Source organism: Haliscomenobacter sp., assembly GCF_033763495.1.
In the GTDB taxonomy this organism is placed as follows: domain Bacteria; phylum Bacteroidota; class Bacteroidia; order Chitinophagales; family Saprospiraceae; genus Haliscomenobacter.
The window spans coordinates 1-57,671 of sequence record NZ_JANRKL010000216.1 but is presented as its reverse complement, the minus strand read 5'-3'; the positions used below and the strand labels follow the sequence as shown (position 1 = coordinate 57,671).

At 46.2% G+C, this 57,671-nt stretch carries 39 protein-coding genes (1 of these 39 running past the window's edge); 18 read left to right on the top strand and 21 right to left on the bottom strand.

The window, feature by feature from the left end; translation table 11 throughout:
* The 5 genes from SFV55_RS25765 to SFV55_RS25745 all read right to left on the bottom strand — a co-directional run.
* Window positions 1-334, bottom strand: the 5' portion of a protein-coding gene (locus SFV55_RS25765; protein WP_320032459.1) for a hypothetical protein. Its footprint begins 134 nt before the window's first position; the window shows 334 of its 468 coding nt (coding positions 1-334); its start codon is at window positions 332-334; its stop codon lies off the left edge, out of view.
* Window positions 335-532: 198 nt separating this feature from the next.
* Window positions 533-1,897, bottom strand: a complete 1,365-nt coding sequence (locus tag SFV55_RS25760; RefSeq protein WP_320032458.1) for a peptidylprolyl isomerase — start codon at window positions 1,895-1,897, stop codon at window positions 533-535.
* Between the two features lie 2 nt (window positions 1,898-1,899).
* Window positions 1,900-2,754, bottom strand: coding sequence for a hypothetical protein (locus SFV55_RS25755; RefSeq protein WP_320032457.1), 855 nt, complete (start codon window positions 2,752-2,754; stop codon window positions 1,900-1,902).
* Window positions 2,755-2,817: 63 nt separating this feature from the next.
* Entirely contained in the window at window positions 2,818-4,788 is a 1,971-nt protein-coding gene (locus tag SFV55_RS25750) for a peptidylprolyl isomerase (protein WP_320032456.1), read from the bottom strand.
* Window positions 4,789-4,824: 36 nt separating this feature from the next.
* Window positions 4,825-7,281 carry a bifunctional UDP-N-acetylmuramoyl-tripeptide:D-alanyl-D-alanine ligase/alanine racemase gene (locus tag SFV55_RS25745; protein ID WP_320032455.1) on the bottom strand — a complete coding sequence of 819 codons (2,457 nt, stop codon included), beginning with the start codon at window positions 7,279-7,281 and terminating at the stop codon, window positions 4,825-4,827.
* Between the two features lie 197 nt (window positions 7,282-7,478).
* On the opposite strand from SFV55_RS25745, the gene SFV55_RS25740 reads away from it, so the two are divergent.
* A complete protein-coding gene (locus SFV55_RS25740) occupies window positions 7,479-8,150 on the top strand; it encodes a CoA pyrophosphatase (RefSeq protein WP_320032454.1) in 672 nt (223 codons plus the stop codon).
* On the opposite strand, the gene SFV55_RS25735 is transcribed toward SFV55_RS25740, so the two are convergent.
* On the bottom strand, window positions 8,101-9,342 hold the full coding sequence (locus tag SFV55_RS25735; protein WP_320032453.1) for an ABC transporter permease: 1,242 nt from the start codon (window positions 9,340-9,342) through the stop codon (window positions 8,101-8,103). The genes SFV55_RS25740 and SFV55_RS25735 overlap by 50 nt on opposite strands.
* Window positions 9,343-9,570: 228 nt before the next feature.
* Here SFV55_RS25735 and rfbA point away from each other — a divergent pair, with 228 nt between their 5' ends.
* The 3 genes from rfbA to SFV55_RS25720 all read left to right on the top strand — a co-directional run bounded on the left by rfbA (window position 9,571) and on the right by SFV55_RS25720 (window position 14,891).
* Entirely contained in the window at window positions 9,571-10,437 is an 867-nt protein-coding gene (gene rfbA, locus SFV55_RS25730) for a glucose-1-phosphate thymidylyltransferase RfbA (protein WP_320032452.1), read from the top strand.
* A 359-nt stretch (window positions 10,438-10,796) separates the two neighbouring features.
* Window positions 10,797-13,694, top strand: a complete 2,898-nt coding sequence (locus SFV55_RS25725) for an NACHT domain-containing protein (RefSeq protein WP_320032451.1) — start codon at window positions 10,797-10,799, stop codon at window positions 13,692-13,694.
* Window positions 13,695-13,805: 111 nt separating this feature from the next.
* Window positions 13,806-14,891, top strand: coding sequence for a dipeptidase (locus SFV55_RS25720; RefSeq protein WP_320032450.1), 1,086 nt, complete (start codon window positions 13,806-13,808; stop codon window positions 14,889-14,891).
* A gap of 8 nt (window positions 14,892-14,899) precedes the next feature.
* Here SFV55_RS25720 and SFV55_RS25715 read toward each other — a convergent pair whose 3' ends face one another.
* Both SFV55_RS25715 and SFV55_RS25710 read right to left on the bottom strand, forming a co-directional pair.
* Window positions 14,900-17,380 carry a Plug domain-containing protein gene (locus tag SFV55_RS25715; RefSeq protein ID WP_320032449.1) on the bottom strand — a complete coding sequence of 827 codons (2,481 nt, stop codon included), beginning with the start codon at window positions 17,378-17,380 and terminating at the stop codon, window positions 14,900-14,902.
* Between the two features lie 149 nt (window positions 17,381-17,529).
* Window positions 17,530-18,693, bottom strand: a complete 1,164-nt coding sequence (locus SFV55_RS25710) for an MFS transporter (protein ID WP_320032448.1) — start codon at window positions 18,691-18,693, stop codon at window positions 17,530-17,532.
* A 295-nt stretch (window positions 18,694-18,988) separates the two neighbouring features.
* Here SFV55_RS25710 and SFV55_RS25705 point away from each other — a divergent pair, with 295 nt between their 5' ends.
* Together SFV55_RS25705 and SFV55_RS25700 are read left to right on the top strand one after the other, a co-directional pair.
* Complete coding sequence (locus SFV55_RS25705; protein WP_320032447.1) at window positions 18,989-20,308, top strand: caspase family protein; 1,320 nt, start codon at window positions 18,989-18,991, stop codon at window positions 20,306-20,308.
* Window positions 20,309-20,313: 5 nt separating this feature from the next.
* Window positions 20,314-20,796, top strand: coding sequence for a hypothetical protein (locus tag SFV55_RS25700; protein WP_320032446.1), 483 nt, complete (start codon window positions 20,314-20,316; stop codon window positions 20,794-20,796).
* A gap of 94 nt (window positions 20,797-20,890) precedes the next feature.
* Here SFV55_RS25700 and SFV55_RS25695 read toward each other — a convergent pair whose 3' ends face one another.
* From SFV55_RS25695 to SFV55_RS25655, 9 genes are all read right to left on the bottom strand, one after another.
* Window positions 20,891-21,472 carry a hypothetical protein gene (locus tag SFV55_RS25695; protein ID WP_320032445.1) on the bottom strand — a complete coding sequence of 194 codons (582 nt, stop codon included), beginning with the start codon at window positions 21,470-21,472 and terminating at the stop codon, window positions 20,891-20,893.
* 151 nt (window positions 21,473-21,623) lie between these two features.
* Window positions 21,624-25,220: a M1 family aminopeptidase gene (locus SFV55_RS25690; protein WP_320032444.1), complete on the bottom strand. Its 3,597-nt coding sequence runs from the start codon at window positions 25,218-25,220 to the stop codon at window positions 21,624-21,626.
* A gap of 12 nt (window positions 25,221-25,232) precedes the next feature.
* Window positions 25,233-26,096: an ABC transporter ATP-binding protein gene (locus tag SFV55_RS25685; RefSeq protein WP_320032443.1), complete on the bottom strand. Its 864-nt coding sequence runs from the start codon at window positions 26,094-26,096 to the stop codon at window positions 25,233-25,235.
* Between the two features lie 213 nt (window positions 26,097-26,309).
* The gene (locus SFV55_RS25680) at window positions 26,310-29,930 is read right to left on the bottom strand and encodes a choice-of-anchor I family protein (protein ID WP_320032442.1); all 3,621 of its coding nucleotides are present in this window, start codon (window positions 29,928-29,930) and stop codon (window positions 26,310-26,312) included.
* Window positions 29,931-30,175: 245 nt separating this feature from the next.
* A complete protein-coding gene (locus tag SFV55_RS25675; protein WP_320032441.1) occupies window positions 30,176-31,096 on the bottom strand; it encodes a glycerophosphodiester phosphodiesterase family protein in 921 nt (306 codons plus the stop codon).
* A 130-nt stretch (window positions 31,097-31,226) separates the two neighbouring features.
* Entirely contained in the window at window positions 31,227-32,627 is a 1,401-nt protein-coding gene (locus SFV55_RS25670) for a RagB/SusD family nutrient uptake outer membrane protein (protein ID WP_320032440.1), read from the bottom strand.
* 11 nt (window positions 32,628-32,638) lie between these two features.
* Window positions 32,639-36,109: a SusC/RagA family TonB-linked outer membrane protein gene (locus tag SFV55_RS25665; RefSeq protein WP_320032439.1), complete on the bottom strand. Its 3,471-nt coding sequence runs from the start codon at window positions 36,107-36,109 to the stop codon at window positions 32,639-32,641.
* 116 nt (window positions 36,110-36,225) lie between these two features.
* Entirely contained in the window at window positions 36,226-37,236 is a 1,011-nt protein-coding gene (locus SFV55_RS25660; protein WP_320032438.1) for a FecR family protein, read from the bottom strand.
* A gap of 92 nt (window positions 37,237-37,328) precedes the next feature.
* On the bottom strand, window positions 37,329-37,862 hold the full coding sequence (locus tag SFV55_RS25655) for an RNA polymerase sigma-70 factor (RefSeq protein ID WP_320032437.1): 534 nt from the start codon (window positions 37,860-37,862) through the stop codon (window positions 37,329-37,331).
* A gap of 248 nt (window positions 37,863-38,110) precedes the next feature.
* Between SFV55_RS25655 and SFV55_RS25650 the strand changes: the two genes are divergently transcribed.
* The 6 genes from SFV55_RS25650 (at window position 38,111) to SFV55_RS25625 (ending at window position 45,901) form a co-directional block, all read left to right on the top strand.
* Entirely contained in the window at window positions 38,111-38,857 is a 747-nt protein-coding gene (locus SFV55_RS25650) for a ubiquinol-cytochrome c reductase iron-sulfur subunit (protein WP_320032436.1), read from the top strand.
* A 171-nt stretch (window positions 38,858-39,028) separates the two neighbouring features.
* A complete protein-coding gene (locus tag SFV55_RS25645) occupies window positions 39,029-40,930 on the top strand; it encodes an alkaline phosphatase PhoX (RefSeq protein WP_320032435.1) in 1,902 nt (633 codons plus the stop codon).
* A gap of 95 nt (window positions 40,931-41,025) precedes the next feature.
* Entirely contained in the window at window positions 41,026-42,978 is a 1,953-nt protein-coding gene (locus tag SFV55_RS25640; RefSeq protein ID WP_320032434.1) for a cytochrome-c peroxidase, read from the top strand.
* Between the two features lie 114 nt (window positions 42,979-43,092).
* A complete protein-coding gene (locus SFV55_RS25635) occupies window positions 43,093-44,640 on the top strand; it encodes an FG-GAP repeat domain-containing protein (RefSeq protein WP_320032433.1) in 1,548 nt (515 codons plus the stop codon).
* A 165-nt stretch (window positions 44,641-44,805) separates the two neighbouring features.
* Window positions 44,806-45,369: a Crp/Fnr family transcriptional regulator gene (locus SFV55_RS25630; RefSeq protein WP_320032432.1), complete on the top strand. Its 564-nt coding sequence runs from the start codon at window positions 44,806-44,808 to the stop codon at window positions 45,367-45,369.
* A 70-nt stretch (window positions 45,370-45,439) separates the two neighbouring features.
* Complete coding sequence (locus SFV55_RS25625) at window positions 45,440-45,901, top strand: carboxymuconolactone decarboxylase family protein (RefSeq protein WP_320032431.1); 462 nt, start codon at window positions 45,440-45,442, stop codon at window positions 45,899-45,901.
* 341 nt (window positions 45,902-46,242) lie between these two features.
* On the opposite strand, the gene SFV55_RS25620 is transcribed toward SFV55_RS25625, so the two are convergent.
* The gene (locus tag SFV55_RS25620; protein ID WP_320032430.1) at window positions 46,243-48,960 is read right to left on the bottom strand and encodes a PQQ-dependent sugar dehydrogenase; all 2,718 of its coding nucleotides are present in this window, start codon (window positions 48,958-48,960) and stop codon (window positions 46,243-46,245) included.
* Window positions 48,961-49,174: 214 nt separating this feature from the next.
* On the opposite strand from SFV55_RS25620, the gene SFV55_RS25615 reads away from it, so the two are divergent.
* The 4 genes from SFV55_RS25615 (at window position 49,175) to SFV55_RS25600 (ending at window position 53,473) form a co-directional block, all read left to right on the top strand.
* A complete protein-coding gene (locus SFV55_RS25615; protein ID WP_320032429.1) occupies window positions 49,175-50,008 on the top strand; it encodes a transporter in 834 nt (277 codons plus the stop codon).
* Between the two features lie 140 nt (window positions 50,009-50,148).
* Entirely contained in the window at window positions 50,149-51,432 is a 1,284-nt protein-coding gene (locus SFV55_RS25610; protein WP_320032428.1) for a hemolysin family protein, read from the top strand.
* Between the two features lie 49 nt (window positions 51,433-51,481).
* Window positions 51,482-53,068: an amidase family protein gene (locus SFV55_RS25605; RefSeq protein WP_320032427.1), complete on the top strand. Its 1,587-nt coding sequence runs from the start codon at window positions 51,482-51,484 to the stop codon at window positions 53,066-53,068.
* A 69-nt stretch (window positions 53,069-53,137) separates the two neighbouring features.
* Window positions 53,138-53,473 carry a XisI protein gene (locus SFV55_RS25600; protein WP_320032426.1) on the top strand — a complete coding sequence of 112 codons (336 nt, stop codon included), beginning with the start codon at window positions 53,138-53,140 and terminating at the stop codon, window positions 53,471-53,473.
* Between the two features lie 20 nt (window positions 53,474-53,493).
* On the opposite strand, the gene SFV55_RS25595 is transcribed toward SFV55_RS25600, so the two are convergent.
* From SFV55_RS25595 to panD, 3 genes are all read right to left on the bottom strand, one after another.
* The gene (locus SFV55_RS25595) at window positions 53,494-54,312 is read right to left on the bottom strand and encodes an MBL fold metallo-hydrolase (RefSeq protein WP_320032425.1); all 819 of its coding nucleotides are present in this window, start codon (window positions 54,310-54,312) and stop codon (window positions 53,494-53,496) included.
* The gene (locus SFV55_RS25590; protein WP_320032424.1) at window positions 54,288-55,295 is read right to left on the bottom strand and encodes an NAD-dependent epimerase/dehydratase family protein; all 1,008 of its coding nucleotides are present in this window, start codon (window positions 55,293-55,295) and stop codon (window positions 54,288-54,290) included. Before SFV55_RS25590 ends, SFV55_RS25595 begins: the two co-directional genes overlap by 25 nt.
* A gap of 85 nt (window positions 55,296-55,380) precedes the next feature.
* Window positions 55,381-55,731, bottom strand: coding sequence for an aspartate 1-decarboxylase (gene panD / locus SFV55_RS25585; RefSeq protein ID WP_320032423.1), 351 nt, complete (start codon window positions 55,729-55,731; stop codon window positions 55,381-55,383).
* Between the two features lie 167 nt (window positions 55,732-55,898).
* Between panD and dnaN the strand changes: the two genes are divergently transcribed.
* Together dnaN and SFV55_RS25575 are read left to right on the top strand one after the other, a co-directional pair.
* Window positions 55,899-57,017, top strand: coding sequence for a DNA polymerase III subunit beta (dnaN, locus tag SFV55_RS25580; protein ID WP_320032422.1), 1,119 nt, complete (start codon window positions 55,899-55,901; stop codon window positions 57,015-57,017).
* 155 nt (window positions 57,018-57,172) lie between these two features.
* Window positions 57,173-57,631, top strand: a complete 459-nt coding sequence (locus SFV55_RS25575) for a hypothetical protein (protein WP_320032421.1) — start codon at window positions 57,173-57,175, stop codon at window positions 57,629-57,631.
* Window positions 57,632-57,671: the final 40 nt, after the last annotated feature.

The window sequence follows — 57,671 nt, the reverse complement described above, 5'->3', positions numbered from 1 at the left end:
CCTTACTTTTGGCCAGGCGACGAGCTACTTTTTTAGCTAATTTTTTCGACTTGCCGTTTTTGCATTGTTTGATGATTTGGCGGCGTACTTGATTGAAGCCTCCGTTGCCGATGTAATGGTAAGGGATGTGGTAGCGCCGCTGTTGTTCATCATAACCGACTACGTAACGCAGGGTGTAAGTGGCCTCCCGTTTTTTGGAAAACATGGGATAATACGAGAGCGGGAAGTTATCCTTTGGTGTTTTGCTCCAGTTTTCCACAACTGGAGACAACACCAACAACAGCACAACCGTGCTGAAAATCGCCGGGATGGCTTTGTGTTGATTGATTTCCATGATAGAATGGTTTTTGATCCATATCTATATGGGTTGGAGGGGGAAATGTTACCGAGCAAGGAACTAAACTTATTCAAGCTCCCTATGAAAGTGAGTTTGGCTGGCTGGGGATAGTGGAGGATCCCGAAAGTCGGAAAGTGGAGTTGTATAAAATGCAAAATAAAAAAGGGTAGCAATTTCGGTTGCTACCCTTTTTTATTACGGCTTAATCGCCGCCATATTCTCCTTCATCCAGGGCTCCAAATTTGGACAGCCCTGATAGGTCCGGTCAATCAGGATAAAAGTTTTCCGAATTCGCTCCTCCACCCATTTGTTCACAATTTCGTTGCGTTTGGATTCGATGGCGGCCTTTTGGATTTTGGCATAGTCTTGTGCCAGGTTGGCTTTGTGTGGCGTAGTACGTGACATCAATTTCACCAAGCGGAAGAAATAATCCCCGGCGTCGTCGCGGAATTCGATGGGTTTGGATACTGAGTTGATTTTCATGGTGTCGATGGCGAAGTAGATATCGGGATCGAGGTCGCCCACTTCAAAAAAGGTATTGCCCGAAGTAGGATTCACCATCCGGCCATCGTTATTGAAACTTTGTACGTTTTTGTCCGAAAACTTCTTCACTGCGCGGGAAAAAGAGAGCGAGTCTTTCAGCAAAAGGGTACGTACTGTATCCATGTGCCGTTGGCCCAGCGAAACATCGTCATCGGTGATTTCCGGGCGAATCAGGATGTGCCGCACGTGGATGGAATTACCCCGTCGGCCCAACATCTGAATGATGTGAAAACCAAACTGGGTTTCAATCACTGGTGAAACCTCCATTTCTTCCAGTTTGTAGGCAGCCGCTTCAAATTCGGTGACGTACTTGCCCCGTTTGGCAAAGCCCAGGTCGCCACCGCCACGGGCAGAACCATCGTCGGAATATTTTTTGGCCAGTTCGGCAAAATCTTCCTTACCCTCTACAATCCGCTTGCGGATGTCCTCCAGCTTGGCCATGGTCACCCGCTTTTGTTCGGCGTTGACGGGCACTTTGTATACAATTTCGCCTACTTCTACCTCGGAGCTGAAGTAAGGCAAACTGTCTTTGGGGATACGTCGGAAAAAATCTTTCACTTCTGAAGGCGTAACCGTTACATCGGTCATGATTTTATTCCGCATCCGTTCGATAAGCAGGTTGTTGCGCAAGTCTTCGCGGAATTGTTCACGTACCTCGTTTACCGTTTGGCCGTAATATTCTTCAAATTGCTTGAGGTCGTCGTTCATGTAGCTGAGGATGCGCGAAATCCGAGCATCCAACTGGCTTTCTACCTCTTCATCCTTCACCTCGATACTGTCCAACTTGGCCTGATTGAGCAGCAATTTGTTCACCAATACCTGCTCCACCAACATACAACGCGCTTCGGGTGGCACTGTACCATTGCGCTGTGCTTTGGTATAGGCGTACTGCTCCTCTACTTCGGACAAGAGGGTGATTTCTCCCCCAACGGTAGCTACCATTTTGTCCAAAATCTGCTTCTGCGCTGATGCTGCCATTGACAAAGTCAACAAGACAGTAAAAATTAAGTATCTCATATTTAGAATATTTCAACATTGCCTTTTTTTAAAGCAATTTCGTACAAATCTTCCCTTTTGCGCTGCAACAAATCCAATTTGCGTTTGTGCAGCACGAAGGTACGCGCTTGTTGTTCAATATAGCCTAAAGGGGCAATTTCTTTCCGGTTTTTTAACTCCAGCAATCGAAAATAATAAACAAACTTGCCGTCGCTTTGGCGGAATTCCCGTTTGGAAGCGATGTTGTCAGCGGTAATGGTCCCCTTGGGCATCACTGAACCAATGACATCCACTTTATGCCAGATGCTGTCCACCAGAGTATGCGCTGTTGCGTATTTTTGGCAGTAGGCTTCCAGCCTGGAGAGATTATTGCCTCTGGGTTTCGCCCATAATTCCAGCAAACTATCTGCCTTGGGAATCGGGGCGGCAATTTTGATGAAGTAGCAGCGAATAATGGGCGTTTCCAATTCGTACTGCTCCTTGTTTTGTTCATAAAACCCTTGCAATTCGGTTTTGGTTACGGTAGAGTCCAGCAATTGTTCCACCAATACTTGTTCGTAGTTGTTGCGGATCAAGGAACGCCGATAATCCCTTACCAACTGGTCAATGTTTAGATCAGGGGGCAGGTTTTTTTCAGCTTCATACATCAGCAATTCTTCGCGCACCCAACGGCTAACAAAGGCTTGAATGATTAAAAAACTGTCGGCGCGGGAAGCTTTTTCAGGGAACATGTTTTCCAAATCCGAAAGGTGCAACTCCCGGTTGAATACACGCGCCAGCAAGCGATCTGCGCCCTGGTCTGATTTCCAGTCGCAGGTAAACAAAGTTAAGGCCAGTGCCAAAAAAGCCAACAGATTCAAGCTCCACTTACCGTACATAGCTGTTGTTGGGGAAGGTTGAGTGCCCGGCGCTTCGACTACACTCAGCGACCGGGCACTCAACTATTTTTTAATTAAACTTTCAAAAACCGCTTTTTCAATCTTCACGGGATATTCCTTCTTCAGTTCATTCACCCATTGTATTTCCAGGTGATCCTGGTAATCAGCAATGATGTAACCACGCGCTTCATTGAGCATTTTGTCCTGAGCCGGGATGATTTTTTCAACCTTCCGGAAAGCGTACTCGTTGTTTTGCCGATCAAATTTGGCGATGGTTACTTCTCCCGCTTTCCATTCTTTCAGGTCATTCGCCTCGGGAGATTTGCCTTTTTCCAATATTTGTTCTTCCACCCGAATACCAATGGTGTCTGACTTATTGAATTTATCGATTACCTCTTGTGAAGAATGTTTTTGTGCATACTCCCGCATGGGCTCCAAAACAGACTTGGAGATGCCATCAACATAAAACACGGAAGTAATTGCCCGATCTTCCCAGCGGTATTTTCCTTTCAGGGTTTTGAAGAAATTTTTCAAACCCACCGTGTCCTGCGAAGCCTTGTCCCAAACATTGATCCGGGTAGCCTCAAATAAGAGGATGCCTTCTTCGTACTCGCGCAGCAAGGCTTTGAACTCTGGATACTTTTGATCCAGGCGTTGTTCTTCAAAACGCAGGCAGGACTCATTGACGTATTCCTCATACAGGCTCTGCACGGCGGCATCTGTCGATGTCTCACCCGACATCCGCATTCGCTGGCGAGTAGCGTTTTCAACAAACTGGGCAAAATCTCCCAGGGTGTAGGCCTTTTTTGCCATCATAAACAACACCTTAGTGCTGGGGGGCTGAGGGGCATGCCACTGGAAGGTGAAGAGGGTATCGTTCAAGGTTGCGGCAAACTCAGTCAGCAGATTGGGATAATCTTTAAACCCGGTTTCGCGCTTGATGTCCTCCACCATGGCCTTGCGAGCCATTTCAAAGCGGGCATCTCTTTTGATGCGTGCTTCTAATTGACCACGCATTTGCTCATAAGGTTGTATCTCTTTTTTGCTGATCCGCTTAATAATGTGCCAACCTACACTGGTTTGGAAAGGTTTGGAATAATCTCCATCCTTTTCAACACTATAAGCAGCATCTTCAAAAGCTTGTTCGAAGCGATTGATGGTTACAAAACCAACATACCCCCCTTTATCGGCAGTACGGGAATCATTGGAGTTTTTTGCAGCCATTTCTTCAAAATTAGAGCCACGTTTCAGCGAAGCATAGATGGTGTCAATCTGGGATTTAACAATAATGGCATCATTGCCTTCTGTACGCAATAAAATGTGGGCTACTTCAACTTCTCCACGAGCCGGACGTTTGCTGTGTACTTTGAGTAGATGATACCCTGCGCTGGTCCGAATCGGCATGGATAGTTGTTCAAATGGCAGGCGGTAAGCTGCACTTTCCAAAGGGTAAAAGCCATTGGGGAACATGGCGGTGACATAGCCAATGTGCCCACCATTGGTAGCTGCTGACTTATCTGCTGAAACCTGCTTGGCAACGGTAGCAAAATTTTCCCCTTTTAACAAACGAGCACGTGCATCCATCGCCTGGCGATAGGCCTCCACTGTATCGGTGCCTTTGGCCTCTGGTGCGAGAGAAAAAAGAATGTGGCTGATGTCGAGATCAAACTGAGCGCGATCAAACAGCTCTTTGGTCAATTTTTCAGTTACCTGTTTGTTCAACAAATAAGAATCTGCCAACTGACGGCGGTATCCAGCCAGTTCTTCCTGGAGCGCCTGTACGGTGTCCAGTTTCATGTCCTTCGCCTTCTTAACCTTGAGTTTGAATTTGGTGTAAAGATCCAAATACTCTTGTAAGGTGGCGCGGGAAAAGTCCGCATTTTTCCCATTGGTTTTGGAATAGATGTACTTGAATTCGGACACATGCACCGGGGTGCCGTCAACCGTAAACAACACCGGGTCTTTCTCCTGTGCATGGGTAAAAACGATCAGGCTGAAAAAGCAGCCTAAGAGCAGCAAAAGGTTCTTTGCCATGTTAAGTTTTATTTTAGTAGTGGGGCAAAAATATACTTATTCCTGTAAATAGACACGTTTAACTCGGGGTGAAATTCCGGTAAATACCTCATATGGAATGGTTCCGAGTATTTGTGCCAATTCATCTACAGAAGGATCTAATCCAAAAATCTCCACGGTATCCCCCGTTTGGGCCTCAGGAATATGGCTGAGATCAATCATCGACATGTCCATACACACGCTGCCCAAAATCGGGGCTTTTTTCCCGCGGACCTTCACTTTAAAAGCTCCATTGCCTGCCCCACGACGTAAACCATCGGCATATCCAACTGAAATGGTACCAGTACGCATAGGAGAATGGGCTTGGGCACGGCGACCATACCCGATGGTTTCGCCAGCAGCAACTTCCTTGATTTGTGAAATAGTAGCCTTAAAACTCAAAACAACCTGCAGCGGCTCGGGTAAGGTGTTGCTTACGTCGATGCCATACAGGCCAATTCCCAAACGCACCATATCCTGCTGGTATTGTGGAAAACGGGTGATCCCGTTGGAGTTCAAGGCATGTTGTAAGGGTCGATAGCCCAAAGTGCCCGAAATTTGCTCAAAAGCGAGCTGAAAACGGCGTGCCTGCTCGTGGGTGAAGGCATCGTGTTGTGGATCTTCCGTGGCCGCCAGGTGGGTATAGATGGACCTGACCAGGAGGCTTGGGTGCTGCTGCAGGTAATCCAACAAACCTGGCATTTCGTGGCTGTCGAAACCCAATCGGTGCATGCCACTATCAATGCCAAGATGGATGCCGTGGGGAAAGGATTCGAGGCGCAGGCTGCGCAGTTGTTCCTGGCTATACACCACTGGCTCCAGGCGGTGTTGGCGCATTTGTTCAAAGGCTCCAGCTTCGGGATTGAGTACCATAATGGGCGCACTGATGCCTGCTTGCCGCAGTTCGATGCCTTCGTCAGCATAGGCCACGCAGCAGTAGTCCACCCGCAAGTGTTCCAGCAAGCGGGCCACTTCTTTGCTGCCTGCCCCATAAGCGGTAGCTTTGACCATCACCATTGTTTTGACTCCCGGGCGCAAACAGCGCTGGTAAGCACGTAGGTTATGGGCCAGGGCGCTCAGGTTGACCTCCAAACGAGCTTGGTGTACCTGGCGGGCCAGGGCTTGGGCGATTTTTTCGAGGTGGTATTGCCGGGCACCTTTGAGTAAGATGATTTCAGATTGAAATTGGAGTTGGGGTAAAACATCGAGCAGGTGCTGGGTATTTTCAAAATAATCTTGTTCAAATCCCCGGGGTAAAAAATCCTGCAATTGTATAGTAGCTGCACCCACCCCGATCACTCGCTCAATTTGGTATTCCTCAATCAGGTGGCTTATTTTTTGGTACAGTTGTTTTTTGGTACTGCCACTTTGTAAAATTTCGGACAAAACCAAGCTACGCTTGCGCCCTTGTTCGTGCTGCCGCATCCATTGCAAGCCAAGGCGCAGGGAACTGAGGTCAGCATTGTAGGTGTCGTTGATTACGAGGCAATCGTTTTGCCCGTCCAACAGTTCCATCCGCATGGCTACAGGTTCCAGTTGGGACATCCGTTCCGCAATTTGTTCAGCTTTGATGCCCAAATGCAACAAAACTGCCCAGCAATGAATGGCATTCTCAATGGCGGCCTGGTCGGTAAAGGGAACAGAAATGCGTTGGGTTTCGCCTCTGAAACAGCCTTCCAGATGAGTATGTCTAAGGAATATTTCCGGTTTTTGGACAAAAAAACCAGCTGTGGGGTGCTGCCCTAGCGACCAGCTCAGTTTTTCACAAGGCAATGCCGAAATTTCTGCCTGAATGTCCGGATCATCTGCACAATAAATCAGCAGTTCGATACCCTGGAAAAGTTGTAATTTTTCCAGTAATTTGACTTGTTTGCTGGCAAACCCTTCATTGTGGGCTTCCCCCAGCATGGTGAAAATGCCGATTTGAGGTTGAATGATTTTTGCTAAATTCGCCATCTCGCCGGAGCGGGAAATACCAGCTTCAAAAATGCCCAATTCGTGCTGGGACTGGATGTTCCACACCGAAAGAGGCACCCCGATTTGGGAGTTAAAACTGCGGGGACTGCGAATGATGGCAAAATTGGCATACAGGAGTTGAAAAAGCCATTCTTTAACAGTGGTTTTGCCGTTGCTGCCTGTAATGCCAATAACCTGGAGGGGAAATTGCTTACGGTGATGAGTGGCTAGGGTTTGTAAAGCAGCAATGACATTGGGCACTAGCAAAAAATTGGCCTCCGGGAATGCCTGGGGTTCGGGGAGTTGGGTTACCACAAAATTGCGTACTCCGGCCTGATACACCGCATCAATGAACTGATGCCCATCCTGTTGGGCACCCTTGATGGCAAAAAAGAGGCTGCGCTCGGCAAAAATGATTTGGCGACTATCCAGCAATAAATGTTCTATTTGGGCTTCATGCAGCGGCCTCTCCGTAGTCTTGGCTTGTAAAATCTTTTGAATAGCCTGGATCGAATACATGGCAATCATTTTTTGCAAGCAGCAAAGGAACGGAAAAAAATTGAGGAGTTGAGGGGGTGAGGCTACCGCAAGAATGGGGGTGTGTTTGTTTGTGATAGTGTGAGTGTGAGAATGGCTCGTCAACATCGCTGCGGTAGCCTCAACTTCTCAACTCCTCAACTTTTCAACCATTAAACCTGTAATCCTGTTTACCAAGCATGGACTTGACATTTATACAAAGACTAGAAAAAAACCTACAGCATCCCTTACCCGGGGAATTGGCTCAAATCAAAATGGCACATCCCGCTCGGTATCAGGGGCGAACCATCCCTCCCACGGCTATTCTGGCAGGAGTATTAGCGTTGTTTTTCCCTAAAAATGGGCAATGGAATCTGGTGTTCATTGAGCGGGTTTCGCACAACCCTAGGGATGTCCACAAGGGGCAGATCAGCTTCCCGGGTGGCCGCTTCGACGATGGCGATGGGCACTCTGCCCAAACGGCGCTACGGGAGGCTCAGGAAGAAGTAGGAGTGAATCCAGCCGACGTCAAGTTATTGGGTGCATTGACCGAATTGTACATTCCCGTGAGCAACTTCCATGTACAACCTCACGTAGGTTTTATGGAATATGCTCCGCAATGGCTACCCCAGGAATCTGAGGTCGCCGACATATTGGAAGTGCCTTTTGACTATTTTCAAAATCCAAACCATCAGAAGGTGAAGGACCTGGTGATCAATCCGAATTTCACCTTGACTGATGTGCCTTATTTTGACCTCGGAGGACGGATTTTATGGGGTGCTACGGCGATGATTGTGAGTGAGTTGGTGGAGGTGGTTGATTTTACTCATACCGCAACGACTCAATCGGATCCAACCTTGCAGCCTTCATAGCCGGATACAAACCCGACACCAGTCCCACCACTGTACAGGTCAACACCGCCATGGTGATCCACATCCAAGGGAACAAAAAAGAACCACCCATGAAGTAAGTCACCGTGTTGCCAATCAATACGCCCAAGATGATGCCCAAAAAGCCACCCATCAGGGAAATCACTACTGCTTCAGTGAGAAATTGGATCAGGATATGCCGACGGGTTGCGCCAAGAGCCTTGCTGATGCCCACCTCTCGGGTTCGTTCAGTAACCGAAACCAACATGATGTTCATCAAACCAATGGCCGCCCCTAATAGGGTGATGAGGCCAATACCTGCCGCAGCAGCCCGGAAATAAACCGTATTTTCCTTGATGATGCCAATCAAACTATCGCTTTTGGTGATTTCAAAATCATTGTCCTGAGAAGCACGTAGCTTGCGGATGTTGCGCAACAAGCCGGTTGCAATCGCAATTGCGTTGTCAATTTGAGTTGGGTCAGTAACCGCAACCATGATGCGGTAGTTCGTGTTTTGAGTAGCGTAAGACATTTTACCCGTGTACAAGGGGATAATGATGCGGCGATCCTCATCCTGATTCATACTGGACCCTTTGGACTTGAGCACACCAATCACCTTGAGTTTCATACTTCCGGTAGAAATAATCTGCCCAATGGCCTTTTCTGCTTTGCCTTTAAACAACAATTTCACAACTTCGGCACCAATGATGGTTACGTATCCTCCGCTGTTCACTTCCCGGGCGGTAAATCCACGACCTATTTCCAGGTCAAAACCTTTGGCCTCCAGGTAGTTTTCATCTGATGCAAATATCAACATGACCGGATTGGTCTTTTCCTTGCCTGAACGCAAAGCGGCATTGTTGGTACAACGGAAAGAAATAGCAGTACGGGCATTAAAATGGAAGCGTTCCTTAAAAGCCATAGATTGTTGATAGGTGAACACCTCCCCTCGTTTGGCCACACGGCCCCCACGGTTGCCGCGCACTCCTTCATCAAACTTAGGGTCCACATCAAAGGCATTGGCCCCCAGGTAGGACAAATTGCTGCTCAGGGAATAAATAGCACTGTCGATGGCAGTCAAAATACCTACCAGAGCCATGATGCCCAAAGCAATGATCAGTAAGGTAAGTACCGCCCTAAGGGCATTGGCTCGGATAGAGCGAAAGGCCAACTTGATATTTTCAGTAAAATTCATAGCAAAACCATTTCATCCAGGAACACTGCGACAAAGATTCATCTTTTTGCCCCTTCCCAGGTACGAAAGATAAGGTCTTATCGTTAGGGCTTGTGCATTGTTCGATAAAAGGCAGAGCTTTTTAGACGGGAGAGACTTTGTCTTCCTATCTTTGTCTTCGAGCATGTCAAAATAAAATATTTGGACCTGCTCGTGTTTTTTTCTCAAAACCAATAAAATTAAACTGCAATGAAGGGAATCATCCTAGCAGGTGGTCTCGGTACCCGATTGTATCCACTCACCTTGGCTGTCAGCAAACAACTGATGCCGGTGTACGATAAACCCATGATTTATTACCCTTTGTCTACGCTGATGTCGGCAGGCATTCGGGATATTTTGATCATTTCCACTCCCCATGATTTGCCTAATTTTGCCAAACTTCTGGGGGATGGCGCAGATATAGGTTGTCATTTTTCCTATGTTGCTCAACATGACCCCAATGGCTTGGCTCAGGCCTTTGTATTGGGTGAGGAGTTCATTGGAAGTGATAGTGCAGCATTGATTTTGGGTGACAATATATTTTATGGCAATGGTTTGAAAGAGTTGTTGCAAGAATCAGTTGACCCTCAGGGAGGGGTGGTTTTTGCCTATCAGGTTGCCGACCCAGAGCGTTATGGGGTAGTTGAGTTTGATAAAAAATTCAAGGCCTTGTCCATCGAAGAAAAACCAGCTCAACCCAAGTCCAATTATGCAGTACCGGGTTTGTACTTTTACAACAACAGCGTGGTCGAGATTGCCAAAAACCTAAAGCCCAGCGCCAGAGGTGAATACGAGATCACCGATGTCAACAAACATTACCTGGAGGAAGGTAACCTGGAAGTAGGTGTATTGGGTCGGGGCATCGCCTGGCTGGATACGGGTACCCACCAATCCTTGATGCAAGCCGGGCAGTTCATTCAGGTGATTGAAGAGCGGCAGGGGCTCAAAATTGGCTGCATCGAAGAAACAGCTTTTGAAATGGGCTTCATCGACGCAACCCAGATGGAGGTGCTGGCGCATCGGTATATGAAGAGTGGATATGGGGAGTATTTGATGAATGTTTTGAAAATGAGTTAAAACGAAATTTGAGGTTCTTTGTACTCTAAAGAAACCATGTGCATGTGTGAAAAAAATACGAAAAAAGCATTATCCATCTACTCTGTGAAAAAGCTCAATCCATTTTTTGATGAAATGCCATATCTAGGATTACATTCGTTAGAACTTCAGTGTTATACCGTACGGATTCTGGTTTTGTGCAAATGTGCTTTGAAAATCCTGATTTTACAGGATTTCGCCAAAACGATTTGCACAAAACCTGAATCCGCGAGGTATAGGTGAAATTCAGATAATAAAACTAAGAAATTAAATCTGTCAAATTTGATTTCTTGGTGCGAAAATATAAATTGCAGGCTATTCCAAACATAAATGCTATAAGTATGCAACAATTGATAAGTGACTTAGTGGTAGAATGGCTAGCTAGTCTCACTGAAGAAATCGCCAAATTAGTTGTAAATTCAAATTTAAAAAACAGTGTAAAAATCGCCAAATTATTATCAAAATACAATCTTCAAAATTTAAAAAATGATTTTGAGAGTTTGTATAAATACTCATACATACAATATTCTTTTGATTCAGACAATTTAGGGCTTGGTGAACTTTTTGCGCTTAAGAATGTAGTAAAACTCTTTGAAACATTTTTTTATAATGATACTATGGAGCTCGTTGAGTTTGAAAACAATTTGGTAGAAGAGCTTTCCTTAAATGCTTATAAGAAAGAAAGCCTTGTGAAAATATATTATTCGAGAAATACAATTAATTTCCGCAATGAAATAGAAAGATTTTGTGAGATATTTTACGATGCAATCAATAAATCGAGGTCTCCAAATGACAAATTAGTTGATCGAATGCTCAATAATATTTTGTTTAAAATAGATTCCATTAAAGAGTTAAATAGAAAAAGTATTACATATTATAAAAAAATATTTACAGTCTTCAAGGAAGAGTATTATTTAGGGCTGAAAAAGAAAATTGAGAATATTAATTTCTATGGGATAGAACTACCAACCGTAAATAGGCCTAGAGAAATTGACCTCGAGTCAATTTTTGAAGAGCCCGATTTTCATCAAATTGGCTATAGGGAGACTTTTTGGCCTTATATGGTGGAGGGAATTTACCACTTTGCTGGCCATAATATTTTTAACGAGGTCCACGTTATTTTTTCAAAGATAGGTTCAAAATCTAATTTTCATGTTGAAGACTTAAAAAGGCCAGAAGTAAAAGAAAAGTTAGAGAATTTAATGAATATTTCTTACACAATGGGGCCAACCAATATGGGCAATTTACCTTTAAATAACTTATTCCGCGATAATAACAAAATTGTTCTTCTTGGGAATGCTGGTGCTGGAAAATCTTCACTAATTAAGTATATTTCACTCCAGATTTTAAAAAATAACGAAAATGCCATTGGGCTCAAAAGTATAGAAAATTATATACCTATAATTGTCCCTATAAATGAGTACAATAAATATAAAACTCAAATGAAAGGTGGAGTTTTAGAGTTTATATTTGATTGTCTCAAGAGTAAATATCAAGTAGCTGTTGAAGATTTTTTATTTTTAATCGAAATGGTTAGAAATGAAAAAACAATTGTTTTTTTTGATGGATTAGATGAAGTCTTTGATATATCTGAAAGAAACGAAATTAAAGAAGATATAGATCTTTTTTCAAAAAAACATGTTAACTCAATAATAATTGTTTCAAGCAGATATGAGTCCTACCAAGAAGTCTTTTTTGATTCAACTTTTACAGTATATGGTGTCAATCAATTTAACGAGGAAAAAATACTCAATTTTGTATCAAAATGGTTTAAGATAGAACATGAAGAAAGGGAAGAAAACGTCGGAAAATTTATTCTAGCACTACAAAATATACCATTAGAATTAAAAAGTAACCCACTATTACTCACTCTGATTTTATTAATATATAAATATGAGAAAGATTTACCTAAATCAAAACTTGATATTTATGAGAGTTGCACTAAAACTTTAATCGAAAGAAGAGATGAAAAAGAGAAGAAATTAGATATTTCAAGTAATATAAAAAATAAGTTATCACTTCTTTCTGTTCTCGCTTTTTGGCAGTATAAGATACAGTCAAAACAATCAGATGAAGTTTTATCTCACAATAACGTCAAAAAACTACTCATTAGTTATATGGTTGATAAGAGGATTATTGAAGACTTGGCCGAAGCGGAGACAAACGCAGAGACTTTTTTAGAATTTGCAAAACTTAGGTCTATTTATTTTGAAAACAACTTTACGCATAAGACATTTTTAGAATATCTTACAGCTTATTACATTTATGCAAACTTCCAGATCAAAGGGAAATTAGAGGAAAGAAATGAAATATTGACCAGAAATTTATCAAATTCTTTTTGGTACATAGTAATCGAATTATTCATTTTAAAAGTTGATAAAGAATCTTTAGACTCTGAAATAATTGACGATCTTATGATTGTATTGCTAAATTACAATGAAGAGGATTCACTAAAAATATTACTCCCTATTATTCCCAATTTGAAAAATATTCGTGTATCAATTAAAAGAACCTTGATTGAAAGAGGAATAAATTGTTGCCTTGAATTTATAGTTGATGGTGAAAAAGGGAACTATGTATTGTTTGACTATTTGGGTTATTGCTTAAAAAGGCAAGACTTATCGATAATTATCAATGAGATTTTAGAAGAAATGACAGCAGTTAGCAGTAATAAAAATTTATCGATCCTTATTTTTGAACTTTACTATTGTTCGAGAGTGGATATACCTATTGGCCTTCAAGAGTATTTGTTAAAGAATAGTATTAACTCCGATTACTCTTGGATCTTATTTAATAATATGAATTTGAGGAAAGATTGGGACTCATATTTCAAATTAATGGGAGAATTCCAAAAGTTATTTCCAAAAAACGATTTGTATGAATCATATGAATCTGTTTTTCATGTTCCTTTATTTTTTAATGATTACCATTTTAATTGGGTTTATTCTTCCATGTTTAGTGAGGATAATGAAACAGTTTTTTACAAAAACTACAAAGAGTTAAAAAAATACAATATTGATGCTAGACAGATTATAAAAAACCTACCAAAGATGAAAATTATTGATCAAATTTCTATGCCAACTAAACTCAAACTAGTTGTTATACCTCCAATCCAAAAATTGATGCTAAAATTCATACCTTATCAATTTTCTCCCAATAAAAAGGAAAAAATTCCTTTTTATTCCAAACTTTATAATGATAAGCACAATAAAAATTTCAGAAACAATAGAAAGATATAAAATGAATATCGATATTTGAAAGTTTAACTATAGAGACGCAACAGTTTTTATAGGAATCCGGTAATTTCGGGGCAAAGAATTGAATAGCACTTAGTCCTCAACTTATCCAACATGACCACCAACCCACTCTTCACCATCGACGCCCACCTCGACCTCAGCATGAACGCCATGGAATGGAATCGAGACCTGCGGCGCCCCATCAATGAAATCAATGCCCGCGAGCAAGGCCTGCACGACAAACCCGACCGCAGCCAGGCCACCGTCAGCCTGCCCGAGCTTCGTAAAGGCAATGTAGGCCTGGTGGTTGCTACCCAAATCGCTCGTTTTGTCGCCCCGGATAATCCACTCCCGGGCTGGCATTCTCCTGAGCAAGCCTGGGCACATACCCAAGCCCAACTGGCCTGGTACCAGGCAATGGTTGCTGCTGGCGAAATGGTGCAAATCCGCGACCTGGCAGGGTTGGAACAACATTTGAGTTTCTGGAACGATGGCCAGGCTACCGATCAAAAACCGGTGGGCTTCATCCTCTGCCTCGAAGGGGCCGATTCCATTGTGAGCCTGGAACACCTCGAAATTGCTCATGCCTACGGCTTGCGTGCTATCGGTCCCGCTCATTACGGTCCCGGGCGTTATGCCAATGGGACTGACTCCACGGGCAGAATGGGGCAGATGGGCATCGATTTGTTGAAAAAAATCGAATCGCTTAACATCATCTTGGATGCTACCCACCTTTGCGACGACGCTTTTTGGCAAGCCATGGATCATTTTTCGGGTGCCGTTTGGGCCAGTCACAACAACTGCCGGGCCCTGGTTAACCACAACCGCCAGTTTTCCGACGAACAACTCAAAGTTCTGATCGAACGCGGCGCCGTGATCGGAGCAGCTTTCGACTCCTGGATGATTGTGCCCAATTGGGTGCGGGAAAAATCCACCCCCTTAGGCATGGATTGCAACCTGGACAAGGTAGTGCGCCACATCGACCACATTTGTCAATTGGCGGGTAATGCCCAACATGTGGGCATTGGCTCCGATCTGGATGGCGCCTTTGGCAGAGAGCAATGCCCTTATGATATCGAGACCATCGCCGATTTGCAAAAGCTGATTCCAGAATTGCAAAGACATGGCTACAGTGACACCGATATTGAAGGTGTAATGCATGGCAACTGGTTGCGCTTTTTGCGGCGAGTGTGGGCTTGATGAGCCTCTCAATACCGCCCACTCACCGGAATCCCTTTTGTAGTCATTCCTTGCACCAAAATTTCAAAAGCCCCAGCTTTATCATTGGTGAAAAAACTAAAGGTGGCTTTCCCGGCCTGGTCCGTTTCGATTATCGGAGCCCAATGTAGCGTTGTGCGGTAATCGGGGCGGTCGTGTTCGGGTTTTTTCTGGTCGTATTGTGGAGCATAAAACTCGCGGGCTTTGTAAAACCCAGGGTGTTTGAAATTGATGATGCCATTGACATCGTACTGCGCAGGCTGGTTGCCGGTGCGTTTGGTGTACACTGCTACGACTCCGTTGATGCCCCGGTTTCCAAACATGGCGGCTTGCCCCCCTTTGAGTACATCTACAAAAGCGATATTGGACACCGGAACTGTCGACAAAGTGCTGGCATCCACAATGGTACCATCCAGTACAAACAAAGCCTGTGCAGGGCCACTCAAACTGTTGATTCCACGCAAAACCACCGACTGATTGGGGAAGGTACCCACCACTTGAGCACCAGGAATCCGCCGCAGGAAGTCAAAAACACTCAAAGCCGTGGATTTGCCCGGAACAGAATCAATGATCATGCGATCGAGGGGCGCCCGATAGGGTATGTCTGGTACCCCGTATGGATTTTTTGTCCGTTTGCCTTTGACTTCAAATTCGGCCAAACTCAGCTTCCAGATGCCAGGGAACAAAGAATCCAAATCGGCCAGTTTTTTACTGTCAGCTAAAAAACTTTTCTGCTGGGAAGCATCTGTGCTGAATGGTAAAGCAAAACCTACCTGAGGATCAATGGGGGGCGGATTGTCAGCATCCAGCCGGATTTTGATGTCGCGATTGCCACTTACGCCTTGTTGATTGCCATCGCTGTTTTTGCTTTTTTTGGCAGTACTGCCGTTGGGTTTAGCGCCCTGTATCACCACTTGGGTACTGTCGACAAAGGGAAAACCTGCAATGGCAAAACGCCCATCCGGGCCAGAACTGACCTGCTGGGATATCCCCTTTTCCATTGCTACGACCATCAAATCAGCCGCAACGGGTTTGTTGGGCTGATCGAGTTTGGTCGTTTGGCCACTAATCGTAAAACCTTGCTCTGGCAACCAGGCCAGATCGGGTAAATTTTCTTGTAACACTTGTTTCCAGGTAAAGCGTCGCCAGCCCTGAGTCAGCATCAACATGTCGAGCAGCTGTCTTCGGGTGGCATTTTCTTCTACAAAAAAATAGCCTGGGTCTTCGATATGCCCAGGTAAGTCGGCTTGCAAGAGGAGGTAGGAGCGAATGTCCTGACCATATTTGGCCCAATACACACTTTGTTTGTCGGTGACCGTTGCTGAAACCATGGCTTTAAGGGGATTGCCCGCCTGGTCTTTGAGTTCCAAGGTTACACTGACTTTTTGCCGTGCAGCATAAGTACTTTTGTCTGTACTGATGTTCAAGCGGGCTCTTTCCCGAGGATTATCCACAAAAACGAGGCGTTCACAAAGAGGTTCACCCTTGCTGCTAAAGAGGGTGAATTGAGCGATGCCTTCGGGAATCGAGTCGCTGGGGATGGTGAGGCTGAGTTTTTCCAAACCTTCGGTGTTGCTGAAACTAAAAATGGTCTGGCCCCGCAAATGCCCCAGGATTACCGCATCTTTTAACCCATTTGGGATGTTGCTCCGCACGTTAATCAACAATTGATTCGGTGGACGTTGGGTAATTTGTAAGGTGTAGCCCAGTTCCTGGGCAGCAGGTAAAGGGATTTTTTTCTGGATGCCTTGAACATTGAGTTCTGCATGGTATTTTTTACCGCTTTGGGGGGTAAAAGAAAAGGCGCCCAAGCCAAAGCGATAGGTTTTGAACACTGCAACCTGGGTGCCCTGATCGTCGAGGATTTTGCCTTCAAACTGGATTCCCGTTCCCAAATTACTTACTGCTTTTACCCCAATCTGGGAACTCAAGCCATTGACCAAATCCCCCCCTTCGGGCATAAATTGTACACTGAAATCACTGATGCTTTTGGGCGTTCCTGATATGGATGGTATGGTTTCTGTTCTGGGTTTGAGCAACAAAAACTCTCGCTGAAAGAAAAAGCAGGAATCAAAGTTCCGCATGTAGTTCGTATAGGCCCGCAGGAGATATTTGCCTTCGGGCCAGTCGCGCTCTGTATCAAAATCACCATTGCCTACCCCATCCTGGATGCCGATGTAACGACTGGCCTTACGGGTTAAATCCGGTCCGATCAATTCAACATAAACCAGGTTACTGACCAAAGAAGGCAAATGTTCTGCCCCCGCAGTAAGGTAAGTAGTGAACCAAATGTTTTCGCCCAGAGCATAGTGGGGTTTGTCGGTGTGCAGGTAGGCCTTTTCACTGGGGTATTTGTTTTGGTATTTGACAAGCTGAGCCTGAATGCGATCAGCAGTTACCGGAGGCCAGAAAAGCCAGGAAAAAGGCAATAATATAAAAGCAAAAGCAGGGAGGTGGGTCAGGTGCTTCATTTGACAGTGCTAGGATTTTAGTGGGTGTAATGATGTTAAATTTAGGCGCTTTTTTTTTGTTATAAATTAAAAAGAAAGGGATTGTCAGGAGACAACATTTTATTATATAAAAAATTGAAAACAAACACATTAGGATTTTAAACCGCTTTTCAGGCTTTCAAATACCCAGCCCGCCAGATCCATACACAACCCATCATTACCACTACACCCAGAGCTACTGGCAAACTAAATGCCTTGGCAATGAAGCCAATCACAGCAGGGCCGCCCAGAAACCCGACCATCGCAAAAGTGTTCATCGTGGCCAAACCCGCTCCAGGTGCCATACCTGGCACTTTGGCCGCTGCGCTATACAACACTGGAGCACCCAAAGAAACCCCAGCTCCCACCATCGCAAAACCAATCAAGGTCGTAAGGGTGTAAGGCAATAAAATAGCCAGCAGTAATCCACTTGCCGCAATCATACCACCCACTCTCAAAACCGGACCGCCTCCATAATTTTTCAGGATGGCATCTCCCGTAAAACGAGTCATGGCCATAAAAAAGGCATAGGCTGCAAAGCCCCATCCCCACAAAGCTGCAGGAGCTTGTACAATTTCACGCATATATACAGCCGACCAATCGGCCATGGTGCCCTCCGTGAGGTTGGTACACAAACTAATGGCAATCAGGCCCCAGAGTGCTGCACTTGGCATTTTGAATTTGGGGCGTGGCCCATTGCTTTTGCTGACTGTTACTTCGCTGGGTACCCTCTGAAAGGCTTGATAAATCAATAGGGTTGACAAAAGTAATACCGAGCCGACCAGCATTACATGGGTAACCGGATGGACACCCATTCCCACCGCGGTAGCACCAATGGCCGAACCAAGCATGGCACCGCTTGACCACAAGGCGTGACAGGTGGCCATGATGCGGATGCCTTCCACATTTTCAAGGGAAGTAGCCGCAGTATTCATTGAAACATTGGTTGTGGAAAAAGTTGTCCCCAACAATATCAAGGCTGCTGCCACCGTCCAAACATTGGGCATTAAAAAAGGGATTACAAAAAACAGGGCACCTAAAGTTCGGGCCAATAGGGTAGCTCTTACTGTGCCCATCCGGTGCAAAATACCAACCGAAATGGGGTTCATAATGGTGACGCCCACAGGTAAGGCCAGTAACAACAAACCCAGTTGGGCATCATCCAGTTGAAATTTTTGCTTGATAAAGGGAATCATGGATGACCAGGTACCAAACAATATACCTTGCATCGCAAAAACTAAACCAATGGCCCGGCTGGTGCTGTGGTTGAAAAAGAGTCGGAGGTGCGCAGTCATAGTTGCGAAAAGTTAATAGCGAATAGCTAAATGCGATAAATTTACAGCATTAGCTTTGAATGGTGAAAAGCTAATGCTGTGATTGCTATTCGCTTTTCGCTATTCGCTTGCAAAGTTACGCAAGCATTCGATAACTCCCCCACCACTTTATTGACCGCTTTCGACGCTGTATTGATCTTGTCTCCCTTTTGGGCATAATTTTTCTTAAAAAAAAGTTATACCTTGAAAAACAAAGCAATATCTTTCTGCTGTTTGGCGTCAGCTGATGATTCCAGCTCATTAAAACCGTGACAATATGAGAAAACAATGCTTAACCCGGGCATTAACCATTTTGGCAGTATTGTGCTTTGCTGCCCATTTACTACCCGCACAAGACCTGTTCGAGATCAAATTTACCGACAAACTGAATGTCAAATACAAAGGACTTCTGGTCATTTTTAACGACAGCAAAATGTACATGCGCGTAGCGTACAACGCCGAAAACATGTACAAAGTGGTGAACGTTGATTACAAATCTGAACATGGCAAAACGGATGGCAGCGAATACCTGGTGCTTCTGGGGTCCAACCCCAAATTCATTACCGCGGCAGGTCAGTACGGCTACAACCCCGACCATATCATCTTCCTACAGGACATGGATAAGCCCTACCTGACCGACGACCCGAATGACACCTCGAAATTGTTACACGCTGATTCCTTCAAAGCACTGACGAAACAGGAAATTAACGACGCATATCTCCGTGAATTTTATTCCTCTAACGAGCCCGACTACCTGGCTTTGCGCAAGATGTTTGGCATCGACTTGAGTACACTGCGCCTCAAGCCCAATGTCAATACCAATACAACTGGTACCACCCTACACCTGATCATCGCTGCCAACACCAGCATTGGAGACATTGGCATGAGCTGTTCCCGGGATCAATCGTCTTTGACTGCCGAGTTTAAAGGTATTGCTTCGTCCCTGGGCATCAGTTACAAACAGTACTTGGTCAATGGAGACAATTTCACCAAAGCTGCTGTGCAGAATACCTTGAATGGTTTATACCCTGGCAGCAACGACATCGTGATTTTTGTTTATCGTGGTCACGGTTTCCGGTGGAACAATCAGCAAGGTGCCTGGCCCCAGTTGGATATGCGCAGTTCGCCCTATACCCGTATTGGGGAAAATACTGCACTCGACCTGGATTACGTTTTCAAAACCATCAAGGGTAAAGGAGGGCGTTTGAACATCGTGTTGGGGGATTGTTGCAATTCGACCATCGATATACCTAGCCCACTTACGGGCAGTGAGTTCCTGGCCATGCAAGCGAACAACAATTACAATGACGACAAATTGCGGGCCCTCTTTATGAACACCAAGGGTAATTTGTTGGCTACCGCGGCCAGTCCTGGAGAAGTGTCCTGGGCCAATAATGCCAATGGGGGCTTTTTCACGGTGAGTTTTTTACAATCCTTGCGGGAAGAGATCAGCTACATGCGCGAGGACCCTGCCGACTGGCGCGATTTAATCAACAATACGGTAAGTGGAGCACGCAGAAAGTCCTCCAAAGGGGTATGCAGCAATTGCACCTTACAAAACGGAATTTATCATTACGACGTTACGCCGAAAAACTAATGCTGATGCCAAAACTATTCATGTGCTTGTTGAGTGTAGTTCTGTTGGGCAGTAAATCCTGCAGTTCCAAAGCCCTAGGCGACTTTGTGAATTTGTTAAAAACCTCGGACAAGGTTGAACTTTTTGCAGTTGAAGCCTTTCCAACGGCTGCTCAGGAACAAACCCTGGACGCCACTTACGTAGCCGATTATAAGGTAAGTGAGTTTATTCCAACGGACCCGGCTGAAGCAACGGCATTAACCCTTGCTGCGGTTGATGTCAAAAATTTTGACCTGATCAATGTCAAAAATTGCCCTTTCATGGCCAAATACGCCCTGCGTTTCAGCAAAGGAAAGGATCGGGTAACCATGGTGATTAGTCCGGCACCTTGTGGGAAAGCAAGGATGATTTTTGCATCAGGAGCCAAAGAAAGGAGCCTGGAATTGACGCAGGAGAACAATTTGGAGGCAGCGATCCAAAAGATTGTAAGTAAACCGCTGATTAAATAGAGTGACAGGTAGAGACGCACGGTTGTGTGTCTCTACCTACCAAATATCCACATCAGGTGTTTTGGATGTGATTCATTACTTCTAAAGGTAATTTTTAAAAAGTATAGTCCAGATCCACCTTATAGCCGGTACTGCACCCTGTACATTCAATTCGCAAGCTTTTCGGGAAATTATTGGTTTCATTGTACGCTTTAAACTTCAAACCACCCATAAAATCGTCAGAATCAGGAGCGGTATCCTTGTCCCAAAGTTCGATGGTGTATTCCTCCAGTGGGCTGGTCAATTCAGGCTTGGTGGCAGGAAAAAATACCGGGTTTTGCCCAGAAACGGGATCGAGTGGTAAGGGAAAAACTGGCCCGGTCCAGATCAAAGTAGTGCCTTTGTAAATTTTCATGTACACATCAGGTCCATCGGAAGGATCCCAATTTCCGTTAGTTGTCGTTTTGGCGGGGTACTTGGTCAGTTCCAGCTTGGTGAATTTAATGGACTTGGGTGTTTTTTGGGTACCACAGGTCTCTCCACTCCAGCGTTCGGTGCAGTTGCAGTCGCCGGAATCACAGGTGCCGCCATTCAGGCAAGTTGTTGACTCACAGGGGTCGGCCTTTTTACAGGCAAAGCTGCCAATAAGCAATAAAAAGGCGCAGATTGTCAGGGATAAATAGGATTTGGCATTCATGATTGTAGTGAATTTTAATGGGTTTGTATTCACTACAATATTGTGGGTATAAATACGGGGTGCGCCTCACCCATTTGGGTGAATTTTTATAAAAAATCAGGGCATAAACTTGCCAGAAAGGTCAAAGTTTATGCCCTGATGAGTGCGTGATTTACTTCACATCCCGCATGTTGTCCTCGGGGTTCCGATCCACCAATAAGGTGAACGGATCAATGCCCGCCTTTTCCGGCTTGCCTTGGACTTCGAAAGTAAAGGTATTGTCCTTTTTGTTGATGAAAACCCGCTTGCGGTATAGGGTTTTGCCGTACTTCTTACCTTTTTCAGGTTTGGCAAAAGCCCCGATTTCCATCCAGTCGGCTACCTTTTCTTCTTTTTCCTTGCCCAGTGCGTCGGCCTTTAGTTTGCGTGATTCTACCTTCAGGGTGACCTGGTATTTGTCTTTACCCAGTTCTTTGATACTTGCCTCGGTGGTGCGGTTTTCAAAGAGGGTGATGTCCCAAAACAGGTCCTTGATGATGTACTTGAGCGAATCCGGTGTTTGTTTGTAAAACTCGTCCACTACATCAGTGGAAACCGGGAAGGGTGGCGGCGCATAGCGGAACTTGTTCAAAAAGTCGCGCAGGCCTTGATTGACTTTTTCTTCACCGATCATTTCTTTCAGGTAATACATCACCAGAGAGCCTTTGTTGTAGTGGATGTAGCCCTGGTTTTCGGAACGCGCCAACGGAAGTTCTTGCAAACGCTCCGCCCCGCGCCCGCGCAGGTAACGATCCGCTTCGTATTCCAGAAACTTGCGCATGATGTCGCGGCCATATTCCTTTTCCATCACCATGAGGGCGCTGTATTGGGCAAAGGTTTCCACCGTCATTTCACTGCCTTGCATGTAAGCGCCGCACTCTTGGTGGGCCCACCATTGGTGCCCCATTTCGTGCGCGACTACGTAAAAGACCATATCGATGTCGTCCTTGTCTGCGCGGTAATCCTCAATAAAACCAATACCCTCGGAATAAGGCATAGTGCCCGGGAAAGCCTGGGCGAAATCGGCATAACGCGGAAACTCGATGATGCGGCATTGCTTGTGGAAATAAGGCCCGAAGTTCGTCGTGTAATACTCCAGCGATTTTTGCATCGACTTGAGCATACGATCCACATTGTCCTTGTGGTCTTTGTGATAATACACCTCCAGATCGATTCCCTTCCATTTTTTGCGGGCGACTTCGTATCGTGCCGACATGAAGGAGTAAAAGTTGAAACTTTCGTGATCGAGTTTGTACTGGAAATAACGCCGCCCGTTTTCTATCCATTCCTTTTGCAGGGAGCCCGGGGCAATGGCGATTTGATCGGCTGAGGTACTGATCACCGTTTTTACATTGACCCAGTCTGCATCATTACCCAGGTAGGAATTGCCCCGGGCGATGGTATCCGCGCGGTTGAGCTTGGGGGCCCGGGTCTTTTCGGGCAATTTGAACTTTTTCCGACGGTTTTTATCGGTCATCTCGCCATCTGGTTGGTAACCCAGGCGGGGTGCAATGTCAAAATTGTTAAAAAATGTACCGTTTTGCATAACCTGTTGCACGCTCATTTCATTTTCAAAACCCTTGCTTTGGTATATGGAACTGAAATCCAAACGCAGAGAGTCGCCGGGTTGCAGAGCAGGTTGCAGGCGGTAAATCCGGAAATAAACATCCTTATCGTCCTTGAGCAGTTTCAGTCTTGGGCTCGTCAAGTTGAACTTGATTTGTCTCGGAACTTGCACCAATAAGGTATCAATGGCTTTAGGGTGCAGGTTGCGCACCCACATTTGAGCTTTGGCGTCGATGTTGCGGGTTTCCGGGAAAATCTGGATGTCGTACTTCACTGCATAAATGCGCGGTTGGGCTTTGCCTTCGTATTTTTTGTAATCCTTTTCATAACGCACGGTCAGTTTTTCAACTTGCTTGCTGTTTTTGAAAGAATTCAAAACCAAAGTGTTGTAAAACACCCAGGCAGCACTGAAGCCCCATAAGGCAATGGCGCCAAAACCCGCCCAGCGGTAAGATCGCCATTCCAATGCAGCCAGTTTGAAACGTTTGCGCCAGCCACTTTCTTTGCCGCGAGGCCAAAAACACACCGCGGCTACGGCCAAAATGGCGCTGAATAAGGCCCAGTAGGTGTTGAACCAAAATAGCCCGGTCGCATAAGGTTTGTACCCGTACAAATCCGAAACTGTGTACCCGGGCGTAGCGCCAAACTGCACCATGTTGCTCTCAATGCGCAGGGCTCCCCAAATAAAGGAGTTCACAATGATGACCACAATGCAGATGAAAAAACCGAGGTACATGTTGGGAGCCAGTGTGTGCACCAGAAGGAACAAAACAGCAATGGTTGCAAAGCTCAACAAGTCCAATACCAGCAGTTCGCGCACATAAACTCCTAAATCGAAGCGGTTGAACCCATTCAAAGCCTGTGCTGCGACAGCGGCCAGGATACACACACTGATCAAAATCGCCACTACCCCAACGATGGTGATGAGTTTGGACAAAAAGTCGGTCCAGTTGCGCGTTGGCATGGCGTCGTAAATCTCATTGACCTTGGCGTTGCGCTCTTTCCACACCAGTGCTCCCGTGAAATAGGCAACAATGGCAATGACAAACATGTAAAAAGAACCTCGAATGATGTCCACCATGGTATAGGTCACTGGTAAGTTGTGGGTACCGTAACCCTCCGTAGCAAACTGCATACTAGGAATGGTGTTCATCAAACCAATGAATGCCAAGAGGATAAACGGGGTACTTTTGACCACGCCCCAAAAATTGGCTTTCAACTGACTGCGGAACTGGGCCAGGGTAATGCTCAATCCAGTGGCAGGTTTGACGGTGGCCATTTCGCCCAATTGCTGGAGACCGTAGGGTTCTTCTTCGACCTTGGTGCTGCGTTTTTTACTGACCTTCTTGGCTCTTTCTGCAAAACTAAAGCGCAAGTAACCCAAAAAAAGTACCAGCAAACCGATCCCCATCCACAGCAGGCGGTTGCCCAACATCAGGGGATGTAATACACTTACCGACAGATGGTTCTTTTCTTCTACTGTCCAATATTTGGTGACCAGGGACAGTGCTCTGAATCCAAAGGGATCAAGCATGGCCGAAAGGCTTTCGTTTTCGATGTCCCGGATCAAGTTCCCCGCAACAATATACCCCACCAACAAAACCATCGCCGAAATGAAGGAGTACATGGTGCTACGCGTGAGCGCGGCAACCGTAAAAAGGATACTCCCCGCAAAAATCATATTGGGAATGACGATGGCTAGATAGGAATTGATGTGGCTTTGAATTTCAAAAGGCCCGTAACGCTCCAGATCGAGCCAATGGGTGAATGAATTGACCCCCACGCCAAGCCACATGCCCAGCGAGATGCCTAACATTGGAATCAAACAAACCAGTAGCGCTCCAAAAAAGTGGCCAAAGAAATAACCCATTTTTTGGACTGGTGAAGCAAATACGATTTGAGCCGTATTGTTTTCAAAATCGCGGATGGCAGCGGTATTTAAAAAAGCAGTAATCAACAAAAGCGAAAGAATGCTGAATACGCCATACCAGTTTTGGGTGACAAAAGGTGCATTTTTCCAAATGTTGCCAAAACTGCCGCCAATCTGTACCTGATCGGTAACCGTTGCAAAAAAGGTCATCAACGCGAATATGAAGAGGAAAATCCAGGGCATGGGTGCACGCAACCAGGATTTTAATTCGAATTTTAAAAAAGTGAAGAGCATACAATTGGAGTTTTAGTGTTTAATTTTTGAAAAAAACACGTCCTCCAAGCCTGGCTCAGCAGGCTGGAACCCCTCACCAGGGTCATCCTCGCTGAAAATGTGGATGATGGGTTTACCCGCTACCAATTTGCTGGAGATCACTTTGAAGTTCTTTTCGTAATCATTTAGTTCGGCTTTCAGGATGATTTTTTCCCAAATTTTGCCGCCCAATTCGCCCAACGCTGCATCAGGTATCCCTGCGTATTTCACCTCGCCACCATTGATGATGGCCATATTGGAACAAAGCTCACGTACATCCTCCACAATGTGGGTAGAGAGGATGACGATCACGTTTTCGCCAATTTCAGACAAGAGGTTGTAAAATCGATTCCGCTCACCGGGGTCGAGGCCCGCGGTAGGTTCGTCTACAATGATCAATTTGGGGTCACCAATCAAGGCCTGGGCAATGCCAAAGCGTTGGCGCATCCCGCCAGAGTAGCTACTTACTGCTTTTTTGCGGTGATCCCAGAGATTGACCCGGTTCAGCAAGGTTTGTACCACTTCTTTGCGTTGATTGCCAGGTATTCCTTTCAAGGTTGCAAAGTGGTCCAGCATATCGAGTGCTGACATGCGAGGGTATACACCAAACTCTTGAGGCAAATAGCCCAGTACCCGGCGTACCGCGTCTTTGTCTTTGAGTACATCAATGTCGCCGAGGTTGGCAGTTCCGCTGTCTGCGTCTTGCAGCGTGGCCAGGGTGCGCATGAGGGTACTTTTTCCAGCGCCGTTGGGTCCTAGGAGGCCGTACATGCCAGTAGGAATATGCAGGCTCACGTTTTTGAGCGCTTGCACACCGTTTGGATAGGTTTTGGATAGATTTTGGATAGATAACTCCATAAGCCAATTCGATAAAGGTGTTAGGGTATATGTGAAGCTGCACTAAGTTAGTGCAAGTGAATAAATTGAACCCAAGAATAGTAATGCTTGGCTCAAATGGAGGTATTTTTTATACAAAAGCTCGAATATGAGCTATTAATGAATAAAAAAGAGCTGGTTGAAAAATCAGCCAGCTCTCCTGAATATTAGATATTAAGTCAATTCATTAGAAAATTACTCCACAATAAACCGAATCGCCTCGCCATTGTCCGCTTGCAGCACGTACATGCCGCGCTCGAAACCATGCAGGTCAATTTGATCTACCTTTTGGAAACGGCGCACCCACTGCCCCAGCGTGTTGTACACATTGCCACTCAATACTTTGCTGAAGTACAAGTGATCCTGTGCTGGATTCGGGTAAACCTTGAAACTTACCGCTGGACGAGCCAGGTCTTTGGTACTGGTTGTTACTCTGGTTTTGTCATTCACCTGGAAAATGCTCACCGAGTTGCTGGTTTCATTGGCCACCAATACCAGGGCTTTGCCGTTGGGGCTTTCTTTGTCACTGACAAAAATGATACCTTCTGAACCACGGTCATCGGTAGCATTGTTGGCAGGAAAAGCGCGGTTGTTGGCGTAAGTAACAAATTTAGGCGCCAGTGGGTTACTGAGGTCATAGACCATTACACCACCAATTCGCTCCAGGGCAATAAAGGCATATGGCTTATTGTTGATCACTGCTGTGGCAACTCCCTCTGGCTCGGGGCCTTTATTGTCACTGCGGTTTTTTGCAGCCGCTGAAGTCCCATTGTTGGCATTGAACATTTGACCATAGAATGGGTGGTCACGGGTAATGCGCTCCAATTGATCACCACTGTCCCAAACCAATGCCCCTTGGTCATCCCATATGGTAATGGAACGGGCGCCCAAAACGTGAATTTGATCGTAGTCACCATCACCATCCAAATCTCCACTAGCACCAGTTATTGCAAGGCGGCCCAACAAGTGATCCAGTCTCAAGTCATTGGAGTCCGGGAAAACAGTAGGTTCCAAGCGGATACCTTTGATGGTCGTCTCTTCAGTCAAAGCGCTGTATTCCCGGGCATCACCTTCGTTGGCAGTGATCAGGTAGTTCTTACCTCCTGCGGTAAAGGAAGCAATCGCGTCGGGCATATAAACGCCATAAACCGGCAAGTTAGCCAGGTTCGCCCCCGCACTCTGATCACTGGCATCCAAGCCATTGCCTAGGGTATTGTGGTTTTTGAAGCCCAATGGACGCAAAGCGGGCAAGCCTTGAATGGTGGCCAATTGTTTGGTCGTCAAATCGATGGCAGCCACGGCATTGTTTTCTTGTAAAGTCACATACGCCGTTTTCGAATCGGGGCTGAAGGTAATGTACTCGGGCTCTAAATCCTGAGCCAGGGTACTTCCGCCTGCCTGGCCGGTTTTTACTCCAAATACGCGCAAGCCTGCCTGGCGATAAACACCCAGGAAAGGATTTAGGTCGGCAAAACCTACTGCGCTTACCTTGGATTGATCCAAAGTCGCAATGCCCCCACTGATATCAATAATGCTGATGGTTCCCTCTGGGTCTTTGCTGTAATCATCAGAAGGTTGGCCTTCATTGGCGGTCAACACAAATTTCCCATCTGGAGAAAAGCCAATGTGGTCAGGCAATACACCTACACTTACTTCTTTGAGAATGGCGCCAGCTGTATCAATAAAGATCACTTTCCCGTTGCCGTCCACAACACTAGACTCAATTGCGGCAGCAATCAATCCGTTTTTAGCGGCAATGCTGTTGATGCCACCCAGCGCAGTAACCGAAACCTGACGAATGGTTTTTGGCGATGCAGGATTGGCGATGTCAACGATGTCGATTCGGCCAGCAACAGAGTTGGCAATAAAAATTCTTTTGCTGCCGGGGTCAAAAGCTACAATTTCCGAAGATCCCCCGGTATTGCGGAAGCTGGACAACAGTTGCAATTCCAAACTATCAGTAGCCACAGGGGCTTTGGTATCATTGTCGCGGATATACACCACTTGTGCTGCGCCCGCAGCCAACTGAACCCCTTGTGCATTGCGGAAGCGCAAGACGAAGTATTCATCACTTTCTTCCAAATCATCATTGTTTATCTTGATGCTGAAGGTAATGGGCGTAGCCACTGTACCAGGCGGGATGGTGAGGGTCGTGTCGTTAAAGGTGTAATCAGTGCCTTTTTGGGCTGAACCAGAAGAAACATAAGCTTCAATTGTTCCCGCTGTGGAACCAGTGCCTGACAGTGACAAAGTTACGGTGACACTATTGGATGTCTCGACCACACTTTGGCTGCGTACACTGAAGTTCACCGTAGCAGCAGTAGGCGTATTGAACACGCCCGGAGAAGCGGAGATGGCAACGTTGTTGTAGGTTTTGCCCGTGGCAGTAGTGGAAGCCCGCCAGTTGGTTCCTACATTATTGTCGGTCGCAGCATCAATGAGTTCCAGCGATGGCCCGGTTCCATCAGGAGCAGTAGGCCAAGGTGCCGCATCGTCATAATTTACGGTATCCACAATGGCACCCAGGGAATTGCTGATTACAATAGCTGCACCACCATTGCCCAGGAAACCACTCGCCCATTGTTGGAATTTTTTTCCGTAAAAACGACCTGCGCGGAGCGAGTCGCCGGCAATCAGAAATACCCCTTTAGCCGCGAGATTTTGCTCAGCAATTACGCCAGTAATACTACGCGAAATGCGCAAGCCTCCCAGCGAAATGGTCGCATTGCCTTTATTGTAAATTTCAATGAATTCTAGCGAATCCGCACCTGAGCCAGCATTGTACATGATTTCGGTGATGACCAAATCCTGCCCGGTGTAAGTGTTCCAAAGTAGAGGACCAGAGGTGTAAGCAATGCTCATGGTATTTGCCGCAGGGGCCAAGTCAACCAGGCCATTGACACTCAGACGATAAGTCACTCCATTGCTCAGCGTACTGGCAGTAGTGAGGGTGATTTTACGGCCAACTGAATCATAGGTAATGTTGTTGATGCTCAGTGTGGGGGTTAAAACATAATTTGCCGAATTGGTAGCCGATGCACGGGTAATGCCTTCATTCACCAATACATCGATTGTTGTACCATTCACCAAATTTGCTGAAGTCACTACTGGTGGGTTGGTATCCGCACCAGCGGCACCTAGTACAAATGGCGTGGCATTGAAAGGTAAGTCTGGAGCTGTATTATCCGCAGTTTGATCGCCGGAGGCATCCTGCAGATCCCAGTTTACCATTACATCGTTGATGGCTGCCAGGTAGCCTTCTTTGTTGGTACCGGTGCGTGGCCCCTTGTATTGGCCAATATCGGTTCCTGACCTCAAAACCAGGGCAGTGTTACCCGCTACCAAGCCAGTACCGTCCAATGTACCCATCGCCGCAGCTACTGTTCCGTTGGATACTGCAAACAAAAACCTGGTGGGCGTATTGACATCCGTACCCAGGTAAAAGAAGATGGCTTCGTCGCTAGCACCAACACCACGGTTGTTGGCATTTACGGGCACAATTGTACCTACGTTGGTGGTCGGGCCATTGGTGATGTCGGAGAAAACAATTACCGTACCAGCGGGGATTACCGCAGTTCCTGTATTCCAGGCATATGAACTTTCAGCAGCATCGCGGAAGGCCGCCCCGCCCCATTCATCATCTCGCAAGTAAATGGTAGTGTTCGCTGGCAGTTCAGCCAGCGCGACGATGGCCAAATCGTCGTTGCCATCTGCGTTGAAACCAATGACAGCAAGGTCACCGGGGTTTTGCGCCATCAGCCAGCAATTGACCAGGAGTAACCCCAAGGCAAATAGATTGCGTACAATTTTAAACATATCGACTCGGATTGGTTGGGAAATAATTCAGAGTTCTTATTCAGTGGTGATTTGTCATTAGGGTATAACAAAGAAACTTAAAAAATATGGAGGCTGTTTGCCAGTAGGAGGCAAGAACAAGGATTTAATAATCAATACACATTGGATTTACTCAAAATTAACAAAAAGGGTTTACAAACTATTTTTCTGCGTCCCTTGGCTACTGTGAAATTACTACGTTGAGTTGTAAATTCGATGCTTTGCAATCACGGATGCAGGCCCTTTTTTCTCAAGTACGCCAACAATTCTGCGGGTCGATCGGTCATGATTGCATTGGCACCATTTTTAACCAGCCAGCCCCATGCCGCATCCGGACCCTCCAGTAAAACCATTTCATCGGTATGTCCTGCACAGAGCGCATCCCAAAGCGCGATGGCTAAAACAGTAGTTTTATACCGATTCATGTCTTTGATGGCCGCAAAAACTGGCGATGTCGTGCTGTCAAAAATCATTTCATAAATGGGCGGGTGGATACTGTCATTGTAATTTTTGATGTAGCCGGGAATATCAGGCAAGCTGTACCATACCTTGGGCATGTAGATGATGGAATCCATCAAGTTGCCGAATTTGCTTCGCATCACCTCAATCGGGTCATTCCCTTTTAGGATGGCTTGCTGCACTGTACCTGTCTTTACCAATACCTGGTAAGCCTCCCGTAACATGACGGATTCGGTTTTGTCTACATTCACCATGATTTTGTCTTTGGTCAAAGTCATGATTTCTTCCAGAGTTGGTACTTGTTGGCGGGTCCACTGAACCCCAGCGGCATTTTTCAGCCTTAAGTTTTTAATTTCTGCAAGGGTCAGATCACTTACCTTGCCCTTACCGTTGGTCGTGCGGTCCACGGTTTTGTCGTGCATCAGCACCAGGTGACCATCTTTGGTCAATTGAACATCGATCTCTACGATATCGATGCCCAGGTCAATACATCTTTGTACGGCAGCTACCGAATTTTCGGGAGCATACGTCCAGTCTCCGCGATGAGATACGGCCAGGACATAGTCTTTGCTGGGTTTTTTTAGCCGCTCCAGAATTTCTGCTGCTTTTGTTTTTCGGCTTTGGCCAAAAACAGTGACGGTGACCAAAAGTGCAGCTATGATCAGGTAGAAAAAACGCAATTGTTGCATGACTTTGGGTTAAAAAACGCAGCAACTGAGCCAGGGAACGAGAAAAAAATAAGTTGCCAATTTAGCTTCGCTCTTTTGAGCTTATTTTCTTCTCATTCCCAGGGACTCAATTGCTGCGAAGGATTAAAAATTAATATCCAGGGTTTTGTTTGATTGCAGGGTCGGTATCAATTTGACCCTGTGGGATGGGCATCAGCAAGCGGTTCGAGTTGATGGTGATCAATTTTCCCACGGATTTGAACCATTCGTTCATCACTTCGACTGCCTTTCCATAACGGAGTAGATCAAACCAACGGTGGCCCTCACCAATGAATTCGAGGCGGCGCTCCAGTTCTATTGCTGTCCGAAGGTCGGCCTGGTTACTGGCAGTTGCATCTGCCAGCCCTGCCCTTTTGCGTACTTGATTGAGGTAGGTGGCGGCACTGGAGGTGTTGTTCAGTTCGTTTTCCACTTCGGCTAACATCAGCAACACATCGGCATAGCGCAGCACCACAAAATTACTGGCTCCATCGGCAGGCGATGTAGTTGGTTTTACCAATTTTTTGCTAAAAGGTGTGCCAATGGAAGTTGTGCCCACATAAGCGTTTTTCCGCAAATCGTTGGCCGCATACAGGGCTACCAATTGTTTGCTGGGCAAATTGTGGCCTTTGGCTCCACTCACGGTGCCAGAGGGGCTGAACTGTTGGTGAGCGGCACTGCCCTCGGTATTGCCATTGATGCCAGATGCAAATTGTACTGAAAAAATGATCTCGGCATTGTTTTCGTTGCTTATCGAGAAAATCTCTTCTGGTTTTGCCAACAAACTGTGCTTGCCGCTACTCACCACGGCTTGTAGTTGTGTTTTTGCACCATTGTAGTCTTTTCTAGTGAGTAATACCTTGCCCAAAAGCGCTTGTGCTGCTGTTTTGATTACCCGGCCTTGTTGGGTCGTGGAAACTGGCAGATTGGCGATGGCGTTGGTCAGATCACTGATAATTTGTTGGTATACCTGATCAAGCGGCGTACGACCTTTGCCAAAAAAGTCATTGGGATTTTTGGTTTCTTCAATAACCAGGGGAACGTCACCAAACAAACGCACCAGGTTGAAATAGAGTAAAGCCCGGATGAACTGCATTTCTCCGATTCGGGCATTCTTGGTAGCGGGAGTGGTAAAGCTGATGCCTTCAATTCGATTCAGTACGGTGTTGGCATATTGGATGCCAATATAGCTGTCTTTCCAGGTACGGGTGATCAAGGCATTGGAGGTTACAGTAGTGAACTCGTCCAACTCTCCATAAATGCCATTGTCGTTGGCGGGTACTTCGTCAAAGGCGTCGTCAGACGAAATTTCGCCCAGTGCAGGAATGTACAAATTGTACAAGCCAGTAAATTGTAAAGTAGAGTAGACTCCATTTACTGCTTCTTCAATTTCCACCTCACTTTTGAAAAAATTGGAAGACTCTTTGTCGGTTATGGGCACCTGAAACAGCTCGTCGGTACAAGCCGTCATGACCAGCGTAGCAAATAGAGCGAGATATAGTGTTTTTTTCATGGCAGTTTGATTTAGAAATTGGCACGGATACCAAAGATTAAAGATTTTGCAATCGGATAATCACCACGGCTGTAACCAGATGTCAATACGCTATCAGAAGTAGTGGCCTCAGGGTTGAAATTGGTGAAATTGGTAATGGTAAACAGGTTATTCCCTGTTGCATACAGCCTTAGGTTAGATAGGTGCAACTTAGATAAAGCCGCCTTGGGTAAGGTGTAAGACAGTTGAGCAGTCCTCAGGCGTACAAAATCTCCATTGACAAAGTAGATACTGGAGGCGCGGGAATCCCGGCGAGCTGCGGAGAAGTTCCCCAGGTTGGGTTGAGCGTAAAATCCATCTGGATTGTTCACCGGATGGTAACGGTTGTCGAAATAGTTTTGGGTAGGAACACCAAAGCCTTCTCCTACTTCTGTGATGTATGCTTGATCAAAAGTGTGCACCGTACGACCTTCAACCCCGTTGAACACCAGGCTCAATTCAAAATTTTTGTAGGCAAGGTTGGTGCCAAAACCAAATATGAATTTTGGATTGTAGGTGCCAAAGCCAGTTCGATCCGCGGTAGTAATGGCACCGTCACCATTCACATCCTCAATGATGTAATCACCAGTAAGGGTTCCAGGCAAAACTGGGCGGCTTTTAATTTCCTCCGCCGTTTTAAAGACGCCTATTACTTTGTAACCATATAGTTCAGCAATGGGGCCACCTACTCTGGTGCGGAACGCACTGCCCTGCCCTGTAATGATTTGGGTTTGGCCAGGTGCCAAGGCCAATACTTCGTTTTTGTTCGTGGTGATGTTGCCAAAAGGTTCAAGCGTGAATTGCCCGAGGCGAATGCCTTTTCCAGCAAGTTCCAGTTCAACGCCCGTGTTTTGAATCTCGCCAATGTTTTGCAGGGAACTACTAAAGCCAGATTGTTCGGGTACCGGTACGTTCAGCAACAAGTCTGAGGTGATGGAATGGTAATAGTTGGCTGAAATGGTTAGTTTATCCCAAAGCGCCAAGTCTAAACCAAAATTGTAAGAGGTGTTGGTTTCCCAGGATAAGTTGGGATTGGGCGAAGTAGCCACAGCGAAACCGGCTCCAAGTTGGTTGCCGAATACATAATCGCTGCCTCGTACCAGCGCCTGAGAACTGAATGAGCCGATTTGGTTGTTGCCCGTTTTGCCCCAACTTCCCCTCAGTTTAGCATAGGTGATCAACTTGGAATCGGAAAGAAATCCTTCCTTGTTCAACAGCCACCCAGCGGAAACAGAAGGGAATACACCCCATTTTGATTCTGCCCCAAAGCGGGAAGAACCATCTCTGCGCAAGGCTACCGACAATAAATACTTGCCATCATACGCATACTGGGCGCGTCCCAGATAAGAAATCTGTGTCCATATGTAGCGGGAAGGCGAAACGGAGTAAGTACTGGCGCCGGCAATGTTGGTAATGTTGTCGTCGGGGATACCTTGCCCGGTGATGGAGGTTTGGTTACCCAACTCTTTTTGGAAAGTGTAACCAGCCAGTAAGTCAAGGTTGTGCTTGCCAAATTTTTGAGCGTACGTCAAGGTATGTTCTAGCAGGTAGTTGTTGCGGATGCCATTGTATTCGGTGCTCCGGGCAGGTTTTGGCGCAGGAATTCGGTATTCGCCCACATCTCCTGGTACGTATTCGTCCTCAAAGGTAGAGCGGTAATCTCCGCCCAAAAGAATTTTGTAGGAAAGTTTGGGCAGCAACTCAAGTTTCAAAAAGGAATTTCCGAAGGTTCGGAAGCTGTAGCGTTTGTTTTTCAGCCTAGCCATCAGTGCCAGCGGGTTTTCACTCAAAGCCCCATCTTCAGCAAGGTTGGCTTGAATTTGTTCACTGATGGCCAGCGTTCCATCCGCTTTGTAGGGTGCAAAGAACGGATACATAATCGTAGCCGTGGCAACTGGGTCGTTGCTCCAATTGCCATCATCCTTGATGAAATTTTGGCTCATGTAAGAGGGGTTGAGGTTCAAGCCAAACTCCATTCGTTTGCTAAAATTGCTGCGGATGTTGATTGACCCCGAGTAGCGTTCCAAATCTGAGCCTACAACGATGCCCTCCTGATCGAAATAATTGGCAGAAATGTAATAGGTCGTTTTTTCGGAACCTCCCGAAACAGCCAGGTTGTAACTACTCATCGGGGCGGTACGGAAAACTTCATCCAACCAGTTGGTATTGGTCAATCCGGCTTGACGATCCAGGTAAGGTTGGAGGTAGTTGAGGCGTAGCTCTCGTTTGCTTGCGCCATTGGCCAAACGGGTAGCGGCGTCATCACTTTCTTTGCGTTTGCTTGGGTTTTTGGACACGTAACCCCAATCTCGGGCTTCGGTGAAAAAAGTGGCAGCATCGTATGCATCTACAAATTTTACATTATCTCCTCGTGCCTGGAATCCACTGAAAACATCCAGTTCAAATTTTGGAGCCCCCATCTTCCCTTTGCGGGTGGTGATGATGATGACGCCATTGGCCGCCCGAGAGCCGTAGATGGTAGCGGATGCGGCATCTTTAAGAATGTCAATGCTGGCAATATCCTGCGGATTGATGGAACTAAAGGGAGTGCCTTCCGAGAGGGGGAAACCATCCACTACGATTAAGGGTTTATTCCCAGCGGTCAAAGTTCCAATTCCGCGTACAATCACTTGGGCATCTTTGCCCGGTTGGCCAGAGGCTTGGTTGATCTGTACCCCGGCGATGCGGCCCGTCATTTGTTGTTCAAAACTGGTGCCTGCATATTTATTCAGTTCGGTACCGTCAATCTTGGAAACCGCTCCCGTTACCCTGCTCCTCGATTGTTCGCCGTAACCAATCACCACCGCCTCATTCAATCGGAGTGCACTTTCCTTCATTTTGACATCAAGGCTTTGGTTGCGGCTAAAATTGAGCTCCACAGTTTCATAACCCACGTAGGAAAAAACCAGGATGGTGCTTTCCACACCGGGTACCAGGATTTTGAATTTCCCCTCCGCATCGGAGTAGGTACCATTCCCGCTTTGTTTCACCGAGATGGAAACACCCACCAAAGGTTCTCCGGTTTTATCGTCGGCAACACTGCCACTTACCTCCACATCGGGTGTTGGAATTGTGTTGACCTTAGGGATGGGCACATTCGTTGACTTTGGGGCGTTTATTGCTTTTACTTTTACCCCAATCAACTTGTTGACTACCACAAAATCCAGGTTGGCTGTTTTTTCCAAAAAGCTCAGCACATTTTTCAAGGGCTCGCTTCTGAATACCACTTTTTCCACACGGATACTGGCTATTTGCTTTTTGTTGTAGGTGAAAGAATAATCGGTTTGGCGTTCAATTTCTGCCAAAACCTTGGTAATGGGCACATTCTTGAAATCTAGTCTGACAAAGGACTCCTCTTGAGCATTGGCCCAGCCAGATGGTATAAAATAAAAGGTTGAAAAAAGCAGCAACAATGGTATTCTCCATCGTTTTAAACTGGTTTGAATAGTGAGCATTGTTTTCATAATGGTAAAATTTGCTTTTTGCAACAAGCATGGCAATCCCATTAGCAGGGATAGGTTGAACTACCCTACGTTTGGACCAACACAGGCTTATTAATGGAAGGATTATTTCATTTCATTCAATTGGAACAGCCTTGCCCCAACAGATTGAAATGGTTTTTGCTTGGTTGAGTGACTTCAAGGCTATTGGCAAAAGCCAAAACCGTTAAAATATTTTTTACAGGTTCGTTTTTGGGAAAACTTGTATTGACAATGCAGTCATTGATCATTTTTGATTTAAAATCAATGTCTACGTGATAAATGGCTTTGAGTTGGAGCAAAACATGCTTCAAAGGGGCATCCTCAAACACCAATTTTCCGTCTCTCAAGTCCAATACCAATTGATTGTCAACGGATTCAACTTTGGGGTTGTTGCTGCCTTTAAGTAGGACGAACTGTTTGCCCGGCGTAAGGAAATAGCTGGCTTGCTGCAGGGTATTTTTTTCTGATTGAACCATCACACTCCCCGTAATGAGGGCTACACGTACTTCTGGGCTGTTGTTTTTAGCCTTTACCCTGAAAGAGGTGCCTAAGGCTGTGGTACGGATGCCTTCAGCGCTAACTGAAAACGGCCTGCTCTGGTCTTTTTTTACCTGAAAAAATGCCTCGCCGCTCAATTCTATGGCTCGAGCCTTTTTGGAAAAACCCTTTTGAAAGCGCAGTGAACTACCGGGTCCAAGCCAAACTACTGAACCATCCTGCAATTCGACTCTGCGGTTTTCATCTTTTGATGGGTTGAATTCAACCAATATGGGAGGGGTATTCCATATATTATAGAGCCAGAAGGCACTCAGCGCAACAACCACAATCAGCGCTGCTGCAGCGATTCGCCGCCATTTGTACCAACTGAGTGGAACAATTTTTGACTCAATTTGGTCAGCGGGAATACTCTGGTTCAAACGATCCCACATGCGGGCAGAGGTCTCTTTGGGTATGGATTGGATTTCATCAATTTCGTTCCAGTCATCCAGCAGGATCAACTGAAAATCATCCAGCTTATTTTGCTCGAAATACACCTTCAACGCATCCAGTTCTTCCGCTGTGCAAGTTCCTTCTCGGTATTTTTGTAGTATGTCTTGGTTGATCTTCATTTCATTGCAGCCGATTCGGCATTGAATACATTTACGATTACAATTGAAGTTGAAAAAACCTTTACTCGATTTTAAAGTTTTTTCAAAAAAAGTTAGAAAAAGGGCAAATTGCCCATTTGGTCTCTCAAGAATTTTAAGGCTTTCACCATTTGCGCTTCAACGGTGCTTTTAGAAATATCCAGGGTTTTGGCTACTTCCTCATAAGAAAGCCCGTCAATTTTGGCCATTTTGAAGACTTGTTTCCTTTTGGGAGGCAGCAACTCTATGGCTTCGTTGAGTTTTTGAATGGATTCATCGTCTTCGAATGAATCCATTGTTGCGTTTGGTAAGTATTGGCTAGATAAATTTTGGTAGGCATTGTCTTTAATCAGCCCCCTGCGGTAATTGTTGATGATTCTACTGCGTGTAATCACAAAAAGTTGGGCTTCAAGCGGAGTCGTGGGGGACAGTTTTTCTCGTTTTTCCCAAATCTGTAAAAAAACATCGTGCACAATATCTTCTACATCGTTGCTTTCTTTGGTATGCTTTTGGGCGAACAGGTAGACCCTGGCATGAAATTGATCATATACTTGCTGAAAAGCTGATCGATTTCCCGAAATAAGTTCCTGTACCAACTTACGTGCCATAGTCGTTATTAGATGGTTAAACACACAAAAGTAAATAGATCGCAGCAATTGCTACTTTGTCAGGTGTTAAGAAATGGTAAAGGGCTTTAAGGTCTAAGTTGACTGTACTTTTCCCATAAAAAACGACTTCCCTTTACACAACCTTAAACCCGAAAACACCTTCAATTCACAAGTCAGTTTCAATTTTGAGGGTATTGCAAAATTCATCCTGAAAGCCTTTCAATCGGAGTATTTTAATCGTAGAAGAAATGGAGTTGCACTCTCGACGTTGGTTGTTGAACAAATTGCTGCACTTGGGCACTGGGCTGGCAGGCCTGGCCCTACTAGGCGATTGTACCTATGAAAAAATTTCCCCCTTGTGTGAAGATGGGCCCAAAGCACTTTTGTTGTTGGGCGAAACGGACGGCTTGACCCTTTACGGAGGAACCGAGTACAACATTCGCTGGATAGCAGGCTGTGTGGCTTACCTGCGTATTGATTTTTCGCACAACCATGGACTTACCTGGCAAACCATTGCCGAACGAGTAGCTGCTCAAGAAGGGCAATACCCTTGGGAAGTACCACAAATCAGCAGCCAATTGGCGCAGTTTCGCCTGCTGAACCTGGAAAGTGGCCAGGTGCTGAGTACTTCGGAATCATTTTTTCAACTGATTCCCACCGCAAGTTTGCTGATCAAGGACCACCCTACACTGAACTCAATTGGTGGGGTCGTGCTGTACCAACACCCCGTTTTTGATACCATTTCCATCATTCGCACTGCAGTGGATCGGTTTACCATCCTCAACCTGAATTGTACCCACAATGGGTGCCCGGTGGATACTCCAGATCAGGGGAATTCCTGGGTTTGTCCATGTCATGGCAGCGAGTTTTCCAAATTGGGCTGTGTAAAGATGGGGCCTGCCAGACGGCCCTTGGCATTGCACGAATATACATTTAACGCAACAACAGGTGAGTTGCTAATCTATCTAACTCAACGTGAGCGCCAAACCTGTTGATTTTTTTTGACATTGGTTTTTGTTTTACACAACAACATTTGCACTGGAGGATGGGTTTACGATTCCATAATCAAAACCTAACTTAATATTTACACCCACTTCACATTTAGTCTGGAACTTCGCCCAAGAAGAACAATCTCTATTTTATCCTAAATCAATAATTACCAGACCATGAAAAAATTGGTACTTTCCGTGCTGCTGTGCAGCTTGGGAACAGTAGCGGCTTTTGCCCAAAAACTGTTTTCTGAAGAACTGCAAATGCCAGCAAACTACGTTCCAAGCGAAGTATTGCTGCCACCTTCTCCATTGAAAATGCAGGTGTTGTTTGTAGGTGGACATGACATTGTACAAACTACCAAAACCTACAACAACCCAGCAGGACGCGCCATCGCCAAAGAATGGCATGACTTCATCGGCTTTACACCTGACAAATCCGGTGCATCCTTAGGTTGGGTTTCTGTTAACCACGAACAAGTTTACCATGATGACAAAATGGGCGACGGAGGTGGTATGACCGCCTTCCGCGTGAAGCGCAACGTACAAACTGATGAATTGGAAGTGGTAGAACAAACGCTGAACGATGGCCGCAAAGGGCATTTCTTCAATGTTGACTTTGTGAACACAGTAGGTGAAACCGGTATGAACTGTGGTGGTATCGTCAGCCCTGATGGCCGCATCTGGACGGCTGAAGAATGGTGGCGTACCAGCAACAACTCAATCTTCACTGGTCAAAACCTGAGCACTTCCGCAAGTGGCGCTTTCCCTTACCGTGTAGGTACACTGGCTGCCGGTATGGGAGTACGTGACACTGCTGATTACACGATCAAAACAGATCTGCCCGGTATCTTCAATGGTAAAAAAATCAAGAAGTACCAAAACTTCAACTGGTTGGTAGAAATTGACCCCATCCAGGCCAAGGCTATCCGTAAGCAGTACAACTGGGGCCGTCAACCATTTGAGGGTGGCGCCATCAGCCAGGACTTGAAAACTGTTTATTTTGGGCCAGACGAAACTCCAGGCTTCTGGGGCAAGTTTGAAGCCGAAAAAGCTGGCGATTACAGCAAAGGTAAATTGTACGTATACAAGCACGATATCAAGGGCTACAAGTGGGTTGAAATCAACCAAGCTGACTCTGCTAGCATGTTCAATCACCATGCAGAAGCTGCCAAATTGGGGGCTACAATGTATGCTCGGATTGAGTGGGTAGCTATTGATTACAAAACGGGTATCGTATATTGGACTGAAACTGGCAACGATCAATTAGGTACTGGCTTCGCAGCTGGAGCTGGCAGAGGCGGGGTGGTTGATCCTTATCACGCTGCTCGGGCAACCAAGCAAGGTGTAACGGCTACCACTACTGGTTCTGCTGGATACAAGGATTATTATGGCCGGGTATGGGCTTATGATCCAGTAAGAGATACCAATTATGTATTGATCGAAGGTGGTCCTGAGTTTGCTACTTCTGCTGGTCAAGCGATTGCCGATTATCCCAAAAAGCACCTTTCTAATCCTGACGGTTTGAACGTCATGACCATCGATGGCAAGTCTTTCTTGGTAATCTGTGAGGATTTGAATGGAATAACTTACAACCGTGTACCCGCTGGCGTAAGTAATCCTACTTGTGAGGTCTTTTTGTTGGACTTGTCCATCAAAAATCCAACTATTGACAATCTGATCCGTTTGACTGCTGTACCTAAGGGCGCAGAAATCACAGGTGCAATGCCAACTCCTGATGGTAAGTCTTTGTTGATCAACGCTCAGCACTCCAGTGGAGACAATCCATTCCCTTTTAACCACTCCCTGACTTTTGCAATCAACGGTTTTGACAAACTGAAAGTAACTGCTTTGCAAGAGCCAACCATTGAAAAGGTAGGTTTCAAATTGTATCCTAACCCAACTACCCGGGTCGTATACCTGAACAAAACAACCGATGTAGCCATCTACAACGTAGAAGGCAAACGCATGCGGGTAGTGCGCAACACCAACCAACTTGACGTAAGCGACCTCACTACAGGTATCTACTTCGTACAAACTGCCGATGGCGAAACCGCCAAGTTGATGGTTCAGCAATAATTCTAGTTTTGCTATATATTATGTTCTACCGTATGAGGTGGCCCAAAGGGGTCACCTCTACTTTTCTTCATTAGTGTACACTGAAACAGTTACCGATGAAAAAGCTCTTCTTTATTATCCCCACATTTGCACTCTTGGCTTCGGTTTCCAATTGGACGCCCTTCAGCCTGCTGGATCCTCAGCATGCCCTGGAATTGGTAAGCAATCAATACAAATCTGGTTTGGAGGAATTGTATCAAAACAGTGCCCAACTGACTCAGGCCTGTGCCCAATTCAAAACCAATACCCTCAGCCTTGAGCAACTCCAAAAAATTCACCTCGAGACCCGCCTGTCCTTCAAAAAAATTGAATTCCTGATTGAATACAACGACCGTGAGCTGGTGAAAAAATCGCTCAACGGCCCACCTCTGCCTACCTTGATGCCCAACATTCCCAAAGTTGTTGTTTTAGAACCAGTGGGCTTGCAGGTATTGGATGATCTGATTTTTGGTGACGACCCCAAAGCTGAAATTGAAGCCATTGATAGTTTGGCGAACTTGCTTCATACGGACTTGCAAAAAATCAAAGCTTACCAGCTCAGTGTACCCCTCCAACATCGCTTTGTATTTGAAGCAGCCCGCCAGGAAATCAATCGGATTTTTGCACTTGGCCTCACTGGTTTTGATACCCCGGGTTCAGCCAATGCCATTCCGGAAGCAAAAACGGCCTTAGGGGCGGTTGAACAAGCCATTGCAGGCTATCTTCCCTTGATCAATGAAAAAAACGCTGCACTGGCCGCTGAAATCGAAAGCCTATTCGAAGGGGCAAAAATCTATTTGAGCAAAAACAATGATTTTGAACGTTTTGATCGCCTGCAGTACCTCAAAAATTTTCTCAACCCCTTGTACAAAAAACTGTACGAAGCCCATCGTGCCCTTGGTATAGAGCGTCCGGAAGAAACCACCAACCGCGCGATTGCCTTCAATTATAATGCCGAAAACCTCTTTGCACCGCATTTCCTCAACCCTATTTTCTACGGCAATGTAGGCGGCGATGCATTGGATGCCAAAAAAGTAGAACTGGGGCGTTTGCTTTTTTTTGACCCCATTCTCTCTTCGAAAAACACCATGGCCTGTGCCTCTTGCCACCAACCCGAAAAAGCTTTTACCGACGGCCTGGCCCGCAGCAAAGCCTCAGATGGCGTACATACCATTCTACGCAATGCCCCGACGCTGATCAATTCCGTTTTTTCCAAAGGTTACTTTTACGACCTGCGCGAACCCCGTCTGGATCGCCAGATCAAACACGTTGCGCTCAGCCCCGACGAGTTCAATACCGATTTTTTTGAAATGTCCGAAAAACTGGCACAAAGCCAAACCTATCGCCAACTGTTTGCCGAAGCATTTCCCGATTTGAAAGAAAAAGCCATTGGCCAATGGAGCATTTCCAACGCCTTGGGGCAGTATGTAGCCAGTTTGGTGGCCTTCAACAGCCCATTTGACCAGTACGTGCGCGGCGAAAGAAAGGATTATCCGGTGGCCGCAGCCCGGGGTTTTAATCTTTTTATGGGCAAAGCAGTTTGTGGTACCTGCCATTTTGCGCCCACCTTTAGCGGCCTGGTCCCCCCGCACTATCAGGACATGGAATCGGAGGTGATTGGAGTGCCGGCCAGCAAGGACAAAAAAGATCCTCAGCTTGATCCCGACCCAGGGCGGGTAGCCAATGGCAAGCCAGAGGAACAAGCTTATTTTTATCAATACTCCTTCAAAACCGTGACCGTGCGCAACATCGCCCTCACCGCGCCTTACATGCACAATGGTGTGTTCGATACGCTGGAGGAGATCATGGACTTTTACAATAAAGGCGGCGGCCAGGGGCTGGGCATCAACATTCCTCATCAAACCCTGCCTTTTGACAATTTGCAGCTCAAAAAGCGCGAAATCAACGACATCATTGCCTTTATGCAAACCTTGACGGACACTACGGGACTGACCCGCAAACCTGTTGCGCTGCCCAAATTTGAAACCCAACCTGAATGGAATCGCCGTACCTTGGGCGGGGAATACTAAGTAATGCGAATAATGGGTTTACGATTTATGGGTTTACGTTTACTAAACTTCAAAAGTTTAGTAAACGTAAACCCATAAATCGTAAACCCATTATTCGATAAGTAAGCTTCTGTGATGAATAGATACTTGAGTGTTGCGCTGCTGCTCAGCGGCTTTTTTGGATTGATAGGTGCCTGTAAGCAAGGTGACCGCGCTTCTACGGAATCGGCGGCAACTACCCTTGCCCGTGGTGAAGCCTTGGCCAAGGTGCGTTGTGCCACTTGCCACGCCTATCCCGACCCAGCTTTGTTACCCCAAGGCACCTGGGAAGCCTACATTTTGCCCCGAATGGGTTATATGCTGGGCATTTATCCTGACGATACTACCCGGAATGACCTGATTGAAAAGGGCCTGGCGGAAGAAAAAGTACTCGCGGCAGGCGTCTTTCCTGAAAAAGCCCAAATCTCGCTGGAGGATTGGGAAGCGATCCAAGCCTTTTATTTGGCCAAAGCGCCAGAGGATTTTCCTCCCTACGAAATTGCGGCCATCGAGCCCGATCAAAAGCAATTTACGCTTAAAATACCCGATTACCGCCTTTCGCCACCCAGTTCTACCATGGTGCACATTGCCCGTGGCGGCGGCCTATATGTAGGAGATGCCAACAGCAAGGCCATGTACCTTTTTGACAAAGACCTGAAACTGCAAAAAGCCGCCAATGTCAAAGAGGGTGCCGTGGACATTGCTGAAATGGACGACCGCCTGCTGATCACCGTGATGGGCTCTTTTTCCCCTACGGATGCAGCGAGTGGTTTTGTTTTTCAATTGCCTACCAGCCCCCAGTTACAGCCCCTGGTGCTGATGGACAAACTCCAACGCCCGGTGCATACTGCCTGGGGCGACCTCAATGGCGACAAAAGGCTGGATGCGGTCATTAGTGAGTTTTCAAAATACACGGGTACCCTGGGCTGGTGGGAACAAAATGCGGATGGCCAATTCCAGAAACACCTCCTGGCCAAACGCCCGGGTGCCACCTGTAGTTACCTGCGCGACATAAACCAGGACGGCAAAATGGACATCATCGCCTTATATGGGCAAGGCGACGAAGGCATCTACGCCTACCTCAATGACGGAAAAGGGCAATTCAGGGAGCAGTCCTGGTTGCGGTTTCCGCCCACCTATGGTTCCAGTTTTTTTACCCTTTACGATTTTAATGCCGACGGCCATGAGGACATCCTCTACACCTGCGGCGACAATGCCGACTATCCACCCGTATTGAAGCCTTACCACGGCATCCGCATTTATACCAACAATGGCAAAAATGAATTCAAAGAAAGCTGGTTTTACCCCCTGCATGGTGCCTACAAAGCCTTACCCGGGGATTTTGACCAGGATGGGGATGTGGATTTGGCCGCGATCGCGTTTTTTCCGGATTTTGGAAAAGCCCTGCCCAGCAGTTTTGTTTATTTGGAAAACCAGGGCCAACTGCAATTCAAAGGCAGCACCTTTCCAGCGGCCAATCTGGGGCGCTGGATCACCATGGAAACCGGAGATTATGACCGCGACGGGGATGTAGACTTGGTGTTGGGTTCCCTGGCTTTTGAGGTGATCCCAGATCGGGGCGAGGTGGCCAGGTGGGTGGAAAAAGGTCTGCCCTTTGTGGTGCTGGAAAATACGAAGAAATAGATAGCCTGGTCTAAAGTTTATTGTTTGATGCTTCCTGTTTTTATTTTTTTGGGTAGCTTTATATGCCTTGCCGTCAATTGAAACAGCGGCAAGGCGTGGGATAGGCACGGAGAGAATTGTGGTAGTGCCCACGTTATCGATCATTGTAAAAGACGACACAAAACAATGGACCATTTTATTCAGACCATATTGAAAATTTACAAAGTTGAAGACGAAGCCCTTCAAGAAATGACTACGATGCTCAAAAGGAAGTCATTCAGGAAAGGTGATTTTCTTGTGAAAGCGGGCGAAGTATCCAAAAGCTATTATTTTCTATCTTCTGGACTTGTAAAGTTGTTTTTTGATAATGGCGATAAAAACTTTATAATGACGTTCTTTAAGGAAAATAGTTTTTGTACCGAGTTGAGTAGTTTTAATTCTGAACAACCGTCAAAATATATTCTTGTAGCAACAGAACCGACTGAATTATATTATATCAACAAGTCTGACATTTCTCTGCTTTGCCAACGACATCACTCTATTGATAGTTTATTTAGAAAGCTAAACGAATCTGCCTCGGTGAGAATGATGACAAGAATTAGTGAGTTTTTAGAATATGATGCAAAGAATCGATACTCAAATTTTATGCAACATAGTTCTGATTTGCTTCAACGTATAAGTCTGGGCGACTTGGCAGACTATCTTGGTATAACGCAAGTTTCTTTAAGCAGAATTCGGGGTCAAAAATGATTTTTATCATTTGTAAAAAGATTTCTTGTTTACCCAAAATAACTTTGTGTCATGATTAAAATCAGAAATTATGTCACAGAGAATTAACGCCTATGCATTAGGCAACAAATCGGTAAACGCCTTGCACACTTTGGGCGCACAGGTCAACAACTCATCCCTAGACACGAAGTTGTTAGAATTGCTCTATTTTAGAGCATCACAAATCAATGGTTGTGCATTTTGCTTAGATATGCACTCTAAAAATCTAAGAGCCAATGGAGAAACAGAACAAAGACTTTTTGTTTTAGACGCTTGGCGGGAAGCCCCATTTTACACTGATAAAGAAAGAGCGGCTTTGTTGTCGTGCGAAACATTGACAGTTTTGAATGGTCGTGAAGTTTCAACCGACATATTTAACGAAGTTCAGACACAGTTTTCCGAAACAGAAATGGTGGACTTGACAATGGCTGTCATTGCAATCAATAGCTACAACAGAATAAACATTGCTTTCGGAGCAAACGTAGGTGCTTATCAAGTTCAAGAGCCTAAATAGACAGGGAACAACGAACTAAAAACAAGGTATTGTCAAAATGGAGCTGATGGGAGTATATCAACTGATGTATTTCCATCAGCTTTTGTGCTATATTTAAACTGAAGTTTTTCAAATGCCCCACTTCGGCAATGCCCGTACCCGCAACCCCACTAAAAAAAACAAAATTTTCAACGTTTAACTGCCTTTTACATCTTTAGCCGCTGAAAAAAGCCATTTTCCTTACACTTATCACCACTTTTGGGCTACATCAGAATAGTCGTGCAAGCGGTTTGGCGCAAAGTGAATTGACTATAGATTTGCTTTTTAGCAAGCAGGTGAATGGCTGCTTTATGCAATACCCCCTACAACCGCGCCTTCACCAACTTCACCACCCCATACGCATTCCGCCCATTCAAAAACTGCGCGAAATAAACCCCCGGTGCCAAATTATTCGTATTTACCTCGTGCAAATTGGCACCCACCCGATTGTTCAGTTTTTGCTCAAACATCATGCGGCCACTAGCGTCCATCACCCGTAACAAAACCTCCTCGGTATAAGCAGATCGAATAAACAAGTTGACCTTGTCCTCCATCGGCAATGGAAAAAACCGCAAGGCAAAATTATTGGAACCCACCAAATCCAGTGGGGTAGGATCGGGAAACAACTGCGAACGAGGTACCGGAGCTTTGTTTGTAAAAGGCGTACTCCACCACAAGCGGACTTCAGCTTCACCACCACCTTCAAAAAACTCCATTTTGACCCGGTAGCGTTTGCCTACTTCCAAACGAATGGGAGGAGAAACCGCCTCGGCTACAGCTTGATAATTCCAGTTGTCGACAAGCAATTTATTGTCGATCCAGAGCCGCACGCCATCGTCTGAAAAGGTATGAAAGGCATAGTCATCCGTGAACAGGGGCTCTAATTCTCCCAACCAACGGATGGCAATGTTGTCGTTGGGAACAAAGCCCAATGCAGGAGACCCCAAAGCCCAGTTGAAATTGACGGTAGTATCCAATCGGACAATGATTGGCTTTGCATTGAAAATCTGACTGTTCAACAAAACGGTGCCGTCCCCGGCGTAGTAGAAGCCGCGAAGCCCACGTCCTTTGGCAATGTTGAGTACTTGTTCGTCATATTCAGCGGTAAGCTTGGGGATTTCGCCGCCAAAAAAACTTGCAATCACCTCATTGGAATTGAACTCTCGCCACCTTTTAAAGCGGTAAATTTTATTGTCGCGGATAACGGCTTTGGGGGCAGAAATGACCCGCAGAACCCCCTTTACACTATTCACCACTTGTGGACTGGGCAAAAAACTGCCGTCAATGCTCACTTCAATGCCAGGAGGAATGGTTTCCACAGTAAAGGTACTCCGGTTGGGAAGTACGTTGATGAACTCCGTTCTGCTTAAGCCCTCTTTGTCCGTTGCCGTGCAATAAATCCGATAATAAACTGTAACGGCGGTTTCACCGGAGCGAGGGATGATAAAAAAACGTTTAATACTTGCTTCCTCGGTTCCAACTGCGGGGTGAACGTGATCGTCGTGGTGAAAATCGATTCGCCAACTGAGTGTGCCAGGGTCAATAGGGCCATCCTCTTGATCGGTCGCGGTTGCCTGGTAATAAATGGTATCTCCTGCCGAGTACCTCATGGTGGACAAAGGAGCCAAAAATTGGATGCTTGGCCGGGCATTTGGGGTCACGTTCAGGGTAGCGCTACGGGTTTTGACTTTGCCTTTGCTGTTCGCAATTTCGCAAGAATATTGAGTGCCCTGATCCGCCAATTGGACGTTCAGAATGCGCAATACCGGATCATTTGCTCCAGGGATAAGATCATTGCCTTTGTACCATTGGTAGCCTAAGGTAGGGTCGCCCGACCCCTCAGCAGTAAAAAAAGCATCTTCACCAATGGCCACGAGTACCGACTTGGGTTGAATGGCCACGAATGGTCTTCCATCGCCCCGGTATTCAATTTTCCACAGTTGGCCATCCGTGGCGCTGGTGTTGTCGAAAACGGAACCTCCGCGATTGGTACCACGGGTAAGGTAATACAGGTTTCCGTCCGGGCCAACCCTTATGGAGACGGGCCTTTGGGTGCCCCGCAAAAAAACCTCTTCTATTTTGCCCGTTTCAGGATCCAATACCCGAATTTGAGCTTGGCAGTACTCACCAAAAAAATATTTTCCACGGTATTTTTCAGGAAAAAAGGTATTAGCCGGGTTAAAAAAAGCAGCACCTACTACTGCACAACCCTCCTGATGGGAATAGGCATGCAAAGGATCGCGATAATTGCTGGGGGGGGCTTCGTTGCGGCGCATTCCTTCCACCAGAGGCCACCCGTGGTTGCTTCCTTTGACTACCTCATTCACTTCTTCCCACAGGATGTTGCCCACATCGTTGACAAACAATTTGCCGCTCAGTGTATCCAGGGCGAAAGTGAAGGGATTGCGAAAACCCAGGGCCCAAATCGGCGATTTTTTGGCGTCACCTGGAACGTTGAATGGATTGTCAGCCGGGATGGTCCCGTCGGAATTGATGCGCAGGACCTTGCCCTGCAAGGAATTTAGGTTTTGGGCTAGGTTGGCATTGTTGCCGTCTCCTACTGCGATGTACAATTTTCCGTCTTTTCCAAAAGCCATCGCCCCGCCGTTGTGGATGGTGCCCGCCATGGGTTCAAACTCGATGATGATTTTTTCACTGTTGGGCACCGCAGTATTGCCATTGGCCGTAAAACGACTCAGGCGATTGCGATTGTTGCCCGGAACGGTATAATAAACGTAGAAGAAGTGATTGGTCTCAAATTTGGGGTCAAAAACCAGGCTACTCAAGCCTCTTTCGTTAAAATTGTCCACATTGATGCTCAAAAACGGGGCACTTTGTAGGTTCCCATCCACAAACACGCGAATCTTTCCACTCTTTTCGGTGATGAAAATGCGCCCATCCGGGGCGATACTCATGGAAGTGGGGTCTAATTCATCGGCCAATTGGGTTTGTACAAAACCTGATGGCAATTGTGCGGCAACGATTGCTGCGAACCCAAGGAGAAATAAATAAAGGAAGAAATGCTTGGATGTAAGTTTCATGGTGATTTTTTGCATCATACTTGGTTGGAAGGACAAAAATATAACTTGTCAAGCTACCTGGCAAAAGATATTTAACCCGCGTTGGTACAGAAGGGGTTCATTGGTCAAAACCTAATGTACAGGTATTTTTTTAATAATGGCCGGTATTTAATTTATGTTTGCAGGCAACCTCTTGAAGGTATTTACCGTATAGCCATTCCAAATACACAAAGGGATGAAAAAAATCTACTGCCTTGGATTGCTGCTGATCAGCAGCATTACCTGGCTCAAGGCACAGGACAGCACCGAAACCATCGCCCCTGATCGCCCCGGTTTTGGCGATGCAGTTTCTATTGTAAGCCCCAAACAGTTACAAATTGAAACTGGATTTTGGTTCGAATCTGATCGCGACAGAGCGGTCACAACACAAGGGTTGGGCTTAAACTCAACGCTTTTTCGTTATGGAATCTCCGAGCAGGTCGAACTTAGACTGGATTACAACCTCTGGCGAATCAGAGTCGAAACTCCACGAAATTTGGGTAAATCAACTGGATTTTTCCCGTGGCGATTCGGTATGAAAGCGGCCCTCTGTTCCAATAAGGGAGCTCTCCCTGCCATTACCTTCATCGGAATGATGGGAATGCCGTGGAGTGCATCCGAGGATTTTAAGCCGGATGCAGTGACTCCAGACTTACAACTATCATTTGCCAATGCCATCAATGAATGGCTGAGTATTTGTTACAATCTAGGCACCAGTTGGGATGGGGACAACCCTAACCCCGAAACCTACTACGCGCTCTCCACTGAGTTCAGTTTTTCTCCTAAAATTGGGGCCTATTTACAAGGGCATGGGTCTTCTCAAAGAAGCAGTTGGCCTGGAACTGGTTTTTCCAACACCCATCAGATCTTTACCGAAGCAGGTCTAATGTATTACCCCAAGGCCAATATTCAGATTGACTTATCAGGCGGCATCAGGGTATCGGAATACGACGGCGATTGGAGTTCTTATAATACAAATCGCAAATATTCTTTTGCGACGCTGGGCTTGTCCTGGCGGTTTCCGAGGTAGGTAGTACTCGGAGTAGTTGTTTTGCCATAAAGACGCCAAACAGAAATACTTGGCGTCTTTGTGCCTTTGTGGCAAAACTCATTTCAACCTTTCCTTTCTAAATTGTTACATTTGTACATCTCTTCATTCAATATTTTGTAGTGGAACTACTCGTCATCATCATTTTCAACTTCATCAACGGCATATTTGCACTTTCCGAAATTGCGCTGGTATCGGTCAAAAAACAACGCATGATTCAATTGGCTGAAAAAGGGAGTGCTCGGGCACGGAAAGTGTTGCAGTTGCTCAAAAAGCCAGAAGAATTCCTTTCGGCGGTACAAATTGGCATCACGCTGATTGGGATCGTTTCCGGGGTTTATGGAGGTGCTACCTTGACCGATAATTTCCGCCCGGTGGTAGAGCAGGTAGAGGTCTTGCGTCCCTATGCCGGCCAAATTGCCTACGTTCTGGTGGTGGCCTTGATTACTTATTTGTCCATCGTCATTGGTGAACTGATTCCCAAAACGCTGGCAATGAAATTTGCGGAGCCAGTAGCCTTGAGTATCGCTGGATTCATTACAGTTTTTTCCAAAATTGCGCGCCCTTTTGTCTGGTTGCTGACCACTACGACCAGACTGGTTTTTATGGTTTTTGGGGTTAAACCAGCCGAGGAGGAAAAAATCACCGAAGAAGAATTGCGTTACCTGATCAAAACCGCGGGCCGTCAAGGGCTTTATGAAAAAGAGGAAAGTGACATCCACAACAATGCCATTTCTTTTGCTGATTTGCGCGCCAAAACCCTGATGACCCACCGGCTGGAGGTGGAATGGGTTGATGTCAGCGACCCTTTTGAAAAAATTGAAGCTACTTTATTGCAAAGCAATCACTTTCAGTTCCCAGTTTGTGACGACAAGCACGACAATATCCTGGGCTACCTGCACGTCAAAGATTTTTTTTCCAAGAAGAATGAGCCTGGATTTCAAATACGTAGTATCATTCGGGAACCCATTTTTATTCCGGAGAGCCAATTTGCGATTGACATCTTACAGCAGTTCAAAAAACAACGCTGTTATTTTGGCATCATCATCGACGAGTTTGGGGCTTTTGAAGGGATCATTACTTTGCACGACCTTGCAGAGGCCTTGGTTGGAGATTTGCCGGATCAAGGAGAAGAAGAACAAGGCATCGTGGCTAGGGAAGATGGCTCACTGCTGGTGAGTGGCACCGTACCCATCAATGCACTCAATCATTTTATGAAAACGGATTTTATTCCCGAAAAAAGTGTATTTTTTACTTCCGTTGCTGGTTTTGTCATTCACCAGACCGAGCATATTCCCAATGTAGGGGAGCACTTTGAGTACAATGGCCGAAAGGTTGAAATTGTGGATAAGGATGGGGTGCGGATTGATCAGGTGATTATTCATCCGGAGGAGAAAGCAGGTTGAGGACGACTCTAGGAGATGGATTACCAGTGAGCGCCTAAAAATTTAGATTATGTTTAAAAACCTACACTTCGTTTTTATTGCTTTTTTTGGGGTTGTAACATCGGCTGTCGGCCAGCAGTTTACGCCCAAAAAATTACACGAAGCCACTATCTCTAGTCTGCACACAGCCATGCAAAATGGCAAACTTACCGCCGTTGAGCTTGTGCAACTTTACCTCGACCGAATTGAAGCCTACGACAAACAAGGGCCGTTTATCAACGCCCTTATTATGTTGAATCCTAAAGCGTTAGTCGAAGCCCGTCGGCTCGACTCTCTCTATAAAACAACGGGGAAATTTGTGGGCCCGCTCCACGGGATTCCTGTCATCGTGAAAGACAATTATGATACCTTCGACATGCCAACGACCAACGGAACGCTGGCCATGAAAGAGTCTATTCCACCCGACGATGCGTTTGTGATTCAAAAAATCAGGCAGGCTGGTGCCATTATTATTGCCAAGTCAAACCTGGCCGAGTTTGCCCAATCTGGCAATTTTTCGGTAAGTTCGATCTTGCCAGGCTATTCGCGGAACCCCTATGATACCCGGCGCACCACGGCAGGGTCGAGTGGGGGAACAGCCGCTGCTGTGGCCGCCGACTTTGGCACCATCGGCTTGGGAACCGATACCGGGAGTTCGATTCGGGGACCGGCCGCTCACCAGAGTTTGGTTGGGTTTCGCTGTACGCTTGGGTTAATTAGCCGCGACGGCATTGCTCCTCTCGCCCTCACCAACGACATGGGTGGTCCCATTTGCCGAACGGTGGAAGATGCAGTGCGTGTACTCGAAGTGATTGCAGGCTACGACAAAGCCGATTCCGTAACCCAGCTAAGTAAAGGTAAAATTCCAGCAAGTTATCGGGCTTTTTTAGACAAAAATGGACTAAAAGGAGCCAGAATTGGGGTTTTTCGGCAGCTTTGCAACCCCGCCAAAGCTGATTCGCAAGTGGTAGCTTTGTTCAATAATGCACTGGATGAGTTGCGGCTTGCTGGAGCCACCATTATCGACTCGGTGCAGGTCATTGAACTCGATACAATCAACAAATCATTTGATGTGATTCCGCAGCTACGACGCGATTTCAATGTGTACCTGGCCAATTTAGGCCCCAATGCCCCGCACAAAACGCTCGAGTCAATCATTAAATCGAAACAGTATCATCCCTTTCTTGAAAAATTTCTGCTCGATAGCAATGCCGATACACTAGCCCCCGAATTGCACAAAGGTTGGCAGAAGAACTTGGCCCTCCGCGAGCGATTGCGTCAACTCGTGCTCCGGGCCATGGATTCGGCGCAGGTTGATGCGCTGGTTTACCCGTCGTTTAGTTACCCGCCCCGGCTCATTGGCGACTTGAACACACCGTCGGGTACAAACAACAACGCGCTGTCACCACCCACGGGCTTTCCGGCGTTTACCGTGCCTATGGGTTTTACCTACAACAACTTACCAGCTGGTTTGCAGTTCTTTGGTCGCCCTTTCAGCGAGCCAATACTCATTAAGTTGAGTTATGCCTATGAACAGGCTACCCACCACAGGTTTTCGCCCGAATCAACTCCACCCTTGCGGAAAAAGAAGCGAAAACAGGGCAGGGATTTGTTCTAACAGGGCTTTTTTGGACCGACATCGGGTCAAGATTATTGTTTTTGACATCAATAAACCGCTCATCCACACATGGAAAAAATAACTGAATACCAAAGGGTCATTAAAACCATCCTTGAAGAGTACATTGCTTCCATGCACTCCAATTTGGAAGAAGAAGTCTATTTAGTGGAAGATACTTTGAAAATGAATTATTTAATCTATCATAATGCGTGGAAAGAGAGCAGCAGAAGCTATGGTTGTATTCTGCATGTACGAATCAAAAATGAAAAAGTTTACATCGAATACGATGGAACCGATGAGGCATTCGCAGATGTATTTGTTGATGCTGGTATACCAAAAGAAGATATCGTGTTGGCATTCCATGCACCAGCAAAAAGACCTTTTACCTGCTTTGCTGTTGCCTAACTAAGTGCCCAAAGCTAAAGCTAAATCAACTCCGGACTATGCGTAAAAACAATTCTTACATCAGGATGCAACTGTGCAAAATCGCGTAACTCCTCAAAAGTCTTTTTATACGCCTGCCAATCATCAAAAAACAAACGTACAATCGACTTAGGCAGAATACCAGCTCGCCAGGGCTCCAATTGCCAGGCAGCATCAGCAGCGAGAAAAGTCTGTCCATCTGTGGTTTGTAACAAAGCACCCAATTGCCCCCTTCCGTGCCCGGGTAAGGCGTACAGCAGCATACTGCCATCTTCAAAAAGATCATAGGAGCTTTCAGCTTTGCTCAATTGCCCCAGGTCCGAATCTGGAATGCAATAGATGCGTTGCTCCAAATCGGCAGGAATCAGGTCCGGCAATACCCCTTTGCTGACCGCAGCCCAACCCTTTACTTTGCTGGCCTGTGCCCAGGCTGAGGCACTACAAAACACCTTGGCATTGGGGAAATCCAACAAGCCTGCAATATGATCCCCATGAAAATGAGAAATGATGATTGTTTTGATTTGATCGGGTGCGTAACCCAAAGCTTTTAATCGCTCCACCGCGGGTTCATGCGCTTCCAAAAACATCGGCGTCATCAAAGCGTACAGGCGATAGGGCCAATGGGTAGTGGCGCTGCGAAAACGGGGCGCATACCCGGTATCGAACAACATCAAACCTTGTTCCGGGTGCTCAATCAACGCCCAGGTCGCATAAACCCGGCAGTGTTTTTGGCCATTTACCGGGTCAATCACTTTGCCATGAGCGACACAATAACCAGAATGAAAAATGTGGAGCTTTACGCTTGTTGAGCCAGGTGCCATGCTACAAATTCTTTGACACCATCCTCGGTGCTTTGAATGGGGGTGTAATTTAATTTTTCCCGCGCCTTACTGATGTCCATCGTCATGGAAGTACTCAAAATGCCTACACTGTAACGGGTCAAAGCGGGCTCCCGCCCACCCATAAAGTAGCGATGGATAAACTCATTGAGGCTTGCTGCGGTTAACGCAATGCTGGCAGGTATTTTTTTGGTAACCGGTGGTAAATCCAAAGCTTTGAGGAAAAGTCCGATACTGTCCCAGAGTGGTTTAGGTTCTCCATTGGTGATGTTGTACACTTCCCCGAAGGCGCTGTGTTCGGCATTCAAACAACATTCGACCGCCCGGATGACGTTGGCCACACAAGTCAGGTCAACAATGTTTTTGCCATCCCCTACAATTTTGAGTCGCCCCTCGTGGTAAGCCCGCAAAACCCGGGGGAATATCACCGCATCTTCTGCCCCAATAATGGCCCGGGGCCGCAGGGCGATGGTTTCAAAATCGGGTCGATTCAAACCTAAAACCTCCTGCTCCGCCTGGTACTTGGTCACTGCATAATGGTTGACCATCGGATTGGGCAGTGGGTCAGATTCTTTGATGTTGAACCGATCTTTGTACGTGAAATAAACACTTGGCGTGGAAATGAGGATAAAACGCCGGGTGCCTTGGGCCTGTGCAACCTGTAATAAATTCAAAGTGGATTTTACATTGGCGTCGTAAAACTCCTGATAAGTTCCCCAAGGCGAGGACAAACCCGCACAGTGAATGACCACGTCGGCCCCTGCGGTCAATCGTTCACAATCTGCTACATTGATCAAATCCGCCGATTCATAACGGCAACCCAAGGCTTCAAATTCGGCCTTGCGCTCGTTCCGACGCCCGGTGCCCAATACCTCTGCTTGGGGGTAAGTTTGGCGCAAGCTTTTCAGCAAACGACCGCCTACAAAGCCTGAGGCACCAGTGATGAGGATTTTTTTGGGAAACATGTATTTAGAGTTACGAATTTTTCGAATGACGAGTGACGATTGATCGGCTGCCCTTTAATTCGTCACTCGTCATTCGAAAAATTCGTCATTTCACCAGTCTATTATTCTCATCCGGGAAAACAATCCAAGGTTTAAAAGTCTTGGCTTCTTCAAAATCCATCCAGGCATAACCAATGATAATCAGGACGTCTCCAACTTGTACGCGGCGCGCAGCAGCTCCGTTAAGGCAAATCATGCCTGAACCCCTTTCACCCTTGATGATGTAGGTTTCGAGGCGTTCACCATTGTTGTTGTTGACGATTTGAACGCGCTCGCCTTCGATGAGGTTGGCGGCATCCAGCAGATCTTCATCAATGGTGATGCTGCCGATGTAGTTCAGGTTGGCCTCTGTGACCTTCACCCGGTGAATTTTGGATTTGAATCTTTGGATCAACATAGGGTGCAAAGATAAGATTTTTTAAAACAAGCATCGAAAGGCATAAACATTGCCAGTCCCCAATCAGTTTTCCACAAGTTGTTAATATTTGACCAGAAAAAATAAACCACAAACATTACCTTTGTAGTTTAACCTAAGTAACTTACCCGGAAAAAGGACTACACGTCATGAAGTTTAGCGTATCATCATCAGAGTTACTGAAGCAATTGCAAGTTGCGGCTGGCTCGATTGGCTCAAACCCTGTTTTGCCCATCCTAGAGGACTTTTTATTCAGCATTGCCGACAATAAGCTGACCATTTCTGCTACCGATCTAGACACTGCCATAACCACCCACATGGATGTGATGGCCGATACCGATGGAACGGTTGCGGTGCCTGCCAAAATCTTATTGGATACGCTAAAAGCGCTGCCCCAACAACCCATCACGTTTACCATTGACGAAAACACCTTCGCCATTGAGATCACCTCGGCTTATGGCAAGTACCGTTTATCGGGTGAAAATGGCCAGGATTTTCCGGCAATTCCTGAACCTGAGTCAGGGGACGACACCATTACCTTACCTTCCAATGCATTGATTCAGGGGGTAAACAAAACCTTGTTTGCCACCAGCAACGACGAGTTGCGTCTGGCGATGATGGGGGTCTATTTCCAGGTGGATTTCAGCAAAATCACCATGGTGGCTACCGATGCCCACAAACTGGTGCGTTACACCTTTACCGATTTGAGTAGTGAGGTGAGTACTTCTTTTATTTTGCCAAAAAAAGCATTGAACCTCATCAAAAACGTATTGCCAGCAGGCACCGAGGTGAAAATGTCTTTCAATAAAGCCAACGCGTTTTTCAGTTTCAACGATACGCAAATTTCCTGCCGCCTGATTGATTCGCGGTATCCGGATTACCACGCGGTGATTCCGGTGGACAACCCCAATCTGCTGACGATTGCCCGCGCGGATTTTGCCAGCTCGTTGCGCCGCATTGCTATTTATGCCAACAAGACCACCAACCAGGTGATTTTGAATGTGTCTCAGGGAAGCTTGATCGTTTCTGCTCAAGACCTTGATTTTTCCAATGAAGCCACCGAAAAACTGACCTGTACCTACGATGGGGACCCTTTGATGATTGGGTTCAACGCCAAGTTTTTGCTGGAAATGTTGACGGTGCTGGAATCCGATGAAGTGCGCATGGAATTGTCCACTTCTACCCGTGCAGGGATTTTGCTGCCAGTGGAAGAAGTTCCCGGAGAAGATATTTTGATGCTGGTGATGCCCGTGATGTTGAGCAATTGATGCTAAATAAAAACTAGGCTGGCGCGGTAAAAACACCAGCTGTCTCTGCTTCAGCCTCCCGAAAGTTTGGAACTTTCGGGAGGAAGTTCCAGATTAAAGGGATGCATCTTAATCGTGTTTTTTTAGCTTAATGTTGTGTACCCAATAAACCGTAAATGAAACACTCCATCATTCTGCTGGGCATGGTCACCGCCTTGCTGGCAGCTTGTAAACAACAAGCCGAACTTCCCAAAACACCAGAAGAAGTAGTCAAAGCCTATCAGGCTTATTACGATCAAAATCGTTTTGACGAAGCCAAAGCGCTTAGTACCTTGGCTGAACAAAGCCGCCTGGATAATCTGGCGAAAATGATGCAGGAGCAATCCGCTGATTCTACCCAACTCACTACCTCTTTTCTTTCCTTAAAATGCCGGACCAAAGAGGACTCCGCCTTTTGTCAATGCCGCTGCAAAGATCAATACGAAACCTACAACATTGAATTTGTGCTGCTGCGCCGCAAAAATCAATGGCTCATCGATGCACCCAAAGAAGAAAAATACGATTACGATATTCCGGACGTGGATGCGGGGGTAGATACCTTGTTTAATTTGTTGGATGTGGAAAGGGAACAATAGCGAGGTAAGTTGATTATCAAGTAATTGATATAATTTTTTT

Bases quoted from the DNA above. Each gene is read 5' to 3' on its own strand.
- SFV55_RS25675 (WP_320032441.1), bottom strand. From the start codon at position 31,096: ATGCAACAATTGCGTTTTTTCTACCTGATCATAGCTGCACTTTTGGTC.
- SFV55_RS25650 (WP_320032436.1), top strand. From the start codon at position 38,111: ATGGAGTTGCACTCTCGACGTTGGTTGTTGAACAAATTGCTGCACTTG.
- SFV55_RS25740 (WP_320032454.1), top strand. From the start codon at position 7,479: ATGGACTTGACATTTATACAAAGACTAGAAAAAAACCTACAGCATCCC.
- SFV55_RS25720 (WP_320032450.1), top strand. From the start codon at position 13,806: ATGACCACCAACCCACTCTTCACCATCGACGCCCACCTCGACCTCAGC.
- SFV55_RS25670 (WP_320032440.1), bottom strand. From the start codon at position 32,627: ATGAAAAAAACACTATATCTCGCTCTATTTGCTACGCTGGTCATGACG.
- SFV55_RS25710 (WP_320032448.1), bottom strand. From the start codon at position 18,693: ATGACTGCGCACCTCCGACTCTTTTTCAACCACAGCACCAGCCGGGCC.
- SFV55_RS25700 (WP_320032446.1), top strand. From the start codon at position 20,314: ATGCCAAAACTATTCATGTGCTTGTTGAGTGTAGTTCTGTTGGGCAGT.
- SFV55_RS25735 (WP_320032453.1), bottom strand. From the start codon at position 9,342: ATGAATTTTACTGAAAATATCAAGTTGGCCTTTCGCTCTATCCGAGCC.
- SFV55_RS25605 (WP_320032427.1), top strand. From the start codon at position 51,482: ATGTTTAAAAACCTACACTTCGTTTTTATTGCTTTTTTTGGGGTTGTA.
- SFV55_RS25755 (WP_320032457.1), bottom strand. From the start codon at position 2,754: ATGTACGGTAAGTGGAGCTTGAATCTGTTGGCTTTTTTGGCACTGGCC.
- dnaN (WP_320032422.1), top strand. From the start codon at position 55,899: ATGAAGTTTAGCGTATCATCATCAGAGTTACTGAAGCAATTGCAAGTT.
- SFV55_RS25630 (WP_320032432.1), top strand. From the start codon at position 44,806: ATGGACCATTTTATTCAGACCATATTGAAAATTTACAAAGTTGAAGAC.
- SFV55_RS25625 (WP_320032431.1), top strand. From the start codon at position 45,440: ATGTCACAGAGAATTAACGCCTATGCATTAGGCAACAAATCGGTAAAC.
- SFV55_RS25620 (WP_320032430.1), bottom strand. From the start codon at position 48,960: ATGAAACTTACATCCAAGCATTTCTTCCTTTATTTATTTCTCCTTGGG.
- SFV55_RS25745 (WP_320032455.1), bottom strand. From the start codon at position 7,281: ATGTATTCGATCCAGGCTATTCAAAAGATTTTACAAGCCAAGACTACG.
- SFV55_RS25640 (WP_320032434.1), top strand. From the start codon at position 41,026: ATGAAAAAGCTCTTCTTTATTATCCCCACATTTGCACTCTTGGCTTCG.
- SFV55_RS25595 (WP_320032425.1), bottom strand. From the start codon at position 54,312: ATGGCACCTGGCTCAACAAGCGTAAAGCTCCACATTTTTCATTCTGGT.
- SFV55_RS25615 (WP_320032429.1), top strand. From the start codon at position 49,175: ATGAAAAAAATCTACTGCCTTGGATTGCTGCTGATCAGCAGCATTACC.
- SFV55_RS25750 (WP_320032456.1), bottom strand. From the start codon at position 4,788: ATGGCAAAGAACCTTTTGCTGCTCTTAGGCTGCTTTTTCAGCCTGATC.
- SFV55_RS25575 (WP_320032421.1), top strand. From the start codon at position 57,173: ATGAAACACTCCATCATTCTGCTGGGCATGGTCACCGCCTTGCTGGCA.
- SFV55_RS25655 (WP_320032437.1), bottom strand. From the start codon at position 37,862: ATGGCACGTAAGTTGGTACAGGAACTTATTTCGGGAAATCGATCAGCT.
- SFV55_RS25685 (WP_320032443.1), bottom strand. From the start codon at position 26,096: ATGGAGTTATCTATCCAAAATCTATCCAAAACCTATCCAAACGGTGTG.
- SFV55_RS25635 (WP_320032433.1), top strand. From the start codon at position 43,093: ATGAATAGATACTTGAGTGTTGCGCTGCTGCTCAGCGGCTTTTTTGGA.
- SFV55_RS25760 (WP_320032458.1), bottom strand. From the start codon at position 1,897: ATGAGATACTTAATTTTTACTGTCTTGTTGACTTTGTCAATGGCAGCA.
- panD (WP_320032423.1), bottom strand. From the start codon at position 55,731: ATGTTGATCCAAAGATTCAAATCCAAAATTCACCGGGTGAAGGTCACA.
- SFV55_RS25695 (WP_320032445.1), bottom strand. From the start codon at position 21,472: ATGAATGCCAAATCCTATTTATCCCTGACAATCTGCGCCTTTTTATTG.
- SFV55_RS25680 (WP_320032442.1), bottom strand. From the start codon at position 29,930: ATGTTTAAAATTGTACGCAATCTATTTGCCTTGGGGTTACTCCTGGTC.
- SFV55_RS25690 (WP_320032444.1), bottom strand. From the start codon at position 25,220: ATGCTCTTCACTTTTTTAAAATTCGAATTAAAATCCTGGTTGCGTGCA.
- SFV55_RS25665 (WP_320032439.1), bottom strand. From the start codon at position 36,109: ATGAAAACAATGCTCACTATTCAAACCAGTTTAAAACGATGGAGAATA.
- rfbA (WP_320032452.1), top strand. From the start codon at position 9,571: ATGAAGGGAATCATCCTAGCAGGTGGTCTCGGTACCCGATTGTATCCA.
- SFV55_RS25660 (WP_320032438.1), bottom strand. From the start codon at position 37,236: ATGAAGATCAACCAAGACATACTACAAAAATACCGAGAAGGAACTTGC.
- SFV55_RS25725 (WP_320032451.1), top strand. From the start codon at position 10,797: ATGCAACAATTGATAAGTGACTTAGTGGTAGAATGGCTAGCTAGTCTC.
- SFV55_RS25600 (WP_320032426.1), top strand. From the start codon at position 53,138: ATGGAAAAAATAACTGAATACCAAAGGGTCATTAAAACCATCCTTGAA.
- SFV55_RS25705 (WP_320032447.1), top strand. From the start codon at position 18,989: ATGAGAAAACAATGCTTAACCCGGGCATTAACCATTTTGGCAGTATTG.
- SFV55_RS25590 (WP_320032424.1), bottom strand. From the start codon at position 55,295: ATGTTTCCCAAAAAAATCCTCATCACTGGTGCCTCAGGCTTTGTAGGC.
- SFV55_RS25645 (WP_320032435.1), top strand. From the start codon at position 39,029: ATGAAAAAATTGGTACTTTCCGTGCTGCTGTGCAGCTTGGGAACAGTA.
- SFV55_RS25715 (WP_320032449.1), bottom strand. From the start codon at position 17,380: ATGAAGCACCTGACCCACCTCCCTGCTTTTGCTTTTATATTATTGCCT.